Here is a 57,671-nt window from a genome sequence, read left to right on the forward strand (position 1 = left end):
TCTGAAGAATTAGCGAAAAATCCAGATGTAGATCCTAAGATTTATCGTTATTTAGCATACAATGCATTTAGAAATAAAGACTACGCTAAAGCATCTGAGAATATCCAAAAGATGTTTGCAAAAATGGATCCTCTACGTGTAATTCCTTTGGATAATATGTATGCAGGTTTATCTGATGTCGCTAATAATAAAGTGGAATCGGGTATTGTATTTATTCAAAAAGCAATTGATCAAGATAAAGAATTGTTAGCAGAGGTTGCTGAAACAGCATTTGCAAAATATCAAGATCAAGAGACTGCAACTGCAGTAGCATTATTTGAGATTATTGCTAAATATCCTGATACTGATTATTACTTCGATTCTAATTATTATGCTGGAGAAGGTAATTACCAAATTGGTTTTAAAAAGGATCAGGAAAGTAAGGATGAGGAAGGTAATGTAACTGATCAAGCTCTAAAAGATCAAGCTGTTGCCGCTTTTGTAAAATCGCAAGCACAGTTAACTGTTATCGAAAATGCGAATAAACCTGAGGTATTAGAGAAATACTTGGTTCCAGCGCTATACTACAAAGCTTTTTCTGCTTTAGGTACGGATAATTTGGAAACTCCAAAGGGTGATTTTGTGGCTCCTTTCGAAAAATTAATTAAGGTTATCAACGAAAGAGGAACACAAGAGAAAAATAAAGCATATTTAATCGATGCTTACACTTATATTGGTTTCTTCCAATATAGTAAAAATGAAATGGCTAAAGCAAAAGCTAGTTTCCAAGAAGTATTGAAATTAGATCCTGAAAATGAGAATGCTAAATCTTATTTAGAAGGTATTAAATAGGCTTACTATTTTAAAGTAAAAAGGGGAGAACATTTGTTCTCCCCTTTTTTGATTTTAGGTGATTTTTTCGTAAATTTAGGTTTTACCAATATAAACATTTTGATATGGAGCAAGTTAGTGCGAGTGCACCTATTGACTATCTACCAATTTTATTTCAGCTCATTGTTGCTGCTGGATTTGGTATTGGAACGATCATCATCACACATCTCATTGGCCCAAAAGTAAGAACTGCAAATAAGCTTAGTTCATTTGAGTCGGGTATTGAAGTTGTTGGAAATGCAAGACAGCCTTTCTCGATTAAGTATTTTCTTGTTGCTATTCTGTTTGTCATTTTTGATGTCGAAGTTATCTTTATGTATCCGTGGGCAGTTAATTTTCGAGAATTTGGATTTGAAGGTTTGATCCAGATGTTTATTTTTATGGCCATGCTGCTTTTAGGCTTCATTTATGTCATTAAAAAGAAAGCTTTGAGCTGGGATTAGAATAGTTCTAAATTGCGCTAACAGCTTGATTTTTATCTAGAAAATGTTAGTTTTGATATGTGCGACAGCACACAACTGTAAACCACTTTAAATTATATTTCCATGAGCGATATTAAGTTGGCCAAAGCACCTCCGGGAGTTGAGGGCGCTGGTTTTTTTGCCACGAGTTTAGATAAAGCGATTGGTTTGGCGCGTTCAAATTCTTTATGGCCTTTGCCTTTTGCTACTTCTTGTTGTGGGATCGAATTTATGGCTACAATGGGTTCAACATATGATCTTGCTCGTTTTGGCGCAGAAAGACCAAGTTTTTCTCCTCGCCAAGCTGATATGTTATTGGTGATGGGAACCATTGCTAAAAAGATGGCTCCTGTTTTGAAACAGGTATATATGCAAATGGCTGAACCTCGTTGGGTGATTGCGGTTGGTGCATGCGCCTCAAGCGGAGGGATTTTTGATACGTATTCTGTCTTACAGGGAATCGATGAAATTATTCCTGTTGATGTATATGTGCCTGGATGTCCGCCGAGGCCAGAAGCAATATTAGACGGCGTTTTACGCTTGCAGGATATTGTTAAAAATGAATCATTGAATAGGAGAAATACACCTGAATACCGCGCTTTATTAGAAAAATACGGAATTGAAACTTATGAATAAGCTAGATAATACCTATTTGTGGGAGAAGTTAGGGTCTAAATTCGGTGCTGATGTGTCACAATTGGCTGATGACTATGATCTATTAACAGTGAATGTACATATTGATGCTATTCATGCTGTGTTGACTTTTTTGAAACATGATGCGGAATTGCAGTTTATTCACTTGACAGATATTACGGCTGTTCATTATCCGCAGCAGAAACAGTCATTTGAAGTGGTGTATCATCTGAATAGCCTCGTGCATAATATTCGGATTCGGATTAAAGTGGCGATAGACGGAAAAAATCCGGAAATTCCTACGGCTACTACCATTTGGAAAGGTGCAAATTGGATGGAGCGAGAAACGTATGATTTTTATGGTATACAGTTTTTAGGACATCCAGATTTAAGGAGGATATTAAATGTAGACGAGATGGAGGTTTATCCTATGCGGAAGGAATACCCTTTAGAAGACCCCAACCGTGTAGACAAGAAAGATCTCTATTTTGGACGCTAACGTTAGAAAGGAAACCAGTTATGAACGATTATATTACCAAGATATCCCCAAATAAACCTGTTTACGATGATAATGATCCCCAGGATGAGTTGATAACCTTAAATATTGGTCCTACACATCCTGCGACTCATGGTGTATTTCAAAACGTAGTCCAAATTGATGGTGAACGTATTGTTAGCGGTGTTTCAACAATCGGTTATATCCATCGGGCGTTTGAAAAAATTGCTGAACATCGACCATTTTATCAGATTACCCCGCTCACCGATAGATTGAATTATTGTTCTGCCCCCATTAATAATATGGGCTGGCATATGACCGTTGAGAAATTATTAAAAATAGAAATTCCAAAGCGTGTCCAGTATATGCGAGTTATCGTAATGGAATTGGCTCGTATTGCTGACCATATTATCTGTAACGGTATTCTCGGTGTTGATACCGGGGCATTTTCAGGCTTTTTGTATGTTATGCAGGAGCGGGAGTTTATATATGAAATTTTTGAAGAAATATGTGGAGCCCGTTTAACGACTAACATTGGTCGTATCGGTGGTTTTGAAAGAGACTTCAATGCCATTGCATTTGCAAAGATTGAAGAGTTTTTAAAAAGATTTCCTCCGGTTCTGACAGAATTTATGGAGCTATTTGACCGAAACCGAATTTTTATAGAGCGAACATCTGGAATTGCGGCCGTTACGCCGGAAGAAGCTTTAGATTATAGCTGGTCTGGCCCTATTTTACGTGCTACAGGTGTGGATTATGATATTCGTGTTCAAAACCCCTATTGTTCCTATGATGAATTCGATTTTGATATCCCTGTAGGTACAAAAGGAGATGTTTATGATCGCTATATGGTGCGTAATGAAGAAATGTGGCAATCTTTACGCATTATTGAACAGGCTTTAGCTAAAATAGAGAAAGAACCTAAGGGAGTTTTTCATGCTGATGTACCGGAGTTTTATTTACCTCCAAAAGAACAGGTGTACACCAATATGGAAGCATTAATCTATCATTTTAAAATTGTGATGGGAGAAGTCGATACCCCTAAGGCTGAAGTTTACCATGCTGTCGAAGGTGCCAATGGAGAATTAGGATTTTACCTGGTGCACGATGGCGGACGTACCCCTTATCGTTTACATTTCAGAAGGCCTTCCTTTGTCAATTACCAAATGTTTGCTCCGATGAGTGCAGGAATGTTGCTTTCGGATGCGATTCTTAATATGAGTAGTCTTAACGTTATTGCAGGAGAATTAGATGCTTAGTATAAAAAATAATGAATATGTTGAATTTTCTTCAACATTGCTAAATCAATTTGCTGAAGTAGTGGGACGTTTTCCGGAAGGGAGACAAAAATCGGCATTGCTTCCTATACTGCATTTAGTACAAGCGGAGTTTGGGTGGTTAAGTCCTGATGCTATGGATAAGGTCGCTTATTATTTAAGTATAGAGCCTATCGAAGTTTATGAAGTTGCTTCTTTTTATACGATGTATCTATTGCAACCACAGGGGAAATATGTTTTGGAAATATGCAGAACTGGTCCCTGTTGCCTGGTCGGAGCGGAACGTATTATGAGCCATCTTGAACATAAATTGGGTGTTAAAGAAGGAGAAGTGACGGCCGATGGATTGTTTTCATGGAGAGGAGTCGAGTGTTTAGCAGCCTGTGGCTATGGGCCTGTCTTACAGATCGGACCTGAATACACTTTCTACGAGAACTTAACCGAAGATCGTGTTGATCAATTAATAGATGATTTAAGCTCAAAAACTAAGTAATATGGCGCGTAAACTTTTGTTAACACATATTGATGTTCCAGGGATTCAAACTTTTGATGTTTATCGTCAACATGGCGGATATCGTGCGGTTGAAAAAGCACTTAAAACGATGTCCCCTGATGATGTTGTTGAAGAAGTTAAGAAATCAGGTCTTCGTGGAAGAGGAGGAGCTGGTTTTCCTACTGGGATGAAGTGGAGTTTCTTAGCAAAACCGGAGGGTGTTCCTCGTTATTTAGTGTGTAATGGAGATGAATCTGAACCAGGTACTTTCAAGGATCGTTATTTGATGACACATATTCCTCACGCTTTGTTGGAGGGAATGATCGTCTCTAGCTATGCTTTAGGAGCTAAGACTTCTTATATCTATGTTCGAGGTGAAATGATGCCTCAGATCCGTATTCTTGAACGTGCTATTGAGCAGGCGAAAGCTGCAGGTTTTTTGGGTAAGAATATTTTGGGGTCAGGTTATGATTTAGAGATTTATGTACAGCCGGGAGCTGGAGCTTATATCTGTGGTGAAGAGACTGCCTTATTAGAGTCTTTGGAAGGTAAAAGAGGAAATCCGAGAATAAAGCCCCCTTTTCCCGCTATAGCAGGATTATACGGCTGTCCTACAGTAGTCAATAATGTTGAATCGATTGCCGCTACTGTTCCGATTATTAATGATGGTGGAGAAGAATATGCGAAGATCGGTATAGAGCGGAGTACAGGAACAAAATTAATATCGGCCAGTGGAAATCTATTAAAGCCAGGTGTATATGAGATTGATTTAGGCTTATCTGTAGAAGAATTTATTTATTCAGATGAGTATTGTGGTGGCATCGCAAATGGGAAAAGGTTAAAGGCGGTAGTCCCCGGCGGTTCATCGGTTCCTATTTTACCAACGAATTTAATTTTAAAAACAGCAAATGGCAATAACCGCTTAATGACTTATGAATCATTGGCTGATGGAGGTTTCCAAACAGGAAGTTCCATGGGATCAGGCGGTTTTATTGCTTTCGATGAGGATCAGTGTATTGTGCGCAATACGTGGAATTTTAGTCGTTTTTATCATCACGAGAGTTGTGGACAGTGCTCTCCATGTAGAGAGGGAACAGGATGGATGGAGAAAGTGTTGCACAAGATCGAGATGGGACATGGCAATTTATCTGATATTGAATTGCTTTGGGATATACAGAGACGTATTGAAGGAAATACGATCTGTCCGTTAGGTGATGCTGCGGCATGGCCAGTGGCTGCGGCCATACGACATTTTAGAGATGAGTTTGAATGGCATATCAATCATCCAGAGGATGCATTGACTCGTAATTTTGGATTGGCGCATTATGCAGATCCTTTAGTACCGATTGTTTCTTAATTAGATTGTGATAAACGCGATACGAAGATGGCAGAAGAGGTAAAATTGAAAGTTATTATAGATGGTATTCCTGTAGAAGTAGCGCCAGGAACAACAATTTTGAATGCAGCACGTGAAATTGGTGGCGATATCGTTCCTCCAGCTATGTGCTATTATTCTAAGTTGGAAGGTACAGGTGGTAAATGCCGTACCTGCTTAGTTAAAGTTTCGAAAGGATCTGAAAAAGATCCACGTCCCATGCCTAAGTTGGTCGCCTCCTGCCGTACGACTGTGATGGATGGAATGGAAGTAGAGAACATCACTTCTCCAGATGTTGTGGAAGCAAGAAAAGCGATTGTGGAGATGTTGCTGATTAATCATCCTCTAGATTGTCCTGTTTGTGATCAGGCTGGCGAATGTAAATTGCAAGATTTAGGTTTTGAGCACGGCTCTGCGCAGACGCGATATGAGTTTGATCGAAGAACATTTGAACGTATTGATATAGGAGATAAAATTCAACTACATATGAATCGATGCATTTTGTGCTATCGATGTGTGTTTGTTGCAGATCAGATTACTGATAGACGCGTGCACGGTATCATTGGTCGCGGAGATCATTCCGAAATCTCAACTTATATTCAAAATGTTGTAGAGAATGATTTTTCAGGAAATGTAATTGACGTTTGTCCTGTGGGGGCTTTAACAGATAAAACATTCCGCTTTAAAAATAGGGTTTGGTTTACAAAACCGGTAGATGCTCATCGCGATTGCCCAACGTGTTCGGGCAAGGTGACTTTATGGTACAAAGGACCTGACGTGATACGTGTCACTGCACGCAAAGATGAGTTTGGAGAGGTAGAAGAATTTATTTGTAATACCTGTCGGTATGATAAAAAAGAAACCATCGACTGGAAGTTAGAGGAACCGACCCCAATTAGTGACCAGTCTGTGATTGCATCTAATCATTATACACGCTTTAATCCACCAGCTGTTATCAAAATAGATCCTGTACTGCAGGAACAAAATTTAGAACAGTTGGCCAGAACAGAAAAATTGAAATAATATGGAGTTGTCATTTGTCATAGAAAAATTCGTCCTTGTTACTTTGGTTTTTGTGATCACGCTTGTGATTGCGATGTACTCAACATTGGCAGAACGTAAGATCGCCGGCTTTATGCAGGATCGTTATGGTCCGGATCGAGCGGGAATATTTGGTTTATTACAACCTTTATGTGATGGTGGTAAGTTTTTCTTTAAAGAGGAAATAATTCCCGCTGGAGCACACAAAGCCTTGTTTATTCTTGGACCCACAATCGCTATTATTACTGCCTGCATTAGTTCTGCGGTGATACCTTGGGGGCAATCGTTAACGATCGGTGATCGCGTTATCTCACTACAGGTTGCTGATGTGAATGTGGGCATTCTTTATATGTTCGGCGTTATTGCACTTGGCGTGTATGGTATTATGTTAGGTGGCTGGGCTTCCAATAATAAGTTTTCGCTTATGGGAGCTGTTAGAGCAGCTTCACAAAGTATCAGTTATGAGATTGCAATGGGGCTTTCGATTATAGCACTTTTGATGGTGACGCAATCGCTATCTTTAAGAGATATCGTAGCCCAACAATCAGGTTTTTTGAATTGGAACATTTGGGCGCAGCCTTTAGGATTTATCATTTTTATGGTTTGTGCTTTTGCTGAGTGTAACCGTGTTCCTTTTGATTTACCAGAATGTGAGACCGAATTGGTCGGAGGTTATCATACTGAGTATTCTTCCATGAAATTGGGGCTGTACATGTTTTCAGAATATATCAATATGTTTGTGTCTTCAGCGTTGATGGCCTCATTATATTTCGGAGGATATAACTTCCCTTTCATGCACGACTTAGGACTGTCTGAAAATTGGATAACGATTATAGGCGTTCTCGCATTTTTCGTCAAAATATTTGCATTTATCTTCTTCTTTATGTGGGTGCGTTGGACTTTGCCAAGATTCCGATACGATCAACTGATGAATTTAGGATGGAAAATGCTGATTCCTTTAGCAATTGCAAATATTGTGTTGACGGGAATAATTACATTGATTAAGGATACATATTTTTCATAGAAAGGAACCGTTATGCAACCATTAAGTAATAGAAAAAAAGTTTTGGCGCAACAACCAATGAATTTTATGGAGCGGATCTATTTTCCAGCTATTATAAAAGGTTTGTCCATTACTCTAAAGCATTTTTTTAAGAAAATACCAACTGTTAAATATCCAGAGGAACAGCGTCCTTATTCTAAGAACTTTCGAGGACAACATTCTTTAAAGCGAGATGAAGAGGGACGTGAAAGATGTACAGCATGTGGTTTATGTGCCCTATCTTGTCCTGCGGAGGCCATTACTATGACTGCTGCCGAGAGAACTAACGAAGAAAAGGATTTGTATCGTGAAGAAAAATATGCCGCCGTGTATGAAATTAATATGTTGCGCTGTATTTTTTGTGGTCTATGTGAAGAGGCGTGCCCTAAAGAAGCCATTTATTTGGATGGTCCACATGTTACTGCCGATTATCTTCGTAAAGATTTTATTTATGGTAAGGATAAATTGGTAGAGCCAAAATTTGATATTACAAAATTGAATAGTTAACCACAAACCTATGACTGTTTTTTATTTAGTTGCTTTCTTATCGATTTTTTTCGCGCTGATGACCATCTTCACGAAAAATCCTGTGCATAGTGTTTTATATCTTGTGATTACGTTTTTCACGTTTACCATTCATTATATTTTACTTAATGCACAATTCCTTGCTGCGGTTAATTTTATCGTCTATATGGGGGCTATTATGGTTCTTTTTCTATTTGTGTTGATGTTACTGAATCTGAATAAAGATACGGAACCCATGAAATCAAATCTTGTAAAAATGATGGGTGTTATTGCAGGTTGTTGTCTTGTTGTTGTTCTTTTTGGTGCATTACGAGTTTTTGACATCTCCAATCCATTGGTCGCTAAAGATCCTGATATTGGGCTAGTGAAAAATTTGGGAAAAGTATTATTTAAAGAGTTTTTGCTCCCGTTTGAATTGTCTTCAATTCTTTTGTTAACGGCTATTATTGGAGCAGTATTATTGGGGAAAAAAGAACCAAAAAAAATATAATGGAAACAGCAGTTCAACAATTACAAGGTGTTCCTATAAATCATTATCTGATTTTTTGTGGATTGATTTTCGCCATTGGCGTGATCGGAGTATTGATACGTCGTAATGTTATCATTATGATGATGTCAATTGAATTGATGTTAAATGCAGTAAATCTCTTATTAGCGGCATTCTCTGTTCATCATGATGATGCTTCGGGACAGGTTTTTGTATTTTTTATTATGGCTCTGGCAGCAGCCGAAGTCGCGGTGGGTCTAGCTATTATTATTATGGTGTATCGAAATACGAAGTCGATAGACATTGAATCACTACATAAACTTCGTTGGTAATTTAAAGCATTAAAAAAAGAAAGATATTAGCTATGCGTGATTTAATTTGGTTAATTCCTTTATTGCCGTTGATTGGTTTTGTCATCAATGGAATAGGACGACAGGTGCTTTCAAAAAGTTTAGTTGGATTTATCGGTAGTGGTACCGTATTTATTTCGTTTTTATTGAGCTGTACTCTTTTTGTATCAATTTATGAGGCGCGTGCACTTGGTGAAACAGGTAAGATTAGCCAACATATTTTTGATTGGATTAAAATCGGGAATTTGGAAGTCTCACTTTCCTTTTTAGTGGATCCTCTAAGTGCGATTATGTTATTAGTAGTAACAGGAATTGGCTTTTTGATACATATCTATTCGATAAGTTATATGCAACATGATGGAGGATTTGCAAAGTATTTTGCTTATTTAAATCTCTTTATCTTTTTCATGTTGATCTTAGTCATGGGATCCAATTATTTGGTCATGTTTATTGGTTGGGAAGGTGTTGGACTTTGTTCTTATTTACTGATCGGGTTTTGGTATAAAAACAGTGATTATGGTGCCGCGGCTAAGAAAGCATTTGTGATGAATCGTATCGGAGATTTAGGCTTCCTAATTGCGATCTTTTTTATCTTAAATAATTTTGGATCCTTGGAATTTTCCACCGTGTTTGAGTCAGCAAAAAGTTTCCCAATAGGAGATGTGACGATCTTAACGATTACGCTATTACTCTTTGTAGCAGCAACCGGTAAATCGGCTCAGATTCCTTTATTTACCTGGTTGCCCGATGCGATGGCTGGTCCAACTCCCGTTTCTGCTTTAATACACGCAGCAACGATGGTCACCGCAGGGATTTACATGATTGCCCGTTCAAATATCTTATTTGTATTATCTCCTTTAACGCTTCAGATCATTGCGATAATCGGCGTTTGTACCGCTCTATTTGCTGCAGCAACTGCGCTGACACAGAACGATATTAAAAAGGTGTTAGCCTATTCTACAGTTTCACAATTGGGTTATATGTTCTTGGGATTAGGAGTTGGTGCATTTACAGGTGCTTTCTTTCATGTTTTAACACATGCCTTTTTTAAGGCTTTACTCTTCTTGGGTGCAGGTTCTGTGATACATGGTATGAGTGATGAGCAAGACATGCGAAAAATGGGCGGTCTTAAAAAGGCTTTACCCATCACGTATATGACCATGCTGATCGGTACCATTGCCATTTCAGGTATACCTCCATTTGCTGGTTTTTTCTCTAAAGATGAGATTTTAGCACATGCTTTTGCTGCTAATCCAGTTTATTGGGTATTGGGGTTTATTGGAGCATTGATGACTTCTTTCTACATGTTTAGGTTGATTTATTTAACTTTCTTTGGTTCTTTTAGGGGTACGGAGGAGCAGAAACATCATCTTCATGAATCGCCTAAATCCATGACTTTACCATTAATCGTGTTGGCTGTGCTGTCTATCTTTGGTGGTACGCTTAATCTTCCTGAGGCATTGGGAGGTCAGGCTTGGCTCGCAACATTTTTGTCTCCTGTATTTGCTGATGGAGCAAGTTTGCAACACATGCATACAATAACCCACAGTACTGAATATATGTTAATGGGAGTTTCTGTAGTAGGAGTTTTGGTTATGGCATTTGTTGCCTATAACAAATATGTGAAACAAGGATCGGTTCCTGAGCATGATCAGGTGAGCAGAACAGGCCTTGCAAAACTTTCTTACCATAAGTTTTATGTGGATGAGATTTATGAATTATTAATTATAAAACCGATTAATTGGCTTTCCGTATTTCTAGCAAGAATAGTTGATAGCTTAGGGATAGACGGTTTAGTCAATGGAATTGGTAAATCGTCCTTTATGACTGGAAAAGGAGTTCGCCTTTTACAAAGTGGAAATGTGGGTTTCTATCTTTTACTGATGGTCGTTGGAGCGATAGCCATCTTTTTATACGGTTTATTGAGTTTTTAACATTGTAATAGCTATTTGATCATCAATGGATAACCTATTTTTACTTATTCTAACTCCTATTATCGGTGCTATTTTTTTGTCCTTTGTATGTGAACATACATTAGCGAAAAGAGGAGCACTGGTATTGTCTTTGATTACGCTGGGTCTGACTATTCCTTTTATCTGTCAATTCAATCCTGAAGGCGACTTTAATTATGAACAGTCTTATCCTTGGATAACTGCTTTTGGTGTTAACTTCCATATTGGGGTTGATGGTATTAGCTTGCCTTTGTTAGCACTAACTAATTTTTTAGTCCCACTCATTGTTCTGACCACTTTTAAGAAAGCCTTTAAAGGCAATTTCTATGCTTTAATGTTTTTCATGCAAAGTGGTTTGATGTTGGTTTTTTCAGCTATGGATGCTTTCACATTTTATGTGGGCTGGGAGGTTGCCTTGATTCCGATCTATTTTATCTGTGCTCTCTGGGGAGACGGGGACCGTATCCGGATCAATTTGAAATTCTTTATCTATACTTTCTTTGGCAGTTTATTGATGCTGGTAGCGATTTTATATCTACATCAGCAAGTCGCGACCAATGATTTTGAATGGCATTCATTTGTTTCCTTAGATTTAGATGCCTCGACGCAAAGGTGGATATTTTGGGCCTTCTTTATTGCTTTTGCAATAAAAATTCCAATTTTTCCTTTCCATACATGGCAGCCGGGAACTTATACTCATGCTCCTGCGGCGGGAACGATGCTCTTAGCCGGAATTATGTTAAAAATGGGTATTTATGGTCTGATGCGCTGGCTTTTACCTGTTGTACCTGAAGCGGTTGCTATTTACGGTCAGCTAGCAATGATTTTATGTGTTTTTGCAGTTGTGTACGCGTCTATTATTGCGATACAACAGCAAGATTCGAAACGACTGATTGCTTATTCTTCTATTGCTCACGTTGGACTAATTAGTGCTGGGGTATTTACTTGGAATGTGACCGGAATGAGTGGTGCCATGATCCAAATGATAAACCATGGAGTTTCTGTCGTCGGATTATTTTTTGTGCTTGATATTATTCAAGATCGTACCGGATCAAGAGATTTGCGAGACTTAGGCGGCATAGCCAAGAAAGCGCCGCGCTTAGCGATCGTATTTTTAATTATTATCATGGGAGCTATCGGTTTACCATTGACAAATGGTTTTATTGGAGAGTTTTTGCTTTTGAAGGGGATCTATGAATATAGTGTTTGGTTTGCTGTTTTTGGTGGATTGACACTAATTCTTGGAGCTGTTTACATGCTTCGTTTATATCAAAAAACAATGCTTGGCACCACGTCCGAAAGAACAGCGCATTTTGTTGATATTTCTGGTGTCGAATTGTATACTTTGATCATCATTTCAGCAGTGATTATTTATTTAGGAATTTTTCCAAACAGCTTATTGCATATTTCTTCAGCGTCTGTATCCGTTTTGGCTACGTTTCTAGGGAGATAATTTTAGACTTAAACTTTACGAATAATAGATTCGATTATGGGGGCGATTATTACATTATCAATATTAGCATTATTGGTACTTTACTTAGGATTATTTAAGGCAAATAAATCATTATTACCGGTAGGTTTAGTGGGCCTGCTTGTTGTCATTGGACTATTAATTAAAGATTGGAAAATAGATGCATCTCCATTATACAATGGGATGATCTTATTTGATCACTATGCTATTGCTTTTTCAATATTATGTACTTTCGTGACAATATTGGTTTTTATACTATCTAAAGGATATTTCACGTCTTCAAGTGATCATGTGGCTGAATATTATACTTTATTGTTGTTCTCATTGCTTGGGGCTGTTCTGGTTAGTAGTTATCACAATTTAGCCTTATTGTTTCTAGGGATAGAGATCATGTCTGTTGCGCTTTATATCTTGGTCGGAATACGTAAGAAAGATCCAGCTTCCAATGAAGCGGCGATCAAATATTTTATCATGGGGGCATTCTCTACGGGATTTTTATTATTGGGAATAACCCTCTTGTATGGCGCATCCGGATCTTTTGATCTGATGATGATCAGAGACTATGTAACAGCGCATCCGGGTGCCATATCACCTTTATTTTACGGAGGAGTGTTGTTGATGATTATCGGTCTGACTTTTAAAGTTGGTGCAGCTCCCTTTCACTTCTGGACGGCAGATGTATATGATGGGGCACCGATCTTAATTACGAGCTTTATGAGCACAGTGGTTAAAGTAGCATCCTTCGCGGGCCTATTAAGATTATTTACCTTTTCGCTTTTGCCACTGCAAGATTTTTGGACACCTATATTTTTAGGAATTGTCGTGCTTACATTATTTATTGGTAATCTTTCAGCTTTAATGCAATCCTCATTTAAGAGGATGTTAGCTTACTCAAGTATTTCACATGCTGGTTATATGCTTTTTGCGGTGATTGGTATTGGAGCTAGCTCTGCGAATTCAATTTTTGTTTATGGAGCTTCTTATTCTTTGGCTACTGTTACTGCCTTTGCAGCTTTGATTTTAGTAAAACGAGCTGTTGGCTCAGATCATTTCGAATCATTCAATGGGTTGGCGAAAAAGAATCCTTATTTAGCAGCAATCCTCACTATTGCCATGTTGTCTTTAGCCGGTATTCCGTTAACAGCAGGTTTCATCGGCAAATTTATGATGTTCAGTTCAGTGATGGCTCAATACCATATTGTATTACTACTAATTGCGGTTTTAAATGCTGCGATTGCGGTGTATTATTATTTAAAAGTGGTTGTAGCGATGTATTTCAGGACTGCAGAGGGGAAAACTATACTAATAAATGCCAATTACGTTATTCTATTTATTGTTACTACTGTTTTAACGATTTTAATCGGAGTCTATCCGAATTGCTTTATGGAGTTAATTTAAAGGGAGGTTAATTAATATACTTAATGCATAGTTTGTAAAAACTATGCATTTTTTATTTTGATTTCATGCCTTATAATTTAAAGACAAATTGTATATTGTCAGTAGGAATAAGTAATTGCTGATATTCATGAAGTTTTTAATACCGATTATAACTATAATAAAAAGACTTTTTATTATTGCTGTTGTGCTGGGTATTTTAACAAGCCTAGGATTTGCGCAGCGAAATGTTAAAGGTCGTGTCATTGACGGTAAAACTGGAAAAGGAATCCCTTTAGCTAGTATCTCCTGGAGCGGTCATAGTGGAGGCACTTCGGCAGATACACTTGGTAATTTCAATATTGTGCTCCGGAATGAATATGACCAGATTGCCTTTCGGGCAGTTGGTTATGAGATTAAATTAATTGATCTTAATGAGGTTCAAGATTCGGTATTAAATGTATTACTATTTGGCAAAGACAATAAAATCGGGGAGGTTGTGGTCAATGCTAAAGGGCGAAAATATAAAGACCCTGCCTTAGCACTGATTGAAAACGTCATTTCTCATAAGGATGCAAATCATATCTCCAGATTAAATCATATTCAATATGAGGAATATGAAAAATCACAATTTGGTACTGTAGATTTTAAAGTAAAGCCAGGAAGATTGCCAGGTAAATTAAGATTTCTGTTTGAAAATAAAGATACAGTTAGCATACCCGGGAGTTCTATTTTACCTTTTTTCTTAGAAGAAAGTGTCTCAGAAGTCTATTCTACCTTTAAACCTTCGCGGAAGAAAAAGATTATTACAGGACATAAGGTTACAGAATTAAACAAGCGTTATATCAATAATGCCAATATCCAAAGTTATTTTCAAGATCAATTTCGAAATATTGATCTCTACGAGAATAATATCCAGCTGATAAGTAAAGCCTTTTTAAGTCCGATAGCCGGTAATGCTCCTTCTTATTATAAGTATACAATTAGGGATACGTTAGTTAAAGATGGTGTACGCTATATCGAATTGCATTTTGAAGCAAAATCAAAGATGGACGTGCTGTTTAAGGGATCAATATGGGTCTCCGATGATGACCGTTATGCCGTTTATTACGCAGAAATGGAACTTGGTGAAGAGGCCAATATTAATTGGGTTAATGGAATTAATATAGGTCTTGAGTTTGAAAAGCATCCTGCGGGACAAATGTTGCCTAAACGCGCTAACCTACAGATTTTATTTGGAACAGATAAGGGGAATGCGCTGTACGGGAAAAAGGAAACTTATTTTTCGAAATATAAAGATGAAACGATAAGTGATGACCTATTTAAAGGTATTCCGATTGAGAAGCGTTATCTTGAACAAAAAGATTCTGTACAATGGGATCGGGTTAGAGTAGTGCCGCTTACAGAAACTGAAGCTAAGACTTACGTCAATATTGATTCTCTTTCAGAAATGAAATCGATTAATCGATTAATCTCAATTGGATATTTTTTAGTAAGAAGTTATTATAATGTTGGAAAATTTGAGTTTGGTCCTTTAGAATATACCTATAGTTTTAATGAAATAGAAGGAAGCAGAATTCGATTAGGGGGTAGAACAACTGAATTGCTTTCGAATAAATTCTTTTTTGAGGGTTATGTTGCCTATGGTACACGAGATCAGGAATTTAAATATTACCTCAATGTAGCGCAGTCTTTAAATGGAAAATCTATCGTACAGTTTCCTGCCCATTATCTATCGGCAACGATTCAACATGATGTTATGGAACCTGGTCGAGGTTTAAGTTATCTGAAAGGCGATGGTTTTTTTCAGTCCTTTCGAAAGAATAAACCAACTAAATGGTTATGGAATGATATCTACCGTCTTGAGCATTTAATTGAATTTGGAAATCATTTTAGTGTGAGTACCATGTTGACAAGACATGAAAGACAGGCCGCTGGGACCTTGTCTTTTGTGACAGGAAACGCTTCGCCAGATACGATTGCAGCGATCAACACAAATGATATACAGATCAAGTTACGTTGGGCACCTGGAGAACAGTTTTATTATAGAAATTTAGAGCGAACGCAGATCAGGAATAAATTTCCGATTCTGACTTTGCAATATAACAAAGGACTAGATGGTTTCTGGAATGCAAATCAACGTTATGATGCTTTGAGGTTTAAGATCTTTAAAAAGATATTTATGTCTCCTGCAGGAACAGCTGATATCGAATTTAGTGCTGGTAAGATATGGGGCTCTATTTATTATCCATTGTTAGAGATGCCAGATATTCAAACGGATAAATCGGGTCCTTTGCAAAATTTTGATTTGATATCAAATATGGAATTTGTTGCAGATCGTTTTGTAAAGCTTGCTTATTATCACCATTGGGATGGCTACATATTCAACAGGATACCTTTATTGCAACGTTTAAAGTGGCGCGAAGTAACAGGTTTCAAGTTTTACTATGGACAAATCAGTGATCGAAATAATCCGGAATTTAATGAAAATCAGATTCAGTTTGACCGTGATGACGATGGTCTTGTTAAAACGCGGGTTATGGGCAATCAACCTTACATGGAAGGAATAGTAGGCATTGACAATATTTTTAAAATTTTTCGAGTTGAATATAAAAGAAGATTAACGTATTTAAATTATCCAAATTTATCCCGTGATACCTATGGTGTATCACTTCATTTAAATTTTTAGAAATTATGGAATATCAACATCTCTTATATCAAGTGGATAAGCATATTGCTTATATTACAATCAACAGAGCATCAGCGTTGAATGCTTTGAACCAACAAACATTGAGAGAGCTAGAAGCAACGCTTGTCGAAGCAAAGAAGGATCATGATGTCAAAGGAATTATTATTACAGGCGCAGGTGAAAAAGCATTTGTAGCAGGAGCTGATATTAAAGAATTTATAGATTTAAGTGAGGCCGAAGCGAAACTTCTATCACAAAAGGGGCATTATATTTTTACGGAATTGATCGAACAATCACCGAAACCTGTCATCGCCGCAATAAATGGATTTGCGCTAGGCGGTGGTTTAGAATTAGCGCTTGCCTGTCATATGCGCTTTGCTTCAGCAAACGCAAAATTGGGTCTTCCAGAAGTTTCTTTAGGTCTTCTTCCAGGTTATGGCGGCACACAACGATTGACGCAATTGGTAGGACGTGGACGTGCATTACAGATGATCCTGACAGCCGATATGATCAGTGCTGAAGAAGGACTGAGAATCGGGCTTATTAATGAAGTACTGGATGCTGCTCATTTAATGAATCGAGTGGAAGAGGTTTTGGAACGTATATTTTCAAGATCAGGAACGGCGGTAACAGCAGCAATAGATGCGGTTAATGCATCAAACGAACAAACAAGGGATGGCTATCAGGTGGAGATTAATCATTTTGCTGAACTTTTTGTAACGCGTGATTTTAAAGAAGGTGTTGATGCCTTTTTAACCAAGAGAAAGCCAAACTTCTAGTTATTATTTGTACTTATAGCCTCTTCTCTACGAATGGTAACATGGTTTTACGGTAGAACAGTAGCGATAAAATTTGTCCAAAAAAAATTAATTTCCTATTTATATGCTGTATATTGTAGAGAGGAGAAATTGTACTAAGCCTTGAAATGTCTAAAGTGCCCAAATTGTATCAAAAATAATCAGAATGGAAGCTCATAAAACACTAAAAAATACGCGTCCGGATTTTTTCTACAAGGTAGATATTGTTGTTATTGGTGCAGGGCAGGCGGGTTTATCTGCGGCCTATTATCTGAAAAAAGCAGGAATCGAACCTGGAAAAGGTTTTGTCGTTTTGGATGATGAGTTTGCTGCAGGTGGCGCTTGGCAACATCGCTGGGATTCATTAACGCTTGATAATGTTAATGGGATTAATGATCTTCCAGGAATGGGATTTTCAGATGCTGTAGATACCATGGATACTACACTGCAAGCGAATACCGCTATTCCGAAATATTACGAGCTGTATGAAAAAAAGTTTGAACTTCCGATTATTCGTCCTATAAGGGTGAGTGAAGTAACAGCGCGTAATGGACGATTTATGATACATACAAATGGTATTCAATTTAGTGCTCGCGGATTGATAAATGCAACCGGAACTTGGAAAACTCCCAATTGCCCCAAGTATCCGGGCTGGGAAAAGTTTAAAGGCAGACAGCTGCACACTGGAGAATATATAAATGCGGATGAGTTTATTGGAAAGCATGTTATCGTTGTAGGTGGCGGAATCTCAGCCATTCAACTGCTGGGTGAAATTTCTCAAGTTACCCAGACCACATGGGTAACCCGTAAACCTGTAGATTTTAGAAAAGATGAATTCACTCCCGATGCGGGAAGGGAGGCTGTTGCTCTGGTAGAAAAAAGAGTGCGTGAAGGTTTACCTCCAAACTCGGTTGTATCGGTCACAGGCTTGCCTCTTACACCAGCTATTGAAAAAATGTTACGTGATGGTGTTCTGGATCGTAAGCCGATGTTTAAAGAGATCACTGAAACAGGTGTCAGGTGGGAAGATGGAACGACTTTGGATGCTGCTGTTATTTTTTGGAATACCGGTTTTAAACACTCTCTGGATCACCTTGCTCCACTGGGTTTGATCAACGATAAGGGTGGTATCGAGCTATCAGGAAAATTGGCCACGCAGGTTACAAAAGATCCACGCATTCACTTAACGGGCTACGGTCCGTCAGCTTCTACAATTGGAGCTAATCGTGCTGGAGGGGCAGCTGCAAGAGAGTTAATTGCATATTTAAAGTTGTGAGCGACTATTTGACCTAGCAAAGAGTAATACAAGATGTTATGAAAGTATATACCATCTAAAAAAAGCGACGGCTAGGTCGCTTTTTTTAGATGGGCAAGTTGAAGATTGTAACTTCTTTCCTACTATTATCTTTTGTTGATGCGGCCTTTAAATTGGCTAATACCATCCATAAAGGCTTCTAAAATTATTCTTCCTGAAGGGAGGTGTTTAAGATCATAGTCGAATGTAGCATTTTTAATAGCTTTATACTCATGTTTCTGCCATACGGTGCCATCAACAGTGATCTGCACGGTCATATCGCTTGGTTTATTGGATACGACATTCAATTGCGTATTGTCGACCACTGATCTTGGATAGAGAGAAAAGGCGTATCTGCCTGTTGTGGTATTGAATTCTAACCCCTTCACAGCATTGAAACTGAACATTTCACCGATCCCGCAATCGCTTTCGAATGCATGGATCAAATTTCCTTTTAGATCAAATATGCGAAGATGACCATCTCCATTTGCCGGCTGTGCCCAGAATTGTAATCCATTGCTTGCAGTATCGATGAGACGTAGTGAATGTTTACCTTCCGAGAGGTGTATCGTATCTGTGTATAAGGTCACAGGTTCTAATTGCGTTGCGGTTTTTTGAAAGATTGTATCTTGTTTAGCATTTAAAAGGAAAATGCTGTTGTCTTTAGGCTTATTATTCGTTAAAAACTGTAGAACAAAAGTTGCTGGAAATTTCTGTGCAGCAGTAAAGGTGGCTTGCATGTTATTGTCTCCGGACCAAGCATCTTTCTTTCCGTTGGGTTGATTAAGCGTGACAAGAAATACATTTTCGCCATCTTTTTCCTGAATCTCCCCGGGGAGTATCACTTCGGCAACTTGATTGAAAGGAAGATTTCCTTTCCAATGGAATGTTTTAGTCGGAAAACCCTGTGTTCCATATACAATAGTGAGTGAACGAACAGGGTCTGAACCTAAGTTTCTAAACATTATCCGAGGGCCTGAGCTAGCCGGATTTAAACGGGAAAATCGTTGTTCATCATTGGGAACCATTATAGCTTCCACAGAGACATCTGTTTTTTGATTCGGGGCGGTGTACTCAAACAAATACGCGGCTATATTTTCAGCAGCCTGTATGTTGTCGGTGGCTGTATAAGGCTCCATTAATAAAGATACTTGATGACTGCCTGGCTTTGTCCATACATCGATCACATCAGGTTGTTGTAGGTCGCCCGGACACCAGTACGCCCGGTCAAATATCCAGGTACCACCTTGTGGGTAAAGTGGGTTGTCGCCACATTTTTTCCACATATCACGTTTATCAACGATTTTTCCGTCTACAGAAATTTCGCGCCAGCGGCTGCAAAACTCACTGCAGCCACGTGGTTTGTCCATTCCATGACCGGTATGCTGTATGCGTATTCTGCTTAATGCCGTTCCAGCTGTAGACTCATAATTTACCGGTAAAAGGTTATCCTCAATCTTCTCGTTGGGATCTCCATATTTATAGGCCTTATTCCATAAAGGTTTTATACCAAGTGGTGTAACAGCGGGAGGACCTGATAAGATTTCAAAATCTATCGTAAGCGCCCAACCGACTGTTTTATCTTCAAAGCCTGAATGCACATATACAATTTCCACACTATCTCGGAGAAACGGGGCGAAGTCTGTGACATCGACCTGCCATTTCCAATTCCATCCTTTGTTGTAAATACTGCCATATGGTGTAAGCATCCTACCCAGTTCATAGTTAAGTTCAGAACCATTTGTACCGCCTTTGCGACGCAATATAATATGATCCAAATAATCCCAGTGGGCAGTATGGAGACTATCGGGGCTTCCCAAGGTAACGTGCATGGTTATTTTTCTGATGGAAGCATCTGTTTTAGGAAATAGACCCCATGCAGGGTATGGCTTTTCTCCTTTAATGGGATCGCAAATAATAGTCGCACGGTTATGCGTAACAATGTGGCTTATCGCTGGCTTTTGAGCAACGGCTCTATAACAGATGATGAGACAAAATAGGGTTAGGAAAGATTTTATGTTCATTAATTTGAAAAAATATTATTTAAGAAACTGCATAAAGATAAGATGTTTTACGCAATCTTATCATGAGGGAGGTGTGGCATTATTTGCATCTCAAATTTTGATCAATAAAAAAAGCGACTCTTTTGAAGTCGCTTTTCGTAGCCCGTAGGGGAATCGAACCCCTGTTTCTAGAATGAAAATCTAACGTCCTAACCCCTAGACGAACGGGCCATTTGTTTATTAATGTGATGCAAAGATAAGCGCATTTTTTACTCTTGCAAAATAAATGTACTCTCTTTTACGTAACTCTTTGAATTTGAATAAAATTATTTTTTTACAAGGTCTTTATTTGAGGGTAAATCAAGCTTATTCGACCACATAAGCTAGTAAATACGCATTGAACTTCTCATAATGAACATCGAAGTGACAATCGTGATATTCACTTTTTAAATGTAATTTCAAAATTCCTTCATCCTGATATTGAAAAGGAGCAATGGTCATATTATGTAGAAAGGAGACGCCACTATTACCCTGCAATTTATACACAGCCTCTTTAGCACTCCAACAAGCATAGAGCTGCGCTATACGGTTTTCGCCCGAGGTGATAAAGTCCAGTTCTTCTTCTTTTAAGAATTTATGTGCAATGCGCTCCACTTTAGATTTGATAAGCTCCATATCAATACCTACCTCGCCCACCGAACTGATGATCGCTCCTGCATAATCAAAAGAATGAGTGAGTGATATTTTTTGAGGAAAATTAGCTAGGTATGGTTTTCCATTTGCATCAGAAGGACAATCAATATAAGCAGTCGTGTTTAATAACGTGCGTAAAAGGACGCGTGTAGCGAGCCAATGTAAACGACGTTTGCCATTGGATAGGCTGATGAGTTTCTGTTCTTCTAATGCGTCTAATTGCAGTTGATTAGACAATGTTTGTTCATCTTCTTCAATACGCCAAATTGCAAATTTGGTATGCTGATCCAATTCTCGTAGGTATACTAAGCTCATAATCAAACTTAGTTAAATTTGTTTTCATTTAAAAGGAGCTTCGTCTGTAAATAAGCGGTTTTTCAGCTTTATTTTTTGATATGAACTTACTATGACCTGAAGAAGTATGATAAAAATTAATTCCTAATATTTCCATAAGAAATATTAGGAAATGCTGTAAAATATCAACGATTACCGTATTTTTGAAAAAAATGGTTGCTGTTCACTTTTCTAAACGATTGGGAGTCAGCTTTAACCTATACAAATATTGAATAATCATGATTTTATCGGATAAACGTATACTAGAAGAAATAGAAAATGGCAATATCGTTATTGAACCATATGATCGTAAATGCTTGGGGACAAACTCGTACGATGTTCACTTAGGTAAACATCTGGCGACCTATAAAAACCGTGTTTTGGATGCGAAACATCATAATGAGATTGATCATTTTGAAATTCCGGAAGAGGGATTTGTTTTAGAGCCTAATACATTATACCTCGGGGTTACGTTAGAATATACCGAAACGCATAAACATGTTCCCTTCTTAGAAGGAAAATCGAGTACGGGTCGTTTAGGTATCGATATTCATGCTACTGCTGGAAAGGGTGATGTTGGATTTTGTAATACGTGGACATTGGAAATTTCATGTGCACAGCCTGTTCGCATCTACGCAGGAATGCCAATAGGACAACTTATTTATTTCGTAGTTGAGGGAGAGGTGGAAACTCTTTATAATACAAAGGGAAATGCAAAATATAATACCAAGACGACCAAGCCTGTGGAGTCTATGATGTGGAAAAACTCATTTTAAAATAAAAAAGAGCAAAGACTTTAAAATCTTTGCTCTTTTCGTTTGAAATCTGCTTAACCTCCAAATTCCATTAAATAGGCTTTTAAGAATTCGTCCAAGTCACCATCTAGCACAGATTGTGTATTAGAGGTTTCGTAATTGGTTCTTAAATCTTTAATTAATTTATAGGGATGTAATACATAGTTTCTTATTTGAGATCCCCACTCGATTTTCTTTTTATTACCCTCGATTGCGTCCGTTGCCTCTTGGCGTTTCCGCATTTCGATTTCATACAGTTGTGATTTCAAAAGTCGAAAGGCATTTTCTTTATTTTGTAATTGTGATCTAGATTCCTGATTCTTAATGATAATACCAGTTGGCTTATGGTGTAATCGTACTGCAGTTTCTACTTTATTTACGTTTTGACCTCCAGCACCACCTGCACGGAAAGTATCCCACTCAATTTCAGAATCTTTGACCTCGATTTCAATGTTGTTGTCAATTAAAGGGTAGACATAAACAGAGGCAAATGAAGTATGACGCTTGCCGTTTGAATCAAAGGGCGAAATACGAACTAAACGGTGTACACCATTTTCACCTTTTAGATAACCATATGCAAAATCTCCGGAAATTTGGAGCGTGACAGTTTTTATTCCTGCAACTTCTCCTTCTTGCGAATCCTGTTCAGTTACTTTATAACCATTTTTCTCACCCCACATGATATACATACGCATCAACATGGCCGCCCAGTCACAACTTTCTGTTCCGCCGGCTCCAGCAGTAATCTGCAGAATGGCGTCTAACTGATCTTCTTCGGCGCTTAGCATGTTCTTGAATTCTAATTCTTCCACCGCTTCTAAAGCAATATGATACTGTTCATTGAGCTCCGCTTCCGTAGCGTCGCCGGCTTGATAGAATTCATATAATACACCCGTATCATCGACAGCTGCGGCGACCGAATCAAAGTGATCCGTCCATACCTTCTGTACTTTGATAGACTGTAATATTTTTTCTGCAGCTTTTGAGTCGTCCCAAAAATTAGGCTGTAAGGTAATTTCTTGGTCTTTTTCTAGCAGTTCTTTTTTGACATCGATGTCAAAGATGCCTCCTCAGGGAAGTTACACGATCCCTCAAATCTTGAATTTGTTCTTTGGTCATAATAACAAAGATACGGCTTTCTGAAGGAAATGCCCAAAAAGCTGCGGTATGAACTTCGGTTATCGGAGTAAATTTTTATATTTCCTCAATAGTATAGTTTTTAATGGAAGAGGAGAAATCAATAACTTTGTTTATAGATATGGTACAATTAACATTGTAAATAAAACAAATTTATCTAAGTTTGATTAAAATAGAAAAATATGTTACCAAAAATAGATTTTACTCAGACAGCGGCTTACCGCTATTTAGCCGATCATTATATTCGTATAAACGAGCATAGCTTAAAAGATTTATTTGCTGCAGATGACTTTAGATTTGAGAAATATAGTATAGAATTTAATGATTTGCTTTTAGATTATTCAAAAAATAGAGTGAACGATGAGACGTTAGCTTTGTTACGCCAGTTGGCAAAAGAGTGCCAATTAAGCGAAGCTATAGAAGCAATGTTTCAGGGAGAAAAAATCAATGAAACAGAAGGCCGTCAGGTATTGCATACGGCTTTGCGCAATCAATCTGGAAAAGCAATATTTGTTGAAGGTCAAGACGTCATGAAAGATGTAAATGCTGTTTTGGCACAGATGGAGTCATTCACGAACCGCATTCTATCCGGTGAATGGAAAGGCTATACTGGAAAAACGATTACCGATGTGGTGAATGTAGGTATCGGAGGATCTGATTTAGGTCCAGTAATGGTGACGGAGGCTTTAAAGGCTTATCGCACACATTTAAATATGCATTTTGTATCTAATGTGGATGGAACACATATTGCAGAGGCTATTAAAAACCTTGATCCAGAGACAACCTTGTTCCTGATTGCATCAAAAACTTTTACAACACAGGAAACGATGGCAAATGCAAATACTGCTCGGGATTGGTTCTTAGAGAGTGGGGCACAACAGACCGATGTTGCGAAGCATTTTGCGGCTTTGAGTACAAATACTGCTGCTGTTGCCGCATTTGGTATCGATACTAAAAATATGTTCCAATTCTGGGATTGGGTTGGTGGACGTTATTCGCTATGGTCTGCGATCGGTTTATCGATCAGCTTAGCTGTTGGTTTTGATCATTTCAAAGAATTATTAACGGGCGCATTTGAGGCCGATGAACATTTTAGAACAGCAGCTTTTGAAGAGAATATTCCGGTTACTCTAGCTTTGTTGGGTATTTGGTATAATAATTTTTTTGAAGCAGAAAGTCACGCAATCTTACCATATGATCAATATTTACATCGCTTTGCAGCGTATTTCCAACAGGGAGATATGGAGAGTAATGGTAAGTGTGTGGATCGTAATGGTAATGCTGTGGATTATCAAACAGGTCCAATTATCTGGGGTGAGCCTGGTACAAATGGACAGCATGCTTTTTATCAATTGATACATCAAGGAACTAAATTAATCCCTTGTGATTTTATTGCTCCTGCCATCAGCTTAAATCCTATAGGCAAGCATCATCAGATGCTACTTTCTAATTTTTTCGCCCAAACAGAAGCATTAATGAATGGAAAATCTGAGGAAGTTGTTGTTGCTGAACTAAAAGCTGCGGGTAAATCGGAAGAAGAAATTGAAAAACTGAAAGCATTTAAAGTGTTTGAAGGAAATAGACCGAGTAACTCTATATTACTTAAAAAAGTAACACCACGTTCTTTGGGTACTTTGGTTGCGCTCTATGAGCATAAGATATTTGTACAAGGGATTATCTGGAATGTCTTTAGTTTCGATCAATGGGGGGTAGAATTAGGGAAGCAGCTTGCGGGTCAGATTTTACCAGAATTAGAGTCAGAAGATATCATTACGACACATGATTCGTCGACAAATGGTTTGATTAATCAATACAAAGCTTGGCGCGTATCATGCTAACAACATAAAAAAACCGGGGTTAATATTTTAACTCCGGTTTTTTTATGTTGTTATCTTTTTATAAAGATAGAATTTCAACTATCCTTAATAAATCCTGATTGATTGAATCAATGTGTTTAATTGCTTTTTTGAACGATATAAATTGCACTTCGCCATGCACTAAACCTGCCATTTCACCTTTGCGTCCCTCTAGCAGGGCCTCTACAGCTGCAACACCTAATCTACTGGCCAATACTCTATCCATACAAGTTGGGCTTCCGCCACGTTGTATATGACCTAATATCGATAAACGAACATCATATTTAGGAAAGTTTGCTTTGATTCTTTCTGACACAACCATTCCACCTTCCGAATCGCCTTCGGCAACAATGATGATACGTGAAGATTTGCTTTTGCGTGTTTTATCTAAGCGTTTCATGATGGCGTCGTAATCCACATTAAACTCAGGGATTAAAACGGCTTCAGCACCTGTGCTGATACCCGATCTTAACGCAATCAATCCCGAATCTCTACCCATCACTTCAATTACAAAAAGACGGTCATGAGATTCTGCTGTATCTCTAATTTTGTCAACAGCCTGTATAACGGTATTTATAGCCGTGTCGTAACCTATTGTAAAGTCAGTACCAGCAAGGTCATTGTCAATTGTACCTGGAAGACCGATGATAGGAATATCAAATTCCTCTAAAAATTTGGATGCACCTGTAAAAGTTCCATCGCCACCAATGACAACAAGAGCATCAATACCAGCTGCTTTTACATTTTCATAAGCTTTCTGACGACCTTCAATAGTTCTGAATTCATCACTTCTTGCTGTTTTTAAAATGGTACCACCGCGTTGTATGATGTTCGCGACAGATTTAACGTCCATGGCATACATATCGCCACTGACCAGGCCGTCATAACCTCTTTTAACACCAAAAACATTTAAACCATTATATATACCTGCTCTAACTACCGCGCGAATGGCAGCATTCATTCCTGGAGCATCTCCTCCAGAAGTTAATACTGCTATATTTTTAATATTACTCATAATTCAAACTTAATAAATCTTATTTCGGTTTGCAATATAAACCAGTTGAATGAAAAAAACAACTTATTTGGGTTATCTATTTGTAAATTGATCACCCAAATAAGTTGCGATTGCTTTTATTCTTTGCTCGTAATGGATTCGATTCAACAAAATCAACGCCCCATGGAGTCTTTATTTTCTTGCATGGAACGCATCTATACCACTTTGTAAGTATTGCGCATAGGCAACAGGATCGTAATTTGCTCCTGAAGGTGGAACCAAAACGTTTCCTTGCGTATCGACAATCACATAAAGAGGCTGTGAATTACTATTAAATTTCGAAGCTTGAAAATCTGAATTTTTGTTTCCGATATTCTTGATTCTCTTTCCTGAATAAGTTGAAATAATTTGTTCTTCTTTAGGTAATTCAGTACGGTCATCCACAAATAGCTCTGCCATTACAAAACCTTCTTTTAATAATTTTGCCACTTTAGGATCTGTCCAGACGTTTGCCTCCATCTGTCTGCAATTAACGCAATTCCATCCTGTAAAATCAATTAGAACTGGTTTGTTCAATTCTTTAGCAGTTTCTAATGCTTGGTCGTAGTCATAGTAAGGATCAAATCCTTTAGGAGTACCACGTTTATGGAATATCTCCGCATATTTTTTCACTTTACCATCCGAGTGTGCCGGAGCACTTGCTATTCCTGCAGATAAATCAAAATCCTGAGTTGCAGATGGTGGTAAAAATGCGGATATAGATTTCAAAGGAGCTCCCCATAGTCCCGGTATCATGTACATCACAAAAGCAAAGACAGTTATCGCTAAAAATGTACGTGGTACGGATAAGAATTTGAGCTCACTATCATGAGAAAACTTAATTTTACCAATCAGATAGAGACCCATTAAACCGAAAATAACGATCCATAAGGAAAGGAACACCTCACGATCAAACCAATTCCAATGGTAGGCAAGATCAACATTTGATAAGAATTTTAATGCTAAGGCTAACTCCAAAAATCCGAGGACGACTTTTACACTATTTAACCAGCCTCCTGATTTTGGAAGGGATTTTAATAATGAAGGGAACATTGCGAATAATGCAAATGGAATTGCTAAAGAAATAGAAAAACCAAGCATACCGATTGCTGGTCCTAAGCGCTCGCCTTTAGAGGCCGCTTCCACCAACAACGTACCTATAATAGGTCCCGTACAGGAAAAGGAAACTAAAGAAAGGCTAAATGCCATGAAAAATAGACCTACCAAACCACCTTTGTCTGATTTTGCATCCATTTTATTGACAAATGAACTTGGTAGCGTGATTTCAAATGCACCAAAAAATGATGCTGCAAAGACGACTAGTAGAAGGAAGAATAAGAAGTTAAAGATACCATTTGTAGAAAGTGCATTAAGAGCATCAGAACCAAATAAAATAGTAATGATCATACCCAGTGCAACATAGATAATGATGATAAATAATCCATATAGTAAAGCTTTACTTACTCCACTGGCTCTTGATCCTGATTGTTTTGTAAAGAAACTGACAGTCAACGGTAACATCGGAAAGATACAAGGCATCAATAATGCCATAAAACCTCCTACTAAACCTGCGATGAAAATACCCCAAAGTGATTTTTTTTCTTCGGGAACTTGATCAATTGCTGTTTGCGTCAGGGCTTTAGTTGTATCCTGACTGAGGGTATCAGGACTTTCAGAGAAAACCAAATCCTCTGTCACTTCAACAGGGGATGTTGTATCAGCAGATTCTGAAAATTCGATTCCTTCTACACTAAGTAAAGAGTCTTGTGCTGTTGCAAAAGAAAGAACAGGAATAAATAAACTGAAAATAACGAAGTAGATTAAAAATAGTTTCTTTTTAGCCATTATATATAGAGTTCTAAGATAATTTGTAAAATTAAAAAAAGACATTGAGAATCACCTTATTGTTTAGTAGTTGTAAAGTCAATTTTACTTTCTAAAGGCAATCTTACAGGCGTTTATACTTCATTACAAGGGTAATTATAATAAATCGCAGAAAATTAACATTTCATGAAGTGATTTTGAATTCGCACGCTAATAAGAAAACGCTATTCAACTAACCATAATGAATTAGCTGAATAGCGTTTTGTTCAAATATATGTTGCTAATTTTTACTTGATTGCTACAGAAAATGCATAATCTGTTGGTGGAAGACATTGTGTTTTATCGCAAGCTTGGTATTCTACACTTCCTTTTACAGTTGTTGTTCCTTTATTTAATTTTACTTTTTGCTGAAAAATTACCTCTTTTTTAAAGTAGCCTACATTCATTTTAAAGACTTCTTCGTATTTTGTTGCTGCTTTAGGTTCAGCTGTTTTACCGTTTAGCGCGTAATCTTTAGATGCAGGGAACGTAAATGAGGTTGGTATAGGACCATTTTCACCCACATTTTGAGAATAAATGTGCCAACCGTCCTGAATAGTGGCTTTGATAAAGATAACTGCTTCCTTATCATTTAATTTTTTTGAAGCAACAGTCCATTTAACAGGATCGTGGATTTGAGCTACTGCTCCTGAAATAGCAAAAAATAATACTGCTATTAATAATGTTAATTTTTTCATGGAATATATTTGTTTTTTTATTGTTACAAAGCTATCATTAGCATATTGATTGTTTTTAGTAAACGATAGGCATTGATGGTTTCATCAGAATATTTTAATATTAAAAACTTTCTATACAAATCATGCTCTTGCTATAAGACCGTCGAAAATAGCTAAAGTTTAATTTCTTTTAGCAAATTTACTTTTTTGGTATAATATATTTATCGGAGCAGGGTAAATATTTTGTTGCTTAAAGGACATATTTAATCTGCTGGAGATTGAACTCTTTTATTTCATTTGCGATCTGAATCTGTAATAGGCCATTTGAAAGTACTTGTATTATTTTCCCTTCAATTTCTGTTTCATTGATCAGATATTTTTTCATCTCATTTCTTCTAAAAAGATTTTGATTGAATGCTAATAGTTGCTGATCTTGATCCAGATTTTTTAACCGATTGTACTCTGTATCTAAAAATTGATAAAGTTCTGTCGCTAGCGATCGTATGTGATAGGGTTCTTCTTGTTTGGTGAGCGATTTTAGTGAGGTAATATGTTGCGTATCGCCAAATGAAGTCTGATTTATATTAATACCGATCCCAATAATACTTGTTGCGATTTTATTTCCTTTTATCGTGTTCTCAATTAGTACACCCACTATTTTTTGGTCATTTATATAAATATCATTTGGCCATTTGATTTGCACTTTTTGGTTCGTTTTTGTTTTTAACCAGTTAAATATTCCGAGACATATGGCGCACGATAAGGTAAATTGTTGATCTATTCTTAAAAAATGCGGGTAAATGAGGATTGATGTAATGATATTTTTACCAGGTTCGCTTTTCCAAATGTTACCCCTCTGCCCCTTCCCCGCGAATTGTTCTACTGCTAAAATGGCAGAACCTTCGTCCTGTGGCTTGAATTTTGACAAGTTTTCTTTAAAATAATCATTTGTGGATGCCACTCGATCGACAGTAATTACATTTTGACCGATAATAAGTCCTGAAAATGTGTTATTTTGCAAGGTGATAATTTTTTAATTGTATACAATAGTCAAAACTATAATTTTTTTTAATGGATAAAAATAAAAGTTCAGAATTGTCAACGCGACTGTCAGAGGTGGTGGTATATGGAATGCAAGAGAAGAAAGCAAATGAAATAGTGCGATTGGATTTGAGAAATATTAACAGTTCTGTTTCCGATTATTTTGTAATTTGTCATGCAGATTCCCATATTCAAGCGCAAGCAATTGCGAAAAGTGTAGAAGATGAAGTCTATAAAACATTTGGTCAAGATCCACAATATAAAGAAGGCCAGAGTCTTGGCGAATGGTTGATCCTTGACTTTGTAGATGTAGTTGTTCATATCTTCAAGAAAGAAAAAAGGGCACTCTATGCGATCGAGGATTTATGGGGTGACGCTCAAATTCAAGACTTTCAAAGTGCTTAATTAAGATAGAAAAAATAGAATTAAAACGATATAAATAAGAAAGAATGAAGAAAATACCAACTGGTAAAATAACCCCAAAACCGCCCAAGTTTAATGTCATGTGGCTTAGTTTTGCTTTGATATTGGTTTTTTTTGCCCTACAATACGTTTTTAGTGATAATTCGGCTAAAAAAATCACGTACAGTGAATTTGAATCTACCATTTTACCAACAGGTGATGTAGAAAGATTAGAAGGTACTAAGAAAAATGATCTTGTACATATTGATGTTTATATCAAGAAAGATCGTTTAAAAGATGAAAAATATAAAAATGTGGCTCCAGGAGCAAATGCATTGTCATTGAACCCTGAAGTAGGCCCTCAATATTACTTCACTGAAGCTTCAGCTGATATTTTGGCTTCAAACTTAAAAGCGGCGCAAGAGAATCTTCCTGCAGGTACACCGCGATTGAGTGTAAGTTATGAAGATCGTTCTAACCCATGGGCTAATTATTTTGTGACCTTTATTTTACCACTTGTTGTGATGGTATTATTATGGTTATTCTTGATGCGCCGTATGAATGGTGGTGGCGCTGGCGGTGGCGGTCAGATATTTAATATTGGTAAATCTAAAGCACAGCTGTTCGATAAAGAATCTTCTATTAATATTACTTTTAATGATGTTGCAGGTTTGGAAGAAGCCAAACAAGAAGTAATGGAAATTGTGGATTTCTTGAAAAACCCACGCAAATACACAAACCTAGGGGGTAAAATTCCTAAAGGGGCATTATTAGTAGGCCCTCCGGGAACCGGTAAAACGTTACTTGCGAAAGCTGTGGCAGGTGAAGCACAAGTTCCTTTCTTCTCTTTATCAGGTTCTGATTTTGTTGAGATGTTTGTGGGTGTCGGTGCTTCTCGTGTTCGTGATTTGTTTAAGCAGGCAAAGGAAAAAGCACCATGTATCATCTTTATCGATGAGATTGATGCTATAGGCCGTGCACGTGGTAAAAACTCCATGATGGGTGGTAATGATGAACGTGAAAATACTCTAAATCAGCTTCTTGTTGAGATGGATGGTTTTGGAACGGATTCAGGAGTTATTATTTTAGCAGCGACCAACCGTATTGATGTATTAGATAGTGCATTGTTGCGTCCAGGACGTTTTGATAGACAGGTTTCTATTGATAAACCCGATTTAATCGGTCGTGAGCATATTTTTAAAGTTCACTTGAAACCATTAAAGTTATCGGAAGAAGTTGATGCTAAAAAACTGTCTGCACAAACTCCGGGATTTGCTGGTGCAGAGATTGCCAATGTTTGTAATGAGGCGGCTTTAATTGCAGCACGTAAGAATAAGACAGAGATTGATATGCAAGATTTTCAAGATGCGGTAGATCGTGTTATTGGAGGTCTTGAGAAAAAAAATAAAATCATTTCACCAGAAGAGAAGAAAATTGTTGCTTACCATGAGGCCGGCCATGCGATTGCAGGTTGGTTCTTAGAGCATGCTGATCCATTGGTGAAAGTGTCTATCGTGCCTCGTGGAGTTGCTGCACTGGGATATGCGCAGTATTTACCAAGGGAACAGTTTTTATATACTACTGAGCAGTTAGTTGATAGTTTGTGTATGACGATGGGTGGCCGTGTAGCTGAAGATATTACATTTGGACGTATATCTACTGGTGCACAAAATGATTTGGAAAGAATCACAAAATTAGCATATGCTATGGTTGCTATCTATGGTATGAATGATAAGGTTGGTAATGTTTCATTCCGTGACGGATCTGAACAATTTCATAAACCTTATTCTGACAAAACGGCAGAGTTAATTGATTCTGAGGTACGTAATTTAATTACTGACGTTTATGCAAGAACAAAACAGTTATTGTTAGATAAACAAGAAGGTTTAGTTGCGATTGCCGAAAAACTATTAGAGAAGGAAATCTTATTTCAAAGTGATCTGGAAGAAATATTGGGAAAACGCCCTTTTGATACAAAAACAACGTATGATGAGTTTGTGAATAGTGGAGATGGTGGCGGTGTTCCGCAAACAGATCTTCCATTAGATGTGTTACCTGAAGAGGCGAGCAGCGCAGAACCAAAAGTAGGTATTAAAGAAGAGGATAATCCAAACACATAAATTTTTAATTCTACAGCGCTTCTGAAAAGAAGCGCTGTATTTTTTATCAATTCCACCGAATGAATGTTAAAAATAGCAGCAGCAAAGAGCAGATGCTTAGCAAAATAAGAAAAGCTCTGTTAGAAAAGACAGAAAATCCACATCCCAAATTTCAGAAGACACCTTTATATCAGGAGGAAGATGAGCTTGTGGATGTGACCTTTGCACGCGAATTAACAGCAGTAGGGGGGAAGTTTTTGTATTGTGATGGCGAGATTGAACTGATTGAGAATTTGATTAATCTGACGGAGGAAAATAATATTAAAAAGATATTTACCTGGGAAAAAGGAGTTCAAGACCTTTTAAACCCTTACGGTTTTCCTATACATACGGATGAAATTGAATTTGATGCAGCCGATGCAGGGATAACTTCTTGTGAAGTTATGATTGCGCGTAACGGTAGTATCATGGTCAGCAATGCTAATGCATCAGGACGTAGATTGGGAATCTATCCGCCCATCCATATTGTTATTGCAAAAGCCTCGCAGATGGTCTGGGATATTAAAGATGCATTATCCTATATGCAGCGTCGCTACGGTAATGAAATGCCCACAATGGTTTCGACAGTCACTGGACCTTCCCGTACAGCAGATATCGAAAAACGCCTGGTCCTGGGGGCTCATGGACCAAAAGAATTATATGTTTTATTATTAGAGGATCGTTTTTAATTATATGATACAGGAATACCTTTTTTTAACTCCAGTTGCGAGTATTATCTTTGCTTTGACAGTGGCTTCAAGTATCTATAGTTTTTCAAATCCTCAAGTATTGGGAGAGATGATGTTACATCCTTATAGTATATATCGTAAAAAACGCATTTATACTATTTTAACCAGTGGCATGGTTCATAAAGATTGGGGGCATCTCCTTTTTAATATGATCACATTTTATTATTTCGGATTTGGCTTAGAAAAAATATTGATCCAGGTCAGTGATTGGGGGCACCTTCAATTTGCAATCATTTATATTTCCAGTTTAATACTGAGTGATATTCCTACCATTTTCCAGCACAAAAATAATCCGGGCTATTATAGTTTAGGTGCTTCGGGAGCAATCTGTGCCGTTTTATTTAGCTATATCATGTTTGATCCTAAAATGATGCTCGGTATCTTTATGATCATTCCAATGCCAGCTTATATATTTGCCGTACTTTTTCTTGGTTACTGTATTTGGGCATCTAAAAATTCAAAAGACGGTGTCAACCACGATGCGCATTTATTTGGAGCAATCTCTGGAGTGATTATTACCTTGTTGCTCTATCCATGGATTTTTAAACATTTTATAAGTCAATTTTAGCATTATCCTGCCCAGTTCTCGCGGTCTAAGCTTCTATATTGTATTGCTTCAGCGAGATGATGATTCTGGATGTTGGTTTCTTGTTCCATGTCGGCGATTGTTCTAGCTACTTTTAAGATGCGGTCATATGCTCTTGCTGATAAACCTAATTTCTCCATAGCAACTTTAAGGAGCTGTGTTCCCTGCAGATCTATCTGACAGCGTTCTCGAACTTGGGTACTGCTCATTTGAGCATTATTATGGATTTCACTATACTGTTTAAAACGTTCACTTTGAATTTTTCTAGCAGCAATGACCCGTTGTCGGACCACTATGCTTTTTTCGGATGTTTCATTAGATACAAGCTCTTTAAATGCCACCGGTGTAACTTCCACATGGAGATCGATCCGGTCCAGTAGTGGTCCTGATATTTTGCTTAAATAACGTTGCACGGCATTGCTTCCACATATACATTCTTTTTCGGGATGATTGTAATATCCACATGGGCATGGATTCATGGCAGCAATTAACATAAAACTTGCTGGATAATCGACCGAAAATTTTGCTCTTGAGATTGTAATATTCCGTGACTCTAATGGTTGTCGCATCACCTCCAATACAGTTCGTTTAAACTCAGGAAGTTCGTCCAGAAATAAAACACCATTATGTGATAATGAGATTTCTCCAGGTTGAGGAGTTGCTCCACCCCCGACCAGAGCAACATCAGAAATGGTGTGATGGGGAGACCGAAAGGGTCGAGTTGTCATCAAAGATTCCTTGGCCGAAAGCTGTCCAGCCACAGAGTGAATTTTAGTGGTCTCTAATGATTCTTCTATTGTTAATGGTGGTAAGATCGTCGCTAATCGCTTTGCCAGCATTGTTTTACCTGCTCCTGGCGGACCTATTAAAATAACGTTGTGACCGCCGGATGCCGCAATTTCTAAAGCTCTTTTAATGTTTTCCTGACCTCTAACATCACCAAAATCAGTTTCAGCATGATCGATTTTGTTTAAAAACTCTTCTTCAATATTGATAGCAGTTGGCTTAAGGTCATACTTGTCGTTAAAAAAATCCACTACTTCCGTCAGATTATCAACTCCGAATATTTTAAGATTTGATACAATTGCGGCTTCTCTTGCATTTGTATTCGGAAGAATAATTCCTTTAAAATTATCCTTAAGCGCCTGAATAGCGATTGGTAACACTCCCTTTATAGCTTGAATCTTACCATCTAGTGATAGCTCTCCCAATATCAGATAATCCGTTAATTTGTCCGCATTAATTTGATTAGACGAAGCCAGTATTGCTGTCGCAATTGCAAGATCATAAGCTGAGCCTTCTTTGCGAATATCTGCTGGGGCAAGATTGACAACGATTTTCTGTCTGGGCATGCGAAGACCGCAAGACACAATGGCACTTTCTATACGCTGTAAGCTTTCTTTGACAGCATTATCGGGCAATCCAACAATATAATATCTTGTTCCTGCTGTTATATTTACTTCAACAGCGACACTGGTTGCTTCAATGCCATATACTGCACTACTATAGGTTTTTGTTAACATATAATTGGTCTAACTGATCATTAAAGTTAATAAAAAGGTTTAACTATTTCTTGAGAATTATTTTTTTCCTTTGAGGAACAGCATGAAGTTGTGGTTTTAGATAAAATACATTATATTGTAGTAATTGATATTTATCATATGTCAAAAAATAATTGGTTTTGGCAAACGATTTGCTACTCTATTTGTATTATTAATGAATAGAACGGATTGCAAAGAATTAACATTTAAAGTTTAAGAATATGAATGATACTAGTAAAGTAGTAGTGGCATTATTGGCAGGGTTAGCTGCAGGAACCGCTTTAGGAATTTTATTCGCACCTGATAAAGGAACAGAGACAAGAGACAAGTTAAATGAATCATTAGCAGATTTGGGAGATGCTATCCGTGAACGCGCAGAAGAGCAGTTTGATCAGCTAAATGACTTCAAGGAAAAAATAGTTTCAACCCTCAAAACAAAAATCAATAAAGGGGAAGAAATCTTCGAAGACGAAATAACAGAACACGCATAGGTGGCTGTTGGTTTAGAGCTTAAAAAAATATTATAGATCATATTATCAGAGGCTAAAAAGCCTCTGATTGTTAAAATAAAAATAAATGGAAGAAGAAAAATTCTCGCTTAGTGGAACATTCCAAAAGACCAAGGAATATTTAGATTCGCAATTAAATTTAATTCGGCTAAAGACCGTTGAGCGATCTTCCCGTTTGATCGCAAGCTTGATTGTCGATGGAGCAAAAATTATTTTAACCTTATTTATTATATTTTTCCTTTGTCTTGCCCTTGGTTTTTATTTGGGAGAAGTATTAGGTAGTAATTCTTTAGGATTTTTAGCTACAGCAGTAATATTTTTGGTGATATTGTTACTGATTCGTGTATTAGAACCAAAATTGGAGACTAAATTTATGGATTTGTCTATCCGCAGATTCTCTGCAAAATGGGATGATGAAGCAGATGAAGAAGAAAATAATTTGAAACAAGAAAACTTAGAAGATGACGAAAAAAAGCAAAATTCATAACCTCGCAGAGCTTAAGGCTGAAATCGCGCGTCTCAAGATTTTAAAAAACGAACAGGAAGCGTATTTAAAGTCTCAAGTTAAATTATTGAATCATAAAATAGAGACGCCTGTACGTATTTTTAATGCGCTAAAATCTAACATTCCAGGTGCAAATATCATAACAAGTCTATTTGCTTCAACTAAAAGTAGTGGTGGCACTAACTCAGACTGGGTAACAAAAGCCCTGCGCATTGGTGTACCTTTTGTTATGAATAGATTTTTCTTTAAAAAAGCTGGTGTTTTGAAAAAAGCTCTTCTTCTATTAGCTTCGGAAAAAGCTCTTGGTCAGGTTAATCAAGATAAAATTTCAAGTATTATCGAGAAGGTGACAGATTTTATTAAACCTAAAAAGAATAAGAAAAAAAAGGTCGATGTGGAGAAGCTTCCCGTAGTTGAAGATCAGGTGAATGAATATGGTATACCTTCCTATAGTGAAACTTATTAATGAGGATACCTGTTTCCTGCAGTGCTCTTAACCAAAGCCATATGTTGGCTTTATTAATGAATTGCTGGCGACGGTTATCTTTTTTTGATCATTTTTATTGCTAATAATATTTAGCTATTTCATCAAGCTTATTCCTCTTTATTTTATAAGATGAATTTTTGAATGTTGCAATGACATTTACGATTTCATGACCTCCTGGCTAAACTTTGATTGGTCATACTCCCCACTTAATTTTACTATACTATTGATTACTGCAAGAATAAGATTATTTTTGCAGGATATTTTATTATAATGGGTAAAGACAAACTTAGAAAATTTGCAGAAATTGGTACTTTTGACAACGTCGTAGAACTTGATGCAGGTAAAGCGCTTAAAGGTCAATGGGCTAAAACGCATTTTAAAAATGATAATCCAATTGTTGTAGAGTTGGCTTGTGGAAAAGGTGAATATACTGTCAATTTGGCGAAGCTTTTCCCTGAAAAGAATTTTATTGGTGTTGACTATAAGGGTAACCGGATTTGGAGAGGAGCAAAAACTGCTATTGAAGAAGGTATTAGTAATGTTGGATTTCTACGTATTCAGATTGAAACGATTTTAGAATATTTTGCAGAAAATGAAGTTTCCGAAATCTGGATTACATTCCCAGACCCACAACCGCAGGATAGCCGTGAGAAAAAAAGACTGACCAATCCAACTTTCCTAGGCCGTTATAAGTTTGTTTTAAATGATGGTGGATTTATGAACCTGAAAACGGATAACGATGGTTTTTATAATTACACATTAGAACAGATTGAAATCTTAGGACTGCCTAAACATGTCGAAACAGCAGATTTGTATCATTCTGATTTAGTAGATGAGGTTCTGTCTATTAAAACATATTATGAGAAGAAATATTTGGCTGTTGATAAAAATATAAACTATGTTAAATGGTCATTTGATCAGATATAATTCTTTTCTGAAATGCATTTCATAAGTAAGAAGGCTCCATCCTAATCGGATGGAGCCTTCTTACTTATGCCTCTACTTGCGCTTTAGGCGGAAAGTTTTTATGTTTTCTTTTGCTTATTTTTTCGATGTTGACCGGTTGAGGTATCTTAACATAGTAGCCTGTGCCATCATAGGTACGCTTCAACGGATCTTCTTGGCAAGCCGTAGAGCAACAGCCCTCAAGTTTTTCACCACACTCATCACATTGTGTGAAATGCTCATTGCAGATCGGGCTGGCACAATTAATCATCTTCGGTGTTTCTTTTCCGCAGTTTTTACATTTTGAAACCACTACTGGGTTTACAGAGTTGACATCAACAGTAACCCTGTTATCAAAGACGTAACATTTACCATCGAAGTCTTTACCTCCGGCCTCTTTACCATATTTGATAATACCGCCATGTAGTTGATAAACATCTTCAAAACCTTCTGCAAGTAATAATGCTGATGCCTTTTCACATTTGATACCACCAGTACAGTAGGTTAAGATTTTTTTACCTTTATATTTTTCAAGTTCTTTAACTTTTTCAGGGAATTCTCTGAAATTTTCAATGTCTAAAGTAACGGCATTTCTAAAGTGACCAACATTATGTTCATAATTAGAGCGTACATCAAGAACAACAACATCATCTTGATCTTTCATTTCCATGAAGTCTTTAGGTTCAAGATGTATTCCTGTTTTCTGAGTGGGGTCAATAATTTTTGGATCCCGTAAACCCGAGTGAACAATTTCAGTTTTGTAACGGCAGTGCATCTTAATAAAAGATGGTTCCGTAACATCGTCTATTTTAAACTCGGTATGATTAAATCTTCCATCGGCATAAATGGCATCCATATACGCTTGGCAAGACTCTGGTGAACCCGAAACCGTTCCGTTAAGACCTTCGTCTGCAACGATAATACGTCCAACTAAATTTAATGATTTACAAAATTCTAAATGATCTGCCGCAAATTTTTCAGCGTCAGCGATAGGACTGTAGCAATAGTACAGTAAAGTTTGATATTGTGCCATAGTTTTCATTGATACCGCTGCAAACGGCGTTTAATGCAAATGAATTATAGGGCAAATTTAGTTAAAAATTGGAAATTATACAATTTTTAACTTTTTCTCATATACCTACGAAGGACGATTATTGGGATGGAACATAAAGAACTACAACCTTTACATCCATAATATTCACTTTTTCTTCAGGGGCTCTAGTAAATACTCGAGTCCATTTAATTTGATTTCATATAATGTACCCAGCTGAATCCCCAGCTTTCCTGGTGGAAAACCTTTCTGGTGGAACCATACCAGATAAGGTTCGGGTAGGTTACAGAGTGTGTAGCCTTGGTATTTTCCAAAAGGCATTTTAACTGTTACAAGTTCCGTAAGTATTTCTGGGTTCATCATTAGTCTTCGGGATTACCATTTTTGATACGGTATACAATCATTTTCAGTGCAATTATAAAATGGTTGAACAGATTGGGAATTCTACCGTAGTATTTTTGAAAAATGTCATAACGCTCTTTCAAGGATTCGCGATGTCTTTGTTTCGACATTCCGCCAACTAAATAACGCGCAACATGTTGATGGGCATTTACAGTGATAGATGATTTTTTTGCGGCCTTGATGACCCAATCTATATCTGCACATAATTTATACTGTAAGTCATAAGGTTCTGCAATAGTGCGTTTGATATAGATTGCCTGATGACAGATATTCATGCCATAGCGAAAGCTTTTCCAGTTAAAATATGCAGGAACCTTATGCCGGCGTTCACCAATTATTTCTCGTTGTTCGTTTATTAAGAAAGTTTCACCATAAATAATATCAGCTCCTTCACTTACTTCAGCGAGGTTTGCTAACGTTTCCTTACTGTACAACTCATCTCCAGAATTCAGAAATAAAACATAATCACCTGTGGCCAGCGCTAGACCTTTATTCATTGCATCGTAAATCCCGTTATCCTTTTCGGATAAAATAACCGATACCTGTGGTCTATATTTTTCGATCACATCCAAAGTTCCATCTGTAGATAAACCGTCAATAACAATGTACTCTACATGTTTATAGGTTTGACTCACAACAGATTTTAAGGTATGTTCAATATCCCGCACATTATTGTAAACGACTGTAATGATGGAAAACGTGGGATTATTATACATGTTATTTTTTTAATTCGTTGAGTTTCTTTTTTGCAAAACGGATCCCTCTTTGTAAAAGTGAACCTTTTCTATGGGCATAAAAATACTTAATTGATTGATATGCTTGGGCATGCTCTTGAATTTCTTGCGGAAATTGTGTTATTTTTTTATTCGCAAGTACAACTTGATAGGTCGTCTCTGCTGCTGTATGTGTTCCGGATCCATCATTACCGATATTCTGTGTCAATGAATTTCGCGGATAGAGCACTAATCCGTTGTTTTTAAAAACAGATGCATACCAGCGGATAGCCCAAGAGTTGATTTTTCCAGCTTTAAATTCTTTCACCTGCTTCCAAAAATTCTCTTTGCCCTCTATACTAAATTGGTGAATTTGATCAGCTGTAAAATCATCTGTTAGGTTATTAATATCGCTATTGAAATGATTCCAAGCGCGATCCCATGTTGCCCAGCCCCAACTATTTGCTACTCTAAAGAAAAACGTTTCAGGTAGAGTTTCAATATCTTTTACGGGATAACCATAGCCAGATATCTGCATGACCTGATCTTGATGTCGGTAAAGTTCTAGAGCATCATTAAAGTATTGCAAAGCAAATGGGGAAGTTACTAAATCATCTTCTAGAACGATCACTTGACCATATTGTTTTACAATTTTAGTTACACCGTCGATGACATTTGCTGCTAATCCGCAATTCGATTCCCTTAAAATAAGGGTAACAGTTTTGAATTTCCAATTTCTACTGATAATTTCCCGTACTTGTTCTACTGCAGCCTTTGATTGCTCATTTTTAGCAGCATCCGCGTAAATAAATAATTCAGACTCGGAAGCCAGATTATTATTTTCCAGTGCCTTTAACGTACGTAAAGTGTGATCTGGTCGATTGTAAACGAATAAGATAATGGGAGCTGTTGACATTATGGTTATATTCCTAAGCAGTTATTTTCTTTGTAAAATAGGGATGTCGCTTTTCGATGTATAGCACCGATTGCTATACCTGAAAATGGGATATGTTTAAATCCTTGTTGTAAAAGAAAGTCAATAGCAGGTTGGTAGTGTGCTCTTTCTGAATCGTCCAATATCAATACACCGCCAGTGCTCAATTTTTCAATGGCACTTTTACAGCAGGCAACGCGCTTTCTGCCATCAACAATAACAATATCAAAAAGCTGGTCTTCCTGATTTATTGCGTTGATATAGTCGTCATTTTCTAAAGAAATGTTCTTAATATCGACATTGGCAGGCATTTGATTTTTGATACGTTCAAACCAATTTTTATCATGTTCTACAGCAGTTACTTTTTTGACATGTTTTGCATAGAATAAGGTTGAATTCCCTGCTCCGTATTCAAAAAGTAATAAATCTTTATTTAAGCGACCATCAATAAAATCTAAAAAGGAGTAAGTGAGCCAAGGGATCGGATTCCCATTCGGATCTAATGATTCTTTGTTTAAATAGGAATTGATCCAGCCTGTTTGAACGAAATATCCTTTAAAAGCCAAGGATAATAGTCCCTTAATTAATTTGCTATTGAATAATGATTGGTAGCTACCTGTTTTTTCCATTTTTTAGATTTTATTAGTGGAAATAAACTTAACGATTTATTTTCGAAAATCTTTCTTTTATCGTAGATAAAAGCCCCAACAGGAAGAGGGATTTTATCATTAAAATAGCATTCGGACGAGTCCTTTTAATGAAAAGAAGGAAAAAAGTCGAAGCAAAATAGGCGATCAGGGTTGCATAAGCAGCTCCAATAATTCCAAATTTTGGTATGAAGAAATAATTCAGCACGACATTAACAATTGCACCAAAAGCTGTTCGGTATAAGGTGATCTTTGTAAGTCCCTCAGCAATGAGATATTGTGCACTCGCTGTTCCTAAGAAAGTAAATACACCTGCCCAAATATGCACTTGAAGCGTATGCAGTCCTGGTGCATATTCTGGCTTATAATATTTAAAAATAAAAGGGGCGAGAAATGTAACAACCAAAGCAACAGATACGCTAACAAAAACCATAAGCTCATATAAGTTTCCTAGTCTTTTTTGATATAACTCAGGACTCCCTTTTCGGGCATTCATTATGGCGGGAAATAATGATGTGGAAATAGCAACAGGTATAAAATACCAACTTTCGCTAAAATTTACCACAACCGTATAAACTCCTAATGCTGATTTACCCAATATCGCGTCGATCATCAATTGGTCGATCTTCATGTAAAAGGTAATAAACAAAGAAGAGAAGGCTAATGGCCAGCCTTGTTTGATCAATTCTTTAGCGGTAGTGGCATCATATTTCCATTTGGAAATATGATGTCCCAGTTTACGGTAGAGTGCTAAATACCCGATTTGTAAAATAAGAACATCAATAACTAAAGTCCAGATGAAAGCATCTAATGGGGCTTTTAACAGAATTAATATCAGTTTTATAGCAGCAGAAAGAATGTTTCCTCCTACCTGTACGATCATAATCATCTTACCCTTCACCTTCGCTTGAAAGAAGCTATCGATGATCTGAACGGCCTGTATGATGCATATAAAGGAGACAAGTACAATCTGTTTAAAAGTAGCAGCTGGGGCTTCTGGTGCGTACTGAGCGATGAAAAAGTAAGTGATGTAAATAAGCGGCAAGACGAGTAAACCCGTTATGATACGAATGCGTAATGCCGAACCTAAAAGCTCATTTTCCTTTTCAGGATGCTGAATGATTTGTCGGGTGATGAGGCCATCGGTACCCATTGTGGAAATGCCTGTAAAGAAAGCAAGCAAAACTAATGGATAACTGTAAGTACCGAAATTTGCACTCCCTAAGTAGGAAGGTAATGCAACAGTTGTGACCAACATCTTGATAAACAGGGATCCTACACGGGCCATTAAAAGCCAACCCGTGTTTTTGAAATATTTTTCGAATGCCTCTGGATTAAATCCTGGTAATGCCGGTATTTTCATTATGATGCAAACCTACTGATTTTTTAGAGGTTTGCATGAGAATCCCACCGTATTATTACAATACATTAATCGTCTTGGAGAATTCGATTAAGCTCGGGTGTGTTGGATTAAGGTCTGTTACAAGGTAATTGACATCATGAATTGGAACAACTTTCATCTTCTGCACTGAGTTTAATTTTTCGGCAATGCTTAAGATAACTAGTTTGCTTGAACATTTAATCATGGCCTTTTTAATTTGGACAACTTCCCAATCAGAATCTGTAACGCCATCTTGAGTGGAAAGACTGTTTGTCCCTAATAAACAAAGATCTACTTTGATATCAGAGAGCTCATTAGTTACTTGAGATCCCGATACGATATTTGTATTCCTGGAAAGTTTTCCACCAATTAAAATAACTTCTAAATTTGGTTTTTCAGCTAATTCTAATGCAACAAGGGGGCTGATCGTAAATATGGTACATTGTAGACTGTCAGGTACTAGTCGAGCAAGTTCAATCATCGTTGTACCTCCGCCAGCAAGAATGGTCATGCCATTTTGAAGTAAAGTAATTGCTTTTTTAGCGATTTCCTTTTTAGCTTCTTTCGCATAAACATTTCCATCTTGAAAAGGAAATTGAAAAGATTTGGATAAGGCTCCACCGTAAACCTTTAGTACTTTGCCATTTTCCGCTAATTCATTTAAATCACGACGTATCGTGTCTTCAGAAACATTGAGCTGAATGCTTAAATCTGAAGATAATACTTTATTGTGCAGATTTATTTGGTGTATAATAAAAGCTTGTCTTTCCTCTTTTAACATGACAGATAGTTTATATAGTCGAAATAATTTATATACAAATGTAATTAAATGAAGGTATAAAAAATAAAAGTATTTTAACCGTTATCTTTATTTTTTATCTGCGTTACTCCCGCTTTAAATCGCGGTTTAAAACCAGTCGGTTTGCTAGCAGGTTCAATGGGATCCTCTTTAACAGTTTGATCCTTTTGCTCTTCTGTTTTATGTTCCGTATTTATCGGTTCTGCTGTAGTAGCTTGTTTTGTTAGTCCTGCTTTAAATCTAGGTTTAAATCCAGCAGGTTTGTTTGCTGCTTCAGCAGGCGTGTCCTGTTGGTCCGTTTTATCAAGCTGTGCATCTACTTTTTGTTCCGCATCTGTAGGTTCTGCTGCAGTCGCCGGTTTTGTTACTCCAGCCTTAAATCTAGGTTTAAATCCAGCAGGCTTTTTTGCTGTTTCAGCAGGCGTGTTCTGTTGATCCGTTTGATCAAGCTGTGCATCTACTTTTTGTTCCGCATCTGCCGGTTCTACTGTAGTCGCCGGTTTTATTACTCCAGCCTTAAATCTGGGTTTAAATCCGGCAGGTTTGTTTGCTGTTTCAGCAGGCGTGTTCTGTTGATCCGTTTGATCAAGCTGTGCATCTACTTTTTGTTCCGCATCTGCCGGTTTCACTGTAGTCGCCGGTTTTGTTACTCTAGCCTTAAATCTGGGTTTAAATCCAGCAGGTTTGTTTGCCGTTTCAGCAGGTGTGTTCTGTTGATCCGTTTGATCAAGCTGTGCATCTACTTTTTGTTCCGTATCTGTCGGTTCTACTACAGTCACCGGTTTTGTTACACCGGCCTTAAATCTGGGTTTAAATCCAGCAGGTTTAGTCGTAATATCTGCTGGAAGATCAACTTGTTCTTTTTTATCGTCGGTGTTTTCTGTACCGGAAGCGGGCTCGGATACAGGTGACGATGTTACTACGGCCTTAAATCTAGGTTTGAATCCGGCCGGTTTTGCTGTTACTTCTTGTGATATGGCAGCATTCTGCGTTTTTTCGACATCCTCATTTTTCAATTCTGTTTCAGTAGCAGGAACTATGGCAGGTTTTACCATTGTTTTAAAGCGTGGTTTAAAACCTGTAGATGGACTGGACGTTTCAGCCGCGACAACTGGTTGTTCTTTTACAATTGGAGCAGGTTGTTGTATTTCTTTCTTGTCAACTACAACCTCTTCTAATCGATAACTTTTTCGTAGTCTATTGAACCAAAATTTCTTGGTATGGTCAAAACTTTTTGCACCCATAGCCCTATAGTGCTTTTTAAATTCTTCATAAAGTGAGTTGTCTGCTTTTTTTAAAGCAGTTAAATCAATCTTTTTTTTAGCGAAAAATTCTTCAAAAGTCATCCTGAAAATATTTAGTCTATTACAAATGTATACTATTTTATTAAGCTTTAATAGCTTGAGTGCTATTTTGAGATAATTTCGGGTATAAAAAAAGAGCGACTAGCGCTCTTTTTTTATGTTGTCAGAAAAATATTAAGCCATGTTGTGATATACAGCTTGTACATCATCATCTTCTTCAATCTTGTCGATTAGTTTTAATACATCTGCAGCATCCTCTTCCGAGATATCGGAATGTGATAAAGCAATACGTTCAAGTTTTGCTGAAGAAACTGCTATTCCTTTTTCCTCCAGTAGACGTTGCATATTCCCAAAATCTTCAAATGAAGTTTGGACAACAACTACATCATTTCCCTCTTCATCAGATTCGACGTACAATTCTTCGAGACCGCCGTCAATGAGTTCTAATTCTAATTCCTCTACATCCAGATCTTCTGTTGCAGGAAATCTAAAAAGAGATTTACGGTTGAAAATAAAGTCCAAAGATCCTGTTTTACCCAATGTGCCACCAGCTTTAGTGAAATAGCTACGGATATTTGCAACAGTTCTATTTGTGTTATCGGTTGCTGTTTCAATTAAGATAGGCACTCCGTGAGGACCGTATCCTTCATATACATATTCTTCATAGCCCTTAGAATCTTTTTCAGAAGCTCTTTTTATAGCTGCTTCTACACGATCTTTAGGCATATTTACAGCTTTCGCATTGTTTATCGCTGTACGTAATCTAGAATTTGATTCTGGGTGAGGACCACCTTCCTTCACCGCAATTGCAATTTCTTTTCCTAAACGCGTAAATTGGATTGCCATTTTGGCCCAGCGTTTAAACTTACGTTCCTTTCTAAATTCGAAAGCTCTTCCCATGTTATATTTTGTTTGTTTTAAGATTCTCTATCATTTCGACAGTAAGCTTTGCTAAATCAAAAGCAGGCTTCCAGTTCCAATCTGCTCTTGCTGGAGAGTCCTCAATACTAGCTGGCCAAGAATCTGCAATGGCTTGTCTAGGATCATTCTCCGAGTAAGTGATTGTAAAATTAGGAAGAATTTTTTTAATTTCTTCAGCTAGTTCTTTTGGCGTAAAACTTACACCGGTTAAATTATAGCTTGAGCGAATCGTTAAACTTTCTTTTGGTGCATCCATCAACTGTAAAGTACCGCGGATAGCATCGTCCATATATAACATTGGGAGTGCTGTATCTTCAGATAAGAAACACTCATACGTTCCTTTCTTAAGTGCGTCATAGAAAATATGAACGGCATAATCTGTCGTACCACCTCCTGGTTCAGCTTTCCAGGATATAATACCCGGGTAGCGAATGCTACGGATATCTAATCCACGGTTTTCCTGATACCACTCTACCAGTCTCTCGCCAGCCAGTTTGCTGATTCCATAAATGGTATTTGGATCCATCACACAGTATTGATCTGTATTCGTTTTAGGCGAATGAGGTCCAAATACTGCGATTGAGCTCGGCCAAAATATTTTTGACACCTTATATTCAACTGCAAGATCAAGCACATTGAGCAGACCGTTCATGTTAAGGTCCCAAGCTTTTTGTGGATAGATTTCGCCAGTCGCCGATAACATGGCCGCTAATAAATATACTTGTGTTGGTTTATATTTTTGGAAAAGGGATTCTATTGCACTTTTGTCAAGTACATTAAGGGTTTCAAAGATTTCCCCGTCCTTTAAATTTTGAGGTTCTCTAATGTCGGAAGTAACGACATTTTCAATACCAAATTTTTCTCTTAAAGCTGTAGCCAATTCAGTTCCGATTTGACCATTTGCACCGATTATAATAATGCTTTCTTTCATCGATGCAAATATAGTATTTTTATTATCCTAATCAATGTTTTGGAACCATTGAAATGAATAACCGCTATTCTTTTTTTAGTTCTATAAAGTCTTTACAATCACGATATTCGGTCCATTTGCTGTTTCGTTTTAGCGCTTTTTTAGCAGTTTTTTTTTACGTTTATTTTTCATTAAACATGGTTTTGTTTGAGAGCAATCGATTGCTTATTTTGCAGTGTTGATCGTGGCATCAGTTTGATTTATTTTATTCTGAAAAGTTGTAATTTTAGAATAGCTCAGTGGGGTATTATTTTAAGATATTTTATTAGAATAGCATTACCCTATTGATATTACTATTAATTAATCTATTTTTTTGCAATAATCATTAAATATTAGCCCTTAATTTCGTAAGTTTGAGAAATAAGAGTGTTCTCATTAGAACATTTATAATACATTTTATAACAATTTAAAGAAAAAGTAGCAAGATGAAAGTCGCAGTAGTCGGCGCAACAGGCCTTGTAGGTACTGAAATGTTAACAGTGTTAGCAGCGCGCAATTTCCCAGTTTCAGAATTAATTCCAGTAGCTTCAGAGCGTAGTAAGGGTAAGGAAATTGATTTTAAGGGAAAGAAGTATAAGGTGGTTACTCCATCTGAAGCTATTGCCTTAAAACCAGATGTTGCTTTGTTCTCTGCTGGTGGAGGTACTTCTTTAGAATATGCGCCATTATTTGCGGCAGCTGGAATTACAGTTATTGACAATTCTTCTGCTTGGCGTATGGATCCTACTAAGAAATTGGTTGTTCCAGAAGTTAATGGAGATGTGTTAACTGCTGAAGATAAAATTATAGCTAATCCAAACTGTTCAACCATACAGATGGTAGTTGCTTTAAAGCCGTTACATGACAAGTATAAAATTAAGCGTGTTGTCGTTTCTACTTATCAGTCTGTTACTGGTACAGGGGTTAAAGCTGTCGAACAATTGATGAATGAGCGTGCAGGTATTAAGGATGGCGAGAAAGCCTATGCTTACGAGATCGATTTAAATGTTATTCCTCAAATTGATGTATTCCAAGAAAATGGTTATACAAAAGAGGAAATGAAAATGATCTTGGAAACAAATAAGATTATGGGTGACGATTCTATTAAGGTGACTGCGACTACCGTTCGTATTCCTGTAATGGGAGGGCACTCAGAATCGTTAAATATTGAGTTTGAGCGTGATTTTGATTTAGCAGATGTTCGTGAAGCATTAGCCGCTCAAAGCGGAGTTATTGTTGTCGATGATCCGGCTAATTTACAGTATCCGATGCCAAAAGATGCACACGGTAAAGATGAGGTATTTGTAGGCCGTATTCGTCGTGATGATTCACAACCTAATACGTTAAATATGTGGGTGGTTGCAGATAATTTGCGTAAAGGTGCAGCAACTAATACGATTCAAATTGCAGAAACATTAAAAGAAAAGGGATTAATTTAATCTCAATTATATATGTAAAAAGAGCTATATCATTTTTGATATAGCTCTTTTTCGTTTTGGGCCTGCTCTAATTTCAATTTTTTGTCTTGAGGGCTAATCCTCCTTGAACTGTGTTTGTCATTAATGTCATTAATGAACCCTTCCTCGTTGTGGTAGACTTCTTCTAATGCTTAGTTTTTTCTGTCTTATTAGAAATATTTGCCTACATCACACTGATATATTCCCCATTCTTAACACTTCTGTTTTTCATTTGTATTCTTGAGTTTTGGCTATGTATATTCGACATTTACAGGTTTTTTTAGCGATCAACGAGGAGCATAGGATGCATATGTATATACGCTATGTATATCGTGTTATATAGAGAAAGCAAAATATGGGACATGGATTTATTGCGCTTAGAGCTCAATAGGGTTCGCATTGGGTCGTACTTTATTATACAACTTAGTTTGGAGGATCTAGCGTTAAGTTGAACGATTATATGCTGTTTACGGTTCATGATTTGAAAGTAGTAAGGTCATATTCAGCAAATAATTTTTATATATAAAAAGTAAAGGGGCTGTATTACGATACAGCCCCTTTACTATGGTATTTTTTTAAACTATTTTACTGGAACAAATTTCCAAGTATCGTAGTATTTGTTTGATCCATTTTGACCAGTAGTAATATAACCTACATTGTCGATTCCAAATCCAACAGCATCTTGTCTAACTTGACCTTGGAAACCTTGGTTGTCATCGTTCCAAACATCAGTTCCAGGGTTATATTCCCAGATCGTGTTGATTGCCGTATTTTTTCTACCACCTACTACATATGCTAGATTGTTCAGTACAAAAGTAGATGCGCTTGAACGTGTTAAGTTGTATGTGTAAGAGTTATCACTACGATCTAAATCATTTAATGGAGTCCATTTGGTACCATCAAATTTAAAGAAATCTTCAGGGTATGAGCTATTATCGATACCACCACCTACGTAAGCGATGTTATTGATAACAAAAGCAAATCCATATCTTCTGTTCGATTTTAATGGACTTTCAACAGGAGTCCATGAGTTATCTGTAGGATTGTATTTGTAGAATGATTTAACGTTAGTATTGTTATCGTTTCCTTTAGAACCTGTACCTACATAACCGAAACCACCAATTGAAAAAGCAACTGCACCATAACGAGCTGCGTCAGCAGGTAGGTCAGCAATTTTAGTCCAAGTGTTAGCTGAAACATCATATTTATAGAAATCTGATAATGCATTTGCTCCATCATAACCAGACCCTACATATCCATTGTTTCCAATTGAAAAAGCAACAGCAGCGTAACGAGCTGATCCTGGGAATTCAGCCTTTTGCGACCAAGTTCCTGAGCTTGCGTTGTATGCCCAAATATCTTTTTTAGGCACAGATACTTGACCTTCTGTCGCAAGACCAGTTGCTACATAAGCGATATTGTTAATTAAGAAAGATACTGCCCCACTTCTTGCGCCACCATCGAAAGCAGAACCTTTAGTCCATTCTGTTACTTCTTCTGTAGTATCATCATCCTTTGATTTACAAGAGTAAGTAGAGAAAGTAACGACGCACGCTAATAATATTAGTAGCCAATTTTTCTTGTTCATAAACTGTTAAAATTTAGTATATAAGATGTTTAATTTTATTCTTGGTTTGTTATTTGCATCCTTTGCAATAATAAGTCGATCTGTAGTTGCGAATAAACTACTTTGCGGCACACTCAAGAATAAAGATGTGTTAAAGTAGCTATCTTTTTTTATATTATTAACATATTCGATCATATTAAACGTATATTTTGCATTCCCACCAAACTCATCACCTCCCGCTAAAATCCCATATTGCGTAGGATCCTGCTGCCCTTGTTGCTGTAAAAAGGGAGGCGTAGTAATAATACTTACCGGATTTCCACCAGCGTTTGCGATCATCAACACGACGCGAGCAGGCGGGATAAAAAATGAATTACGATATTTGTTTTCTGTTTCTATAACGAGTTCAACCTTATTAATCGCTACAGTTGGATCGTTAACTAAATCCAATAATGTTGGAAAAGTTAATTTAACGACTGCTCCTGTGCTACCTTCCACAAATACATCACCGTTCGTCGTGGTGCTTTTCAATTCTGGATTTGTAACACTTAAAGTGTTGAATGCTGTACCTGAACGGTCAGCTTCTACATTATTAAACTGATAGGCTTTGTTACCCAAATTAAATGAAGTGGATTTACTCACTTTAAATCCTTCGTCGTTTATATAGTTATAATGCACCTGCATACTCACGGTATCTTTAAAACCGATCATTGCCGTGTTATTATTTCCAGCAACAAGTGCTATTCCTTTGAAGTATTCATTGAAATTGTCATTGGATGCAATATTTCCATGACCATCTTTGATATAAGAAAATAGCGTGTTTCCTAAGTTGTCATTTAGTCTGATTGCGATTGAATCTAATTTTTTGACAAAAGGTTTGAATGACAAGGACCCTAAAGCTGTTGGTTCGTAAGTGAATTTTTGATTATTATAAACAGCTGCCCCATTGACATAATACGGTAATTCATTTGTACCGGATCCCGTACTGACTTCTTTTAATGTAATCTGCTGCGTTAATTGGTGAACAGATAATGTTTGTGTTTTCGTTGTATCTCCGTAGAAATATTTGTTCGGCTTTAATACAAACGTAATGGAGTCGTATTTTGCTGCTGTTGGGATTGAACCGGCTATAATGTTATCGATAGCCATGCGCATATAAGACGTCGAAAGAACAGATCCTGTTGTAGTATTCGAAATTTTTCCGGCTAGAATCATTCCTGTTCCAGACGTTGGTACATCATCTAACAGATAAGTAGATGCATTCACCTGAAAGGTATCAATAGGAACTAGCCCTATGGATTCATCTCTTGAATTGTCTAAAGAGAGCGAAATATCTTTATTACAAGCTGAAATGCCTATCAGTAATAACGCTGAGAATAAAAATTGAATACTACGTCTCTTAAAATTTCTTATCATGCTTAAAAATTGAATATTGCAAATGTAATCAATGCGCATTGTTAATCAGTGTTATATTTTGTTAAATATGGTTAATTACCAAGGCGAATGCAAATCTAGTAATTTAAATTTGTTTTTAATTATGGCAAATAAGTTTAAATTATTGATAACACTTTCGGTATTAACAGGTATCGGGATGATTAGTATCTTGGGTATATGGCTCTACGGAAGTTACAATAACCGGCTTGATCTGTTCCTTTCTTCAGCAGAGCGGAGTATGTTTAATGTTGTGCAAGATGTGTATCAAGCCCATAGCAATGATCTAAAAAGTGATCAGGGAGGGGCATTGGGGAAATTACGGAAAGAATTAAAAGCAAAGTATACAGATGCTGAAATTGATACGCTATTTAAAGATTTTGGATCCTATTACAAACAGTCAAAAGCGGGGTCATCTCGAGGAGGAAAGACGATGGGATTATCTTATCCGCACGGGAAATCTGGAGGAGAAATGATGGCGCCTTATTTATTTTCACAGATCGGTGTCACTCCAGCGATGATCGAAGAAATAAATGAAAAATTTGCCACCGCTTTAGAAGCTAAGGGAGTCCGTGCAGAATATGATGTTACGACCGATATTTTTCCGAGGGATAGTCTGTTTGCTATCCGTAAGGAGTATAGAGCAAAAAAGTTATCGTGGACAAGACCGATATTGATAGACGCTTCGGACAGTCGCTTTTTAATCGTCAAATTTAGGCAGGTATGGAAAAATCTCTTGTTTGATTTAGGATGGCAGCTGGGCATTGCTATACTTTTAATCAGTATTTTTATCGGTTCCTTTCTCTATCTCTTTAAAACAATCTTTCGACAGAATCGATTAGCTGAGATGCAAAAGGCATTTGTTAATAATATGACGCATGAGCTGAAGACCCCTGTCTCTACTGTCATGACTGCTATCGAAGCGATTCAACTCTACGGGGTAAAAAATGATCAGGTGAAGATGGATCGTTATTTGGCCATTTCCCGACGTGAGCTTGATCACCTTTCGGATATGATTGATCGAGTTCTTCAATTGGATGTTGATGAACGAAAAGGTCTTAAACTTGACAAAAGCGAGATTGATCTGATGCTCGTTTTAAACAATGCGGCAGACACCTTTCGAATCAATGTCAGTAAGGAAGTGAAGATTTCAGTGAACAGTTCCGTTCCTACATTAAGGTTACATGCCGACGAATCACATCTGCGCAATGTTGTTAATAATTTATTAGAAAATGCTGTCAAGTATTCTGGAGATGTGGTTACTATCACTATTGATGTCTGTGACCATTCCGATTATATAGAGTTTAGTGTTTCCGACAAAGGAAAGGGCATCGCTTTGGAGTACCAGAAGGAGATTTTTGGTATGTTTTTTCGGGTTCCTGAAGGCAATCTACATCCAGTCAAAGGCTTTGGAATCGGCTTGGCGTATGTTCGTCAGGTAATACTGCAGCACGGAGGTAAAATTACAGTGAAAAGTAGTCCAGGTAAAGGTAGTACCTTTACTATTAAAATACCTAAATAAGCAGATTTATGATTGATATCTTATATGTTGAAGATGAAGCGAGCCTGGCACTTATTGTTGCTGATAGTCTGGAGATGAACGGTTTTTCGGTAAGACATTGTCATGATGGGCAGGTGGCTCTTCGTTTATTTGAAAAGCAAAAGCCAGATATCTTGCTTATTGATGTGATGATGCCAGTGATGGATGGCTTTACGTTGGCTACACATATAAGAGCCTTAGACAGTCAGGTGCCGATTATTTTCCTTACCGCTCGTGTGCAGACAGAAGATGTTGTTAAAGGCTTTCACTTGGGGGCGAATGATTATGTAAAAAAACCTTTTCGTATTGAAGAGTTGGTCGTTCGTATCGAATCACTGGTTAAGGGCAGTCCTAAAATGCAGCTTAGTCAAAATCTCATGATCGGAGATTATGTCTTAGACAGCTTGAGACAGACACTTAGCTATAAAGGCGACAGTATTAAGTTATCTTACCGGGAAAGTGAATTGTTACGCAGCCTGTATGAAAATAGGAATCAGGTAATTCCTCGTGAAGATATCATGAAAGCCTACTGGAGTTATGATAAATATTTTTCTGGAAGAAGCTTAGATGTATTTATAAGCCGTATCCGAAAATATTTAAATCAGGATCCACGTATCAAAATTACCAATATACGGGGTATAGGTTATATGCTTTCTGTTGAGTAATTGATTTGAAAGCTATGAAGTGCTATGTTTTCTGGACTTTTGTCACCTCTTGATAATATTATTTTCAAGTTACAAATGATGGTCTTTCGAAAAGAAAAGAATAAGTATATTTAAAGGAGTGATATGAAAATTGCGCCCTATTGATGCGTGTCAATTATGAAGAACGAAACAAATAATTTGCTTTTATATTTAGGAAGATTATAATTGGGTATAAACGCAAATTTATCTAAGTTTGTACGCTGTAAAAGGGAATAAAAAAATGAAAGATAGTGTATTGAGTAGAAAAGAGAAAATTGTTCGTGAGGCATTGAATTTGTTCTCAGAACAAGGTTATGCAGATACCTCTACCAAAGCTATTGCTCAAAATGCAGGTGTGTCTGAGGCTTTAATTTTTAAACATTTCGGAAATAAGGATGCTTTGTTGGTGCACCTTATTAAAGCGGGCTATCGGAAAGTGCTGACACATCATAAAGGTATGATGACTTATCGTGATTCGAAGGACTTTTTACGTAAGATGATCAATTTACCGAGTAAGCTGGTCGCTGATGAGCCTATCTTCTGGAAATTACAAGAACGTCTTTCCCATCATCCTTTTTCAAGACAGCAGCATGAACAATTTATGAAACCGGTGCAGGCAATTATTGTGCGGGCTTTTAAGGAACTGGGATATAAAAATCCGGATCTGGAAACGGAATTTTTGTTAATTGTTATTGATACTTTATGGAAAAAGGAAGCTAATGGTGAACTTGATCATGCGATGGAACTAGCCATATTATTGGAAGAGAAATATAACTTGATATAAGTTATATTTTTTTGATCGACAATGCAAGTTTATGCATGTTTCATAAAATTGTTGCACAAACTGTTTTTTATTGTGTGAAAAATATCCGTTATTCGTATTCTATTTTAAACAAAAAATTATGTTAAAAAAACTAGCTTTGGGTGTTGCCATATTGGCGTCCTCCATCTCTTTTTCACAAGCTCAAGATAAAAAGGATTTTGTGAAATATATTAATTCTCCCCATGTTTGGGTTGATTCTGTATTCAATAGTTTGACACCTAAAGAACGTATCGCTCAACTTTTTTTGGTGCGTGCACATACGAATTTGGGACAGCGTTATATTGATTCTGTAGCGCAGGTTGTTAAGGACGAGCAATTGGGTGGCCTTGTTGTATTTCAGGGCGGACCTGTTCGTCATGTGGATATGTTCAATCGTTATCAGCATCTGTCAAAAGTACCTTTATTGATCACTTTTGATGGGGAATGGGGTTTAGGTATGCGTCTTCCCGATTCAACCTTATCTTATCCTTATCAGATGACCTTGGGCGCTATACAGAATGATCAATTGATTTATCAAATGGGCCAGGAAGTTGCAAAAGATTTTCATCGGATCGGCATGCATTTTAATTTTGCCCCTGTTGTTGATATTAACAATAATCCTAAAAATCCAGTTATCGGATTCCGATCTTTTGGTGACAATAAAGAGAATGTCGCAAAAAAAGCTAAAGCATATATGGATGGTATGATGAACGGTGGTATCATTTCATCACTAAAGCATTTTCCGGGGCATGGTGATACTGATGTTGATTCACATCATGACTTGCCTCAATTGACCTTTACAAAGGATCGTCTAGAGGCTTTGGAAATGTTTCCATTTAAAGAATTAATTCGTGCTGGTGCTCCTGCTATTATGGTCGCACATATGAATATTCCAAGTTTAGACCCTACTCCCAATATTCCCTCTTCCATTTCAAAACCTATTGTGACAGGGATACTACGCGAAGAATTAGGTTTTCGTGGTTTAACAGTAACCGATGCAATGGATATGAATGGTGTGAAAAAATTTTTCCCAAATGGTGAAGCTGACGTGATGGCTATTATTGCAGGTCATGATTTGTTGGAAGTATCTGAAAATAGTAAACGCGCTATTGACCTTGTATTGAAAGCAATCGGGGAAGGCCGAATCAATCAAGCGGATTTGGATGCACGTGTTAAAAAAGTACTCGCGTCAAAGCTATGGTTGGGCTTAGATCAATATCGTGATGTGAATACCGGAAATCTATATGCGGATCTGAATAGAACTTCTTCAAAGCAGCTGATAGACCAATTAGCCGCATCATCGGTCACGGTTTTGAAATCTACGGATAAAATAAAATCATTTAAAAATTCAGAAAAAACGGCAATTGTCAATATCGGATTAAAATCCCCAGGTACTTTCCAGCGGATAATGGACGATGCCCTCGCCAATGAAACGCAATATTTTGTTACGGATGAAACCAGTGAGGCTGATTTAAAAAATATCATCAAAGAAGCAAAGAGAAACAAACAGATTATACTTGCGATCCATGATACACGTTCACGTCCAAGACCTGAAGTGCCAGCAAATGATGGTGTAAAGCATTTGATTAAAAAATTGGCTAAGAAATCAATTGTTACTTTCTTTACCAATCCTTATGCATTGGATGGTTTTAAAGGCGTCCATAAAAGTAAAACCATTTTAGTTGCTTATCAAAATGATGATTTTATGCAACGTGCTGTAGCAAAAACAATTTTAGGACAAAATATTGCTACAGGGAAATTACCTGTTACCATCAATAAATATTTCAAGTACGCGGCGGGTAAATAACTGGCAGCAATTCTTATAAACAAAGAAGGGGCTTATTATTGATAAGCCCCTTCTTTGTTATGGATAGAAATATATTTATTTTTTTTCTTGGATGATCATATCTGTCATCACTTTAGCACTTTCATCCTGTACAAAGTCAAATTCCATTTTAGGTTGTGGTTTCCCTTCTTCCCATAGAGGTAGGCCTCTTTGTTTCAGTAAAGCATTGACACGATCTCTATTTTTCTTCTGAAAATCATCACGTTCTTTTTTGAACTTATCAAGTTGTAAAGGAATTTTAGTTCCCTCATCGCGTTTTTCGAAGGTTGCAATATCTTCTAGCAAGAACTTGTATTCTGTTGAGTTTTTCATTCTTGCTTCATGATCTTGTTCTAACTTTTTATTTAATGTCGTTAGATCTGCGACCTTGTTATAAGTACTCGATTTGATCTGATCCCAAGGTAATGCAGATGGCTCAGAGCTCTCGCCAAATTTCTCTGCAGAATACTGCGTCGGGAATGTCACATCTGGGCTTACACCTTTATGTTGTGTGCTGCTACCATTTACACGGTAGAATTTCCCTAATGTAATATTGATCTGACCATATTCTGGCGCACCATTTGGGGTGTCAGGATCTTTTTCGTTTTGTGCTTTTAATAATAATTTACTTGTAGGGCTGATCACGCGTGCCATATCAACAGCAGATTGTACCGTACCTTTACCGTACGACTGGGAACCTAAGATAACACCACGACCATAATCCTGAATTGCACCGGCAAAAATTTCAGACGCTGAAGCAGAGAAACGATTAATCATGACGCCTAGAGGTCCATCCCATGATACTCCTGCATTTCTATCTTCTTCCACATCAATGGTGTTACGGACATCCCGTACTTGTACTACTGGACCTTTATCAATAAATAAACCTGTTAGGTCGATTGCTTCGGGAAGTGACCCTCCGCCATTGAAACGTAAATCTATTAAAACAGCATCAACTTTTTCCTGTTTTAAGGTATCCAGCAATAAGCGCACATCGCGGGTCGTACTTTTATAGTTTGGATCACGCTTACGGTATGCTTCAAAATCCATGTAAAATTTTGGTATGTTGATGACACCAACACGATAATTCTTGCCATCAGCACCTTTAACAGTTAAGATTTCTTTTTTCGCAGATTCTTCTGCTACTACAATTCGCTCTCTTGTTAATGAGACTATTTTCGGGTGAGACCCAACTGGCTGACCAGCAGGTAGAATTTTCAAACGAACAATTGTTCCTGCAGGGCCTTTGATTTTAGCCACAGCCGCATCTAATCTCCAGCCGATAATATCCTCAAATTCGCCATCTTTCCCTTGTGCCACACCAACGATTTTGTCATCAATGGCTA

General features: G+C 37.3%; 54 protein-coding genes and 1 tRNA gene (2 of these 55 cut by a window edge). 33 read left to right on the forward strand and 22 right to left on the reverse strand.

The window, feature by feature from the left end:
* The 18 genes from JAZ75_RS07150 to JAZ75_RS07235 all read left to right on the forward strand — a co-directional run.
* Positions 1 to 831 carry the final stretch of a tetratricopeptide repeat protein gene (locus tag JAZ75_RS07150; protein WP_132769978.1) on the forward strand. It extends 888 nt beyond the left edge of the window, so 831 of the gene's 1,719 nt are visible here — the last part of the coding sequence; its start codon lies off the left edge, out of view; its stop codon occupies positions 829 to 831.
* Positions 832 to 935: 104 nt separating this feature from the next.
* Positions 936 to 1,313: an NADH-quinone oxidoreductase subunit A gene (locus JAZ75_RS07155; RefSeq protein ID WP_183917872.1), complete on the forward strand. Its 378-nt coding sequence runs from the start codon at positions 936 to 938 to the stop codon at positions 1,311 to 1,313.
* Positions 1,314 to 1,415: 102 nt separating this feature from the next.
* The gene (locus JAZ75_RS07160) at positions 1,416 to 1,967 is read left to right on the forward strand and encodes an NADH-quinone oxidoreductase subunit B (RefSeq protein ID WP_132769974.1); all 552 of its coding nucleotides are present in this window, start codon (positions 1,416 to 1,418) and stop codon (positions 1,965 to 1,967) included.
* A complete protein-coding gene (locus JAZ75_RS07165; protein WP_021190703.1) occupies positions 1,960 to 2,463 on the forward strand; it encodes an NADH-quinone oxidoreductase subunit C in 504 nt (167 codons plus the stop codon). The genes JAZ75_RS07160 and JAZ75_RS07165 overlap by 8 nt, the downstream gene beginning before the upstream one ends.
* 20 nt (positions 2,464 to 2,483) lie before the next feature.
* Positions 2,484 to 3,719, forward strand: coding sequence for an NADH-quinone oxidoreductase subunit D (locus JAZ75_RS07170; protein WP_021190702.1), 1,236 nt, complete (start codon positions 2,484 to 2,486; stop codon positions 3,717 to 3,719).
* Positions 3,712 to 4,230, forward strand: coding sequence for a complex I 24 kDa subunit family protein (nuoE, locus tag JAZ75_RS07175; protein WP_132769970.1), 519 nt, complete (start codon positions 3,712 to 3,714; stop codon positions 4,228 to 4,230). The genes JAZ75_RS07170 and nuoE overlap by 8 nt, the downstream gene beginning before the upstream one ends.
* Before the next feature lies 1 nt (position 4,231).
* Entirely contained in the window at positions 4,232 to 5,587 is a 1,356-nt protein-coding gene (nuoF, locus tag JAZ75_RS07180; protein ID WP_021190700.1) for an NADH-quinone oxidoreductase subunit NuoF, read from the forward strand.
* Between the two features lie 27 nt (positions 5,588 to 5,614).
* Positions 5,615 to 6,628, forward strand: coding sequence for a 2Fe-2S iron-sulfur cluster-binding protein (locus tag JAZ75_RS07185; protein WP_021190699.1), 1,014 nt, complete (start codon positions 5,615 to 5,617; stop codon positions 6,626 to 6,628).
* A gap of 1 nt (position 6,629) precedes the next feature.
* Entirely contained in the window at positions 6,630 to 7,670 is a 1,041-nt protein-coding gene (gene nuoH / locus JAZ75_RS07190) for an NADH-quinone oxidoreductase subunit NuoH (RefSeq protein ID WP_021190698.1), read from the forward strand.
* Between the two features lie 12 nt (positions 7,671 to 7,682).
* Positions 7,683 to 8,195, forward strand: coding sequence for a NuoI/complex I 23 kDa subunit family protein (locus JAZ75_RS07195; protein ID WP_021190697.1), 513 nt, complete (start codon positions 7,683 to 7,685; stop codon positions 8,193 to 8,195).
* Between the two features lie 10 nt (positions 8,196 to 8,205).
* Complete coding sequence (locus tag JAZ75_RS07200; RefSeq protein WP_132769965.1) at positions 8,206 to 8,703, forward strand: NADH-quinone oxidoreductase subunit J; 498 nt, start codon at positions 8,206 to 8,208, stop codon at positions 8,701 to 8,703.
* On the forward strand, positions 8,703 to 9,032 hold the full coding sequence (nuoK, locus tag JAZ75_RS07205) for an NADH-quinone oxidoreductase subunit NuoK (protein ID WP_031288694.1): 330 nt from the start codon (positions 8,703 to 8,705) through the stop codon (positions 9,030 to 9,032). The genes JAZ75_RS07200 and nuoK overlap by 1 nt, the downstream gene beginning before the upstream one ends.
* 32 nt (positions 9,033 to 9,064) lie before the next feature.
* Positions 9,065 to 10,984 (forward strand): NADH-quinone oxidoreductase subunit L, encoded by a 1,920-nt coding sequence (gene nuoL / locus JAZ75_RS07210; protein WP_208700845.1) that lies wholly within the window; start codon positions 9,065 to 9,067, stop codon positions 10,982 to 10,984.
* A gap of 25 nt (positions 10,985 to 11,009) precedes the next feature.
* Entirely contained in the window at positions 11,010 to 12,455 is a 1,446-nt protein-coding gene (locus JAZ75_RS07215; protein WP_208700847.1) for a NuoM family protein, read from the forward strand.
* Between the two features lie 36 nt (positions 12,456 to 12,491).
* Entirely contained in the window at positions 12,492 to 13,871 is a 1,380-nt protein-coding gene (locus JAZ75_RS07220) for an NADH-quinone oxidoreductase subunit N (protein ID WP_132769959.1), read from the forward strand.
* Between the two features lie 127 nt (positions 13,872 to 13,998).
* Positions 13,999 to 16,536, forward strand: coding sequence for a DUF5686 family protein (locus tag JAZ75_RS07225; RefSeq protein ID WP_208700849.1), 2,538 nt, complete (start codon positions 13,999 to 14,001; stop codon positions 16,534 to 16,536).
* 5 nt (positions 16,537 to 16,541) lie between these two features.
* On the forward strand, positions 16,542 to 17,315 hold the full coding sequence (locus JAZ75_RS07230) for an enoyl-CoA hydratase/isomerase family protein (RefSeq protein ID WP_208700851.1): 774 nt from the start codon (positions 16,542 to 16,544) through the stop codon (positions 17,313 to 17,315).
* Positions 17,316 to 17,499: 184 nt separating this feature from the next.
* Positions 17,500 to 18,609 (forward strand): NAD(P)-binding domain-containing protein, encoded by a 1,110-nt coding sequence (locus tag JAZ75_RS07235; protein ID WP_208700854.1) that lies wholly within the window; start codon positions 17,500 to 17,502, stop codon positions 18,607 to 18,609.
* Between the two features lie 125 nt (positions 18,610 to 18,734).
* Here the strand turns inward: JAZ75_RS07235 and JAZ75_RS07240 are convergent, their stop codons facing one another.
* The 3 genes from JAZ75_RS07240 to JAZ75_RS07250 form a co-directional block, all read right to left on the reverse strand.
* Positions 18,735 to 20,651 (reverse strand): peptide-N-glycosidase F-related protein, encoded by a 1,917-nt coding sequence (locus tag JAZ75_RS07240; protein WP_208700856.1) that lies wholly within the window; start codon positions 20,649 to 20,651, stop codon positions 18,735 to 18,737.
* 138 nt (positions 20,652 to 20,789) lie between these two features.
* A tRNA-Glu gene (locus JAZ75_RS07245) sits at positions 20,790 to 20,861 on the reverse strand.
* 135 nt (positions 20,862 to 20,996) lie between these two features.
* On the reverse strand, positions 20,997 to 21,638 hold the full coding sequence (locus JAZ75_RS07250; RefSeq protein ID WP_021191394.1) for a 4'-phosphopantetheinyl transferase family protein: 642 nt from the start codon (positions 21,636 to 21,638) through the stop codon (positions 20,997 to 20,999).
* A gap of 257 nt (positions 21,639 to 21,895) precedes the next feature.
* Between JAZ75_RS07250 and dcd the strand changes: the two genes are divergently transcribed.
* Positions 21,896 to 22,432 carry a dCTP deaminase gene (dcd, locus tag JAZ75_RS07255; protein WP_021191395.1) on the forward strand — a complete coding sequence of 179 codons (537 nt, stop codon included), beginning with the start codon at positions 21,896 to 21,898 and terminating at the stop codon, positions 22,430 to 22,432.
* A gap of 53 nt (positions 22,433 to 22,485) precedes the next feature.
* Here dcd and prfB read toward each other — a convergent pair.
* Positions 22,486 to 23,569 (reverse strand): peptide chain release factor 2 gene (prfB, locus tag JAZ75_RS07260; RefSeq protein ID WP_132769946.1). Its coding sequence is split into 2 segments (ribosomal slippage): positions 22,486 to 23,508 and positions 23,510 to 23,569, totalling 1,083 coding nucleotides; the frame shifts between segments, so codons are not numbered across the junction.
* Between the two features lie 200 nt (positions 23,570 to 23,769).
* Here prfB and pgi point away from each other — a divergent pair.
* Entirely contained in the window at positions 23,770 to 25,425 is a 1,656-nt protein-coding gene (gene pgi / locus JAZ75_RS07265) for a glucose-6-phosphate isomerase (protein ID WP_208700858.1), read from the forward strand.
* Positions 25,426 to 25,483: 58 nt separating this feature from the next.
* Here pgi and pfkA read toward each other — a convergent pair whose 3' ends face one another.
* The 4 genes from pfkA to JAZ75_RS07285 form a co-directional block, all read right to left on the reverse strand.
* A complete protein-coding gene (gene pfkA / locus JAZ75_RS07270; protein ID WP_208700860.1) occupies positions 25,484 to 26,458 on the reverse strand; it encodes a 6-phosphofructokinase in 975 nt (324 codons plus the stop codon).
* Between the two features lie 171 nt (positions 26,459 to 26,629).
* Positions 26,630 to 28,321, reverse strand: coding sequence for a protein-disulfide reductase DsbD family protein (locus tag JAZ75_RS07275; RefSeq protein WP_208700862.1), 1,692 nt, complete (start codon positions 28,319 to 28,321; stop codon positions 26,630 to 26,632).
* Positions 28,322 to 28,587: 266 nt separating this feature from the next.
* Positions 28,588 to 29,037, reverse strand: a complete 450-nt coding sequence (locus JAZ75_RS07280) for a protein-disulfide reductase DsbD domain-containing protein (RefSeq protein ID WP_132769938.1) — start codon at positions 29,035 to 29,037, stop codon at positions 28,588 to 28,590.
* Positions 29,038 to 29,266: 229 nt separating this feature from the next.
* Positions 29,267 to 30,037: a biotin--[acetyl-CoA-carboxylase] ligase gene (locus tag JAZ75_RS07285; RefSeq protein WP_232789377.1), complete on the reverse strand. Its 771-nt coding sequence runs from the start codon at positions 30,035 to 30,037 to the stop codon at positions 29,267 to 29,269.
* A 50-nt stretch (positions 30,038 to 30,087) separates the two neighbouring features.
* On the opposite strand from JAZ75_RS07285, the gene rsfS reads away from it, so the two are divergent.
* From rsfS to JAZ75_RS07305, 4 genes are read left to right on the forward strand one after another with little or no spacing between them, the layout of a single operon-like run.
* The gene (rsfS, locus tag JAZ75_RS07290; protein WP_021191401.1) at positions 30,088 to 30,462 is read left to right on the forward strand and encodes a ribosome silencing factor; all 375 of its coding nucleotides are present in this window, start codon (positions 30,088 to 30,090) and stop codon (positions 30,460 to 30,462) included.
* Between the two features lie 44 nt (positions 30,463 to 30,506).
* Positions 30,507 to 32,579, forward strand: coding sequence for an ATP-dependent zinc metalloprotease FtsH (gene ftsH / locus JAZ75_RS07295; RefSeq protein ID WP_132769934.1), 2,073 nt, complete (start codon positions 30,507 to 30,509; stop codon positions 32,577 to 32,579).
* Positions 32,580 to 32,638: 59 nt separating this feature from the next.
* The gene (locus JAZ75_RS07300) at positions 32,639 to 33,286 is read left to right on the forward strand and encodes a lactate utilization protein C (RefSeq protein WP_021191404.1); all 648 of its coding nucleotides are present in this window, start codon (positions 32,639 to 32,641) and stop codon (positions 33,284 to 33,286) included.
* A gap of 4 nt (positions 33,287 to 33,290) precedes the next feature.
* Positions 33,291 to 33,914: a rhomboid family intramembrane serine protease gene (locus JAZ75_RS07305; protein WP_021191405.1), complete on the forward strand. Its 624-nt coding sequence runs from the start codon at positions 33,291 to 33,293 to the stop codon at positions 33,912 to 33,914.
* 2 nt (positions 33,915 to 33,916) lie between these two features.
* Here the strand turns inward: JAZ75_RS07305 and JAZ75_RS07310 are convergent, their stop codons facing one another.
* Positions 33,917 to 35,455: a YifB family Mg chelatase-like AAA ATPase gene (locus JAZ75_RS07310; protein WP_208700864.1), complete on the reverse strand. Its 1,539-nt coding sequence runs from the start codon at positions 35,453 to 35,455 to the stop codon at positions 33,917 to 33,919.
* Between the two features lie 239 nt (positions 35,456 to 35,694).
* Between JAZ75_RS07310 and JAZ75_RS07315 the strand changes: the two genes are divergently transcribed.
* The 4 genes from JAZ75_RS07315 to trmB all read left to right on the forward strand — a co-directional run bounded on the left by JAZ75_RS07315 (position 35,695) and on the right by trmB (position 37,901).
* On the forward strand, positions 35,695 to 35,964 hold the full coding sequence (locus JAZ75_RS07315; RefSeq protein ID WP_021191406.1) for a YtxH domain-containing protein: 270 nt from the start codon (positions 35,695 to 35,697) through the stop codon (positions 35,962 to 35,964).
* 85 nt (positions 35,965 to 36,049) lie between these two features.
* Positions 36,050 to 36,469: a hypothetical protein gene (locus tag JAZ75_RS07320; RefSeq protein WP_132844332.1), complete on the forward strand. Its 420-nt coding sequence runs from the start codon at positions 36,050 to 36,052 to the stop codon at positions 36,467 to 36,469.
* Positions 36,444 to 36,953 carry a hypothetical protein gene (locus JAZ75_RS07325; protein WP_208700867.1) on the forward strand — a complete coding sequence of 170 codons (510 nt, stop codon included), beginning with the start codon at positions 36,444 to 36,446 and terminating at the stop codon, positions 36,951 to 36,953. Before JAZ75_RS07320 ends, JAZ75_RS07325 begins: the two co-directional genes overlap by 26 nt.
* 291 nt (positions 36,954 to 37,244) lie before the next feature.
* Positions 37,245 to 37,901: a tRNA (guanosine(46)-N7)-methyltransferase TrmB gene (gene trmB / locus JAZ75_RS07330; RefSeq protein WP_132844328.1), complete on the forward strand. Its 657-nt coding sequence runs from the start codon at positions 37,245 to 37,247 to the stop codon at positions 37,899 to 37,901.
* A gap of 64 nt (positions 37,902 to 37,965) precedes the next feature.
* Here trmB and JAZ75_RS07335 read toward each other — a convergent pair whose 3' ends face one another.
* The 10 genes from JAZ75_RS07335 to JAZ75_RS07380 all read right to left on the reverse strand — a co-directional run bounded on the left by JAZ75_RS07335 (position 37,966) and on the right by JAZ75_RS07380 (position 47,002).
* Positions 37,966 to 38,952, reverse strand: coding sequence for a rhodanese-related sulfurtransferase (locus JAZ75_RS07335; protein ID WP_208700869.1), 987 nt, complete (start codon positions 38,950 to 38,952; stop codon positions 37,966 to 37,968).
* Between the two features lie 165 nt (positions 38,953 to 39,117).
* Positions 39,118 to 39,333 carry a DUF3820 family protein gene (locus JAZ75_RS07340; protein WP_021191410.1) on the reverse strand — a complete coding sequence of 72 codons (216 nt, stop codon included), beginning with the start codon at positions 39,331 to 39,333 and terminating at the stop codon, positions 39,118 to 39,120.
* Positions 39,333 to 40,088 carry a glycosyltransferase family 2 protein gene (locus JAZ75_RS07345; RefSeq protein WP_208700871.1) on the reverse strand — a complete coding sequence of 252 codons (756 nt, stop codon included), beginning with the start codon at positions 40,086 to 40,088 and terminating at the stop codon, positions 39,333 to 39,335. The genes JAZ75_RS07340 and JAZ75_RS07345 overlap by 1 nt, the downstream gene beginning before the upstream one ends.
* Before the next feature lies 1 nt (position 40,089).
* Positions 40,090 to 41,001 (reverse strand): glycosyltransferase, encoded by a 912-nt coding sequence (locus JAZ75_RS07350; protein ID WP_317192307.1) that lies wholly within the window; start codon positions 40,999 to 41,001, stop codon positions 40,090 to 40,092.
* A gap of 5 nt (positions 41,002 to 41,006) precedes the next feature.
* Positions 41,007 to 41,648, reverse strand: coding sequence for an SAM-dependent methyltransferase (locus JAZ75_RS07355; RefSeq protein WP_021191412.1), 642 nt, complete (start codon positions 41,646 to 41,648; stop codon positions 41,007 to 41,009).
* A gap of 28 nt (positions 41,649 to 41,676) precedes the next feature.
* Positions 41,677 to 43,029, reverse strand: a complete 1,353-nt coding sequence (locus JAZ75_RS07360; RefSeq protein ID WP_132769919.1) for a flippase — start codon at positions 43,027 to 43,029, stop codon at positions 41,677 to 41,679.
* Positions 43,030 to 43,084: 55 nt separating this feature from the next.
* Entirely contained in the window at positions 43,085 to 43,828 is a 744-nt protein-coding gene (locus JAZ75_RS07365; RefSeq protein ID WP_132769917.1) for a DeoR/GlpR family DNA-binding transcription regulator, read from the reverse strand.
* A gap of 74 nt (positions 43,829 to 43,902) precedes the next feature.
* Entirely contained in the window at positions 43,903 to 45,192 is a 1,290-nt protein-coding gene (locus tag JAZ75_RS07370; protein ID WP_208700872.1) for a hypothetical protein, read from the reverse strand.
* A 132-nt stretch (positions 45,193 to 45,324) separates the two neighbouring features.
* Positions 45,325 to 46,050: a YebC/PmpR family DNA-binding transcriptional regulator gene (locus JAZ75_RS07375; protein ID WP_021190283.1), complete on the reverse strand. Its 726-nt coding sequence runs from the start codon at positions 46,048 to 46,050 to the stop codon at positions 45,325 to 45,327.
* Between the two features lies 1 nt (position 46,051).
* A complete protein-coding gene (locus tag JAZ75_RS07380) occupies positions 46,052 to 47,002 on the reverse strand; it encodes an NAD-dependent epimerase/dehydratase family protein (RefSeq protein ID WP_168127802.1) in 951 nt (316 codons plus the stop codon).
* Positions 47,003 to 47,466: 464 nt separating this feature from the next.
* Between JAZ75_RS07380 and JAZ75_RS07385 the strand changes: the two genes are divergently transcribed.
* Positions 47,467 to 48,459, forward strand: a complete 993-nt coding sequence (locus tag JAZ75_RS07385) for an aspartate-semialdehyde dehydrogenase (RefSeq protein ID WP_208700874.1) — start codon at positions 47,467 to 47,469, stop codon at positions 48,457 to 48,459.
* Positions 48,460 to 49,057: 598 nt separating this feature from the next.
* On the opposite strand, the gene JAZ75_RS07390 is transcribed toward JAZ75_RS07385, so the two are convergent.
* Both JAZ75_RS07390 and JAZ75_RS07395 read right to left on the reverse strand, forming a co-directional pair.
* Entirely contained in the window at positions 49,058 to 50,065 is a 1,008-nt protein-coding gene (locus JAZ75_RS07390) for a Kelch repeat-containing protein (RefSeq protein WP_208700876.1), read from the reverse strand.
* A 6-nt stretch (positions 50,066 to 50,071) separates the two neighbouring features.
* Positions 50,072 to 51,460, reverse strand: coding sequence for a DUF4270 family protein (locus tag JAZ75_RS07395; protein ID WP_165905887.1), 1,389 nt, complete (start codon positions 51,458 to 51,460; stop codon positions 50,072 to 50,074).
* Positions 51,461 to 51,581: 121 nt separating this feature from the next.
* Here JAZ75_RS07395 and JAZ75_RS07400 point away from each other — a divergent pair, with 121 nt between their 5' ends.
* From JAZ75_RS07400 to JAZ75_RS07415, 4 genes are all read left to right on the forward strand, one after another.
* A complete protein-coding gene (locus tag JAZ75_RS07400; protein ID WP_208700878.1) occupies positions 51,582 to 52,997 on the forward strand; it encodes a sensor histidine kinase in 1,416 nt (471 codons plus the stop codon).
* Positions 52,998 to 53,005: 8 nt separating this feature from the next.
* Positions 53,006 to 53,680 (forward strand): response regulator transcription factor, encoded by a 675-nt coding sequence (locus JAZ75_RS07405; RefSeq protein WP_021188633.1) that lies wholly within the window; start codon positions 53,006 to 53,008, stop codon positions 53,678 to 53,680.
* Positions 53,681 to 53,939: 259 nt separating this feature from the next.
* Positions 53,940 to 54,482, forward strand: a complete 543-nt coding sequence (locus JAZ75_RS07410) for a TetR/AcrR family transcriptional regulator (RefSeq protein WP_021188632.1) — start codon at positions 53,940 to 53,942, stop codon at positions 54,480 to 54,482.
* Positions 54,483 to 54,600: 118 nt separating this feature from the next.
* A complete protein-coding gene (locus JAZ75_RS07415) occupies positions 54,601 to 56,307 on the forward strand; it encodes a glycoside hydrolase family 3 protein (protein WP_208700880.1) in 1,707 nt (568 codons plus the stop codon).
* Between the two features lie 75 nt (positions 56,308 to 56,382).
* Here the strand turns inward: JAZ75_RS07415 and JAZ75_RS07420 are convergent, their stop codons facing one another.
* Positions 56,383 to 57,671, reverse strand: the 3' portion of a protein-coding gene (locus JAZ75_RS07420; protein ID WP_208700882.1) for a carboxy terminal-processing peptidase. The gene runs 832 nt beyond the window's last position; the window shows 1,289 of its 2,121 coding nt (coding positions 833-2,121); its start codon lies off the right edge, out of view; the stop codon is at positions 56,383 to 56,385.

The organism is Sphingobacterium sp. UDSM-2020 (assembly GCF_016132525.1).
In the GTDB taxonomy this organism is placed as follows: domain Bacteria; phylum Bacteroidota; class Bacteroidia; order Sphingobacteriales; family Sphingobacteriaceae; genus Sphingobacterium; species Sphingobacterium anhuiense.

Bases quoted from the DNA above. Each gene is read 5' to 3' on its own strand.
- JAZ75_RS07220 (WP_132769959.1), top strand. From the start codon at position 12,492: ATGGGGGCGATTATTACATTATCAATATTAGCATTATTGGTACTTTAC.
- JAZ75_RS07415 (WP_208700880.1), top strand. From the start codon at position 54,601: ATGTTAAAAAAACTAGCTTTGGGTGTTGCCATATTGGCGTCCTCCATC.
- JAZ75_RS07365 (WP_132769917.1), bottom strand. From the start codon at position 43,828: ATGTTAAAAGAGGAAAGACAAGCTTTTATTATACACCAAATAAATCTG.
- nuoF (WP_021190700.1), top strand. From the start codon at position 4,232: ATGGCGCGTAAACTTTTGTTAACACATATTGATGTTCCAGGGATTCAA.
- JAZ75_RS07405 (WP_021188633.1), top strand. From the start codon at position 53,006: ATGATTGATATCTTATATGTTGAAGATGAAGCGAGCCTGGCACTTATT.
- nuoH (WP_021190698.1), top strand. From the start codon at position 6,630: ATGGAGTTGTCATTTGTCATAGAAAAATTCGTCCTTGTTACTTTGGTT.
- nuoK (WP_031288694.1), top strand. From the start codon at position 8,703: ATGGAAACAGCAGTTCAACAATTACAAGGTGTTCCTATAAATCATTAT.
- JAZ75_RS07230 (WP_208700851.1), top strand. From the start codon at position 16,542: ATGGAATATCAACATCTCTTATATCAAGTGGATAAGCATATTGCTTAT.
- ftsH (WP_132769934.1), top strand. From the start codon at position 30,507: ATGAAGAAAATACCAACTGGTAAAATAACCCCAAAACCGCCCAAGTTT.
- JAZ75_RS07200 (WP_132769965.1), top strand. From the start codon at position 8,206: ATGACTGTTTTTTATTTAGTTGCTTTCTTATCGATTTTTTTCGCGCTG.
- JAZ75_RS07275 (WP_208700862.1), bottom strand. From the start codon at position 28,321: ATGGCTAAAAAGAAACTATTTTTAATCTACTTCGTTATTTTCAGTTTA.
- JAZ75_RS07280 (WP_132769938.1), bottom strand. From the start codon at position 29,037: ATGAAAAAATTAACATTATTAATAGCAGTATTATTTTTTGCTATTTCA.
- JAZ75_RS07235 (WP_208700854.1), top strand. From the start codon at position 17,500: ATGGAAGCTCATAAAACACTAAAAAATACGCGTCCGGATTTTTTCTAC.
- pgi (WP_208700858.1), top strand. From the start codon at position 23,770: ATGTTACCAAAAATAGATTTTACTCAGACAGCGGCTTACCGCTATTTA.
- nuoL (WP_208700845.1), top strand. From the start codon at position 9,065: ATGCGTGATTTAATTTGGTTAATTCCTTTATTGCCGTTGATTGGTTTT.
- JAZ75_RS07300 (WP_021191404.1), top strand. From the start codon at position 32,639: ATGAATGTTAAAAATAGCAGCAGCAAAGAGCAGATGCTTAGCAAAATA.
- JAZ75_RS07335 (WP_208700869.1), bottom strand. From the start codon at position 38,952: ATGGCACAATATCAAACTTTACTGTACTATTGCTACAGTCCTATCGCT.
- JAZ75_RS07380 (WP_168127802.1), bottom strand. From the start codon at position 47,002: ATGAAAGAAAGCATTATTATAATCGGTGCAAATGGTCAAATCGGAACT.
- JAZ75_RS07315 (WP_021191406.1), top strand. From the start codon at position 35,695: ATGAATGATACTAGTAAAGTAGTAGTGGCATTATTGGCAGGGTTAGCT.
- JAZ75_RS07215 (WP_208700847.1), top strand. From the start codon at position 11,010: ATGGATAACCTATTTTTACTTATTCTAACTCCTATTATCGGTGCTATT.
- JAZ75_RS07345 (WP_208700871.1), bottom strand. From the start codon at position 40,088: ATGTATAATAATCCCACGTTTTCCATCATTACAGTCGTTTACAATAAT.
- JAZ75_RS07395 (WP_165905887.1), bottom strand. From the start codon at position 51,460: ATGATAAGAAATTTTAAGAGACGTAGTATTCAATTTTTATTCTCAGCG.
- pfkA (WP_208700860.1), bottom strand. From the start codon at position 26,458: ATGAGTAATATTAAAAATATAGCAGTATTAACTTCTGGAGGAGATGCT.
- JAZ75_RS07155 (WP_183917872.1), top strand. From the start codon at position 936: ATGGAGCAAGTTAGTGCGAGTGCACCTATTGACTATCTACCAATTTTA.
- JAZ75_RS07400 (WP_208700878.1), top strand. From the start codon at position 51,582: ATGGCAAATAAGTTTAAATTATTGATAACACTTTCGGTATTAACAGGT.
- JAZ75_RS07410 (WP_021188632.1), top strand. From the start codon at position 53,940: ATGAAAGATAGTGTATTGAGTAGAAAAGAGAAAATTGTTCGTGAGGCA.
- JAZ75_RS07170 (WP_021190702.1), top strand. From the start codon at position 2,484: ATGAACGATTATATTACCAAGATATCCCCAAATAAACCTGTTTACGAT.
- JAZ75_RS07320 (WP_132844332.1), top strand. From the start codon at position 36,050: ATGGAAGAAGAAAAATTCTCGCTTAGTGGAACATTCCAAAAGACCAAG.
- dcd (WP_021191395.1), top strand. From the start codon at position 21,896: ATGATTTTATCGGATAAACGTATACTAGAAGAAATAGAAAATGGCAAT.
- trmB (WP_132844328.1), top strand. From the start codon at position 37,245: ATGGGTAAAGACAAACTTAGAAAATTTGCAGAAATTGGTACTTTTGAC.
- JAZ75_RS07165 (WP_021190703.1), top strand. From the start codon at position 1,960: ATGAATAAGCTAGATAATACCTATTTGTGGGAGAAGTTAGGGTCTAAA.
- JAZ75_RS07185 (WP_021190699.1), top strand. From the start codon at position 5,615: ATGGCAGAAGAGGTAAAATTGAAAGTTATTATAGATGGTATTCCTGTA.
- JAZ75_RS07305 (WP_021191405.1), top strand. From the start codon at position 33,291: ATGATACAGGAATACCTTTTTTTAACTCCAGTTGCGAGTATTATCTTT.
- JAZ75_RS07355 (WP_021191412.1), bottom strand. From the start codon at position 41,648: ATGGAAAAAACAGGTAGCTACCAATCATTATTCAATAGCAAATTAATT.
- JAZ75_RS07390 (WP_208700876.1), bottom strand. From the start codon at position 50,065: ATGAACAAGAAAAATTGGCTACTAATATTATTAGCGTGCGTCGTTACT.
- JAZ75_RS07350 (WP_317192307.1), bottom strand. From the start codon at position 41,001: ATGTCAACAGCTCCCATTATCTTATTCGTTTACAATCGACCAGATCAC.
- JAZ75_RS07375 (WP_021190283.1), bottom strand. From the start codon at position 46,050: ATGGGAAGAGCTTTCGAATTTAGAAAGGAACGTAAGTTTAAACGCTGG.
- JAZ75_RS07250 (WP_021191394.1), bottom strand. From the start codon at position 21,638: ATGAGCTTAGTATACCTACGAGAATTGGATCAGCATACCAAATTTGCA.
- JAZ75_RS07340 (WP_021191410.1), bottom strand. From the start codon at position 39,333: ATGATGAACCCAGAAATACTTACGGAACTTGTAACAGTTAAAATGCCT.
- rsfS (WP_021191401.1), top strand. From the start codon at position 30,088: ATGGATAAAAATAAAAGTTCAGAATTGTCAACGCGACTGTCAGAGGTG.
- JAZ75_RS07360 (WP_132769919.1), bottom strand. From the start codon at position 43,029: ATGAAAATACCGGCATTACCAGGATTTAATCCAGAGGCATTCGAAAAA.
- JAZ75_RS07160 (WP_132769974.1), top strand. From the start codon at position 1,416: ATGAGCGATATTAAGTTGGCCAAAGCACCTCCGGGAGTTGAGGGCGCT.
- JAZ75_RS07240 (WP_208700856.1), bottom strand. From the start codon at position 20,651: ATGAACATAAAATCTTTCCTAACCCTATTTTGTCTCATCATCTGTTAT.
- JAZ75_RS07325 (WP_208700867.1), top strand. From the start codon at position 36,444: ATGACGAAAAAAAGCAAAATTCATAACCTCGCAGAGCTTAAGGCTGAA.
- nuoE (WP_132769970.1), top strand. From the start codon at position 3,712: ATGCTTAGTATAAAAAATAATGAATATGTTGAATTTTCTTCAACATTG.
- JAZ75_RS07195 (WP_021190697.1), top strand. From the start codon at position 7,683: ATGCAACCATTAAGTAATAGAAAAAAAGTTTTGGCGCAACAACCAATG.
- JAZ75_RS07370 (WP_208700872.1), bottom strand. From the start codon at position 45,192: ATGACTTTTGAAGAATTTTTCGCTAAAAAAAAGATTGATTTAACTGCT.
- JAZ75_RS07385 (WP_208700874.1), top strand. From the start codon at position 47,467: ATGAAAGTCGCAGTAGTCGGCGCAACAGGCCTTGTAGGTACTGAAATG.
- JAZ75_RS07310 (WP_208700864.1), bottom strand. From the start codon at position 35,455: ATGTTAACAAAAACCTATAGTAGTGCAGTATATGGCATTGAAGCAACC.
- JAZ75_RS07225 (WP_208700849.1), top strand. From the start codon at position 13,999: ATGAAGTTTTTAATACCGATTATAACTATAATAAAAAGACTTTTTATT.